Source organism: Paenibacillus sp. fava2 (genome assembly GCF_058313675.1).
The window spans coordinates 6,474,807-6,532,477 of the sequence record NZ_CM177755.1 but is presented as its reverse complement, the minus strand read 5'-3'; the positions used below and the strand labels follow the sequence as shown (position 1 = coordinate 6,532,477).

Here is a 57,671-nt window from a genome sequence, read left to right as displayed (position 1 = left end):
GTGTCCCGGTTGTGCTAGTTGGTACGTTCAAAGCGATGAAATTATTAAGCAGTGAATTCTCACAGGCTCGGCGCAGTGCGGGACAAGGTGACTTTATATGGACGAATTATCAGAAGGGCGAACTATGGGATTACTTTATTGATAGCTTATGGAAATATCAATGGACACAAGAGCGAGTGTCCTTAACCCAATCCATTAGGGATACGCTATATGATCAGTCACAAGGTATCCCCGATATTGTGATTAAGCTCTACCAGATTGTTCAATGGCATGTAATCGGTCAGGAAGAACGGTTTACAGTTGAAACAATAAAACAAGTTGCTAAAGAATCTTTGCGTTTGGTACAGCCCATATTGGATGCTCTGCGGGCTAATGATACGGAAAAATTAAGTGCAATTCCTGATATCTATGCACCTATTCATGACATCTCAGAATTCATGAATCAAGCAATGGAACGTATTGAACTTGAAGGCGCATTGAACACCATTCGAAATCAACAGCAAGCCTCAAGTAAAAATGAAGACTCTCCATTAATTGAAGTTGCGAATTGGTTGCGGGAAGCAGGTTTTGATACTCAGCATTCTATTGAATGTGCTGAGATGGCAATTAATCGAAGTGTCGATGAGACAGATATCGCGGCTATTAAAAAGTCAGCATTCGCCTTTGCATTAAATATCGTAACGCCAAATGCATCTGATTCACCACAAGAAGTTACTAAAAAGCCACGTACTAAAAATAAACGACTGTCAGTTGATGCAGCTAAGTTCCCAGGTGACTTGAGAGGGGGGCTGGCTAGAGCAGCAAGTGACGGATTGAACCCGATTGAAGAGCTTGGCAAAACGGGGCTGTTTGAAACGGATTTTGACTTCGATTATGAGGAGGAACATAATTGACACTAGCGTTTTTTCCCGCACCGTATGATGATGAGCTGCTCTATAGTGTGGCAGCTCGTTATCATGAGTGGAGTACACATGAAGCAGATAAGCATACAGTACGAGACTTATTAGGGAGACAGTCACTGTCTGCTGTATTTGATTTGCCTGGTAATTTACGAGAAATCTCCAGAAATATAAACAGTGAGCATCTCCCTGTGAACAGATTGGTTAGTCATCACTCCATGTTTCCTGTATACAGACCGTTTCTGACTCCGGAACGAATTGCTCAATTGGAGCAGGCGATGGAATCCGGTTCAGGTGGAATATTGCATACCCTAACGGGTGCCATGGCAAGTAGTGTCCCCATGATAAAAACACAACGTTATTGCTCAGCCTGCGTAATAGAGGATACCAGAAGCTACGGAGAAGCTTATTGGCACCGTTCGCATCAGTTGCATGGAGTAGATTGTTGCCATATTCATTGTATCGCTCTGCGAGAAGCAGGCATCATACGCAGCAATAAACATATATTCTTCGACATTAGTAGGGATTTCGAAGGAAATCCCAACAATGAATTGAAAGTCTGGCGTCATTCGATGACGATTGCCTCTGAGATAAATTGGTTATTAACCAAAGAACCAGTACCGTTTTCATCAGGAGAGATAAGAAAGCACTATCTAATGTTACTTCAAAAGAAGGGTTATGCTTTTTATAATGAGCGAATCAAGATGGGTGATCTGAAGAAAGATTTCCAAGCATATTACGACAAAGACTATTTGCAGTATCTAGGATGCTCCCTTATAGGGGAGAGTCATTGGCTGGCAAGACTTTTAAGAAAAGAACGAACAAGTATGCATCCTATAAAGCACATCTTGCTTACTCATTTTCTTGGCGTTAACTTAGCCGATCTGTTCACCCGTTCCAAAGAAACACCGCCGTTTGGATCTGGTCCTTGGATGTGCTTAAATAGTGCGGCAAATCATTATCGACAACGTGTCGTGACCTCATGTTCGATAACTCGTGACTACGATACGCGAGGAGTCCCTGTAGGAACCTTCAGCTGTGACTGCGGTTTCGTATACTCGCGTCGAGGACCGGATACCCTAGAGAGTGATTGTTATAAAATTGGGAGAATTAAGAGCTTTGGACGTATATGGGAAGAACGGTTAATTGGTTTAATCGACAAAGAAAAACGTTCTTACAGGGCGGCAGCTCATATTATGAAAGTCGATCCGGTTACAGCTAAACGTCAATATCTACGTATACTGGATGGGAGTACAAATGAAAAAAAGACGAAGTACCAATCAACTGTGGTTGAGCGTGAGGATCGTAGAAGGCGCTGGGAAAGCTATGGCATCTCACATCCAGAGATGAATCGAAAAGAAATACGAAAGGCGTTACCAGCAGATTTCTCATGGTTATACAGGAACGATAAAGACTGGCTCTCCGTACACTCGCCGATATTATCGCTTCGCAGAAAGTGGGATGATAACCGAGTGGATTGGAAAGAAAGAGACAAGGAAATAGCACATCAAGCCATGAGTGTCGTTCACGCCGAACTAAGTAGCGTACACAAGCCGAAACGTCTCAGTCTTAGTTATATTGGGAAACAAATTCAACAGTTAGCGCTGCTGCAGCAGCATCTTGATAAACTACCGAAGACAGCCGAGGTAATTCGACAACACGCAGAATCCATTGATGATTTCCAAGTGAGACGGGTACAGTATGCTGTAAATCAAATGCATGAAGCACGCGAAGTCGTGCTCAGGTGGAAGATCATTCGTGCAGCAGGGCTAAAGCCAGGCTACTCTGATGTGGTAAACGAAGCAATTGAGCATTGTCTAGCTGAGAGTATATCTTTATGAAGAACCGCCGAGAATATTCGGCGGTTCTTTGAATTAATTAACGATTACAGTCAAGTTTAATTGGAGAAGAGAACTGGCTAATTCAGATAACAAGAAGACATCGGAAGAGTCTTCATCTAGTGCGTCATCTTATATTATTGCAGTTTCTCAATTCTAATTTAAAGGATATTTTCTTTCAGAAAGAATCGTACAAAGTATTTGGCGTTGGTCCATGGATGTGTATGAATTCAGCGGCGGAACATTATTAAACAAAGATTATAAAAAAGTAACGTTGACAGCGTGTGATAAAACAAAGGAGCCACTCGGAACATTTGCATGTTTATGTGGCTTTATTTATACACGTAGAGCTGGAGATAATTCAGATATAATATCAAGACTGAAGCAATTCGGCAAGATCTGGAAAGAAGAATGTATACGATTAGCCAAGGCAGGGATGGGATTACTTGAGATGGGAAGGCAGCTACATGCAAATGCAGTTAAGAAGTGCTTACTTGAAAGCGGGGAAGGGACTGAGGAAAAAGTGAAGTTTATCCAAGACTGAGATTCGAAAAATGAATCCTGCTTTATATGCACGTTTGTATCGGGCTGATCGTTTTTGGCTTGAAAAAGAGTCGTCAAAGCCAAAAGATAAAACCAAAACAACCGCCAGAGTCAATTGGCATGAAAGGGAACGGGAAATTATTGAGATTGCTCAAGAATCTGTTGTATATATAAAATCTCCAAGAAAAACCAAAACAAATTTGTGAAAGTACAATTGGGTATGCGATAAGGCGAAAAGCAATATTGGAACAGCTTCTTGATAAATTGCCATTTATAAAAGCATATTTGGAGCAGTATGCGGAGAAACAAATGGGCGATTCAAGAATTGGAGCAGAAAGGTAAGGAAGTTGGAAAGTGGGAGGTATTACATAAGGCATGAATTCGAACAGAGTCTATTGAATCATACATTCCAATAATTTACGAGTCGAAGGGTTTAGCTTGACTAAGTTATTGCCATGCGATAATATTAGTTTGAATATTGGTCCATAATTAACTTTATTTGTTTGGTTATTTAAAACATATGGAAATTTAAGGTGGTATTTGATGAGTGTCAAACAATCAAAAAAACGATATGCGGTTAGAGTGGATCATGACTTTCTTGAAGTTTGTTTTTTAAATGAGAATCTCACTAAAAAGTCATATCGAGTTCTACTTTACTTATTAACAAAGGCGGATACAAAACAGTTTGTTGAAGTTAGTCAAAAGGAGATTGCTAATACTTTGGCTATGGACAAAGCTTCAATTTCGTTAGCAATTAAGAATCTAAGTAACGAAGGAATTATTAATAGTTTTCCGTATAGCTCACAGTTTATGTTTGTCGATATGGGTGATGAGGAAGATGAGTTTATGTAACAATAAATCACAAATTTACAGGCGGAGGAAACTTAATGGGTAAAGTGAAAGATAACAAAAAGAAGCTTAAAAAAATTATGATTCAACTAAAGAAGCTTGATTCGGATTTTGTTGATCGGAAAATTGCCTTTCAAAGTGACCTGAAAATAATATTGGCAAAGAAGGACAAAAAGAAAAAGTTATTTGGATTGAGCCGTTTAAATGATGAACTCAATGGATATTATATTCGAATTTATCAAACTCTCATTTCATTGAGGGGCTTACATACTGAGTACACTAAGATAAAAGATTTGAGGGATTTAGGCAAGTTGTTTGATGATCATGAAGGTGTATCTCAATTAAATGATTTACTGGATACTTTAAAAGATTCTCGTAATAAATCTGCTCATCCCGACCCATACTTTATAAATGAAACATTACAGAATTGTGAAGCGGATATTCATAATGCAATAAAAGCATCCAGTGTTAAATTAAAGTTATTGAATATCGTAGATTCTTTTTCGCTCAGCCAAGAAGAAAAAGAGCAAGAAAAATTTATTGAACGAAGATTCACTAAAATGGAACTCAAACAAGATAACCAAAGTAAAAGTGAGGAAGAAATTGTCTGATTATAGAAAATGGAAAGAGGGTAATTATGAAGGTATATACGTTTCAACACTATAAGGTCCTAGAAATATTAGCAAATGACGGGATATATTATCCTGACTTCGGGGTTAAGTCGAAGAGCACGTACGGTTTCATGAGAAGAGTCTATCCAATAATAAAGAATCTGTATGAAAATAGAAATAATGTACAATGTAATGGCTTAGTGTTTACATTTAGCTTACTTGGAGGACTAGCAGTCAAAAACTTTGAGATGGTTTACGATTTTTTTTGTGATAATCCGTTAGTCTCTTGTGGATATCATTTTTGGAATCCAGACTACCTTGTAATTGAGATGGATATTCCTGATAGCATCAACACAGTAAGTATTGGCGTGAATGATTTTGTGAAATTAGCAATGTATACAGCCAATGATGTAAATGGAATGTCTGAGTGGGAATTTTACAATGGAATTTCTTTTGAGGAAGAAATAAGAACTATCGCTAATAAGTTGGAAAATAATCAGCTACATGACCGAACGCACGTTCAATCACACATTAATTATATTTCTGTCGATGATATTATGAATATATATCCATCATTTAACTATGAGGATGGGAAGTTGTATGATTTTGAAACGTTTAATCAACATAACCCATTAATAGATCAAATCATGATTATTAAGGGGATTAAATAGAAAATAAAAAGACATTTAGTGATTCTCTTGAATCCTTAAACCAAAATCTCTACTATGTGGACCACAATTTAAGATTGCACTCTCCACTTAAAGTTTGCACACGAGCCGAGGAAATTCAGGTATGCACTCCTGATTATCCTCGGCTTCTGCTCACTTATTTATCTCACGCTATAGCCCTTCTCAAATATCCCTCGGTTCATTTTCTGCACCAATTCCAGCGCTTCCCCGATGATTTCCCCTGCTCTCACGTTAAACTTATTTTCTATTTTTGCTCCGTTTTGCTTCGGATTTCTTCTTTTTTCGTGTGTTTTTTCAGGTTTTAATTCAACTTTTGGTGGTTTAGTGTGATGAAGGATGGGTTAGAATGTGACGAGAAGTCTTGTGGGAGTATGGGAGCAAACTTATTTGCATGGGGACAGGTTTACGGTGACATTAAAGGTGTAACCCAATAAGTAAAGATGGAAATTGATCTGAAACAGCCTGCCGATATAACTGACAGGCTGTTTTCTGTTATGAATTCTTTCCCCAATGCAAAAATTGGAATGCTAACCGAGTGGTTTGGAAAGAACAAGACAGAGGATTGGCGAATTAATACAGTTGGGGTAATTCGACAACACGGAGAATCCATTGATGATTTCCAAGTGAGATGGGTGAAGTATACTGTAAATCAAATGTATGAAGCACGCGAAGTCGTGCTCAGGTGGAAGATCGTTCGCGCAGCAGGGCTAAAGCTAGGCTACTCTGATGTGGTAAATGAAGCAATTGAGCATTGACTAGCTGAGAGTATGTCCTTATGAATAACCGCCGGAAATTCTCGGCGGTTCTTTAAATTAAGCAATGATAGCTGTGGAACCGCATGATTCCACATATTACAAGTTATTTTGCAGGAATTTTAATATTTAATGTAGAAAAATATATAGGACGAAAGACATAAGGGAGATGCAGAAATGAATTTTTCAGACAAAGTCAGTTTAATTTGGAACATTGCGGAGCTTTTGCGCGGTGATTATAAACAATCCGACTATGGCAAAGTGATTTTGCCGTTTACTGTACTTCGGCGCCTTGATTGCGCATTAGAGGACAGCAAAGAGAAGGTGCTCAAAAGCTACAAAACGATGGTGGAGCCACTTACAGCGATCCAAAAACGAGTGCTGGAGCGTGCGTCCGGTGCAACTTTTTATAATACCAGTCCATTCACGATGCGTTCCATGCGCGATTTTCCAAATATGCTTGCCGATAACCTTAAGCAGTACATACAAGGATTCTCCGAAAATGCTCGCGAAATTATCCGATATTTTGACTTTGAAGCACAAATTAATAAACTTCAGGATGCCAATATACTGTTTAATGTGCTAGAAGAAATGCTTAAAATCGACCTACACCCGAGCCGCGTAAGCAATATTGAGATGGGCTACATATTTGAAGAATTGATCCGCCGCTTCTCCGAGCAATCCAATGAAACTGCAGGGGAGCACTTTACACCTCGCGAAGTTATTCAGCTCATGGTGAATGTGTTATTTGAAGCGGACACCAAAGCACTGACTGGTGAAAAGGTCGTACGTAAGATCTACGATCCAGCTTGCGGTACAGGCGGAATGCTTGCGGTTGCATACGAGTATCTGCGTAACCTCAATCCGACAATGAACGTTGAAGTGTTTGGGCAAGAACTTAACGGAGAATCATACGCTATCTGTAAATCAGATATGCTGCTTAAAGGGCTAAATGTATCCAATATCAAATACGGTAACAGTTTTACACAAGACGGGCTGGAGAACGAAGAGTTTCATTACTTCCTCTCTAATCCTCCTTTTGGCGTGGATTGGAAGAAGACGCAAAAAGATATCGAAGATGAACATAAGAAAAAAGGTTACAACGGTCGCTTTGGTGCAGGATTACCTCGTGTAAGCGATGGATCGCTGCTTTTCTTGCAGCACATGATTTCAAAAATGAAACCAGGTGAGGGACGTATTGCCATCGTTCTAAACGGTAGCCCTCTTTTTACGGGTGGCGCAGGGTCTGGTGAAAGTGAAATACGCCGCTGGATTATTGAAAACGACTTACTGGAAGCCATTATTGCACTGCCAAACGATTTATTCTACAACACAGGTATTGCAACCTATATTTGGGTACTGAGCAATCATAAGCCTGATAATCGTCAAGGCAAGGTGCAGCTTATCAATGCCGTTGATTTTTATCAGAAGATGCGTAAAAGTTTGGGTAGTAAACGCAATGAACTTGGAGAAGAGCATATTGATGACATCTTAAAAGCTTATAGCTATTTCGATGAAGGCGAACACAGTAAGATTTTTGACAACGAGGATTTCGGATATCGTCGGATTACTATTGAACGCCCACTCAGACTGAATTTCTGTACCACATCCAGTAGAGTAGTCAAATTAAAGGATCAAACCGCTTTTGCAAAACTTTCTACTTCAGAACAAAAAGCAATCAAAGATGTTCTACAAGGTATTGTGTCTGATCGTGTATATATGAGCCGTGATGAATTTGAAAAAGTGCTAAAGAAGCTCTTCAAACAGGCTGGTATTGTAATGAAAGCTCCGGTGTACAAGGCGGTGTTAACCGCTTTAGCTGAGCGTGATGAAAATGCGGAGATTTGCTGTGACGCTAAAGGTAATATAGAAGCTGATACAGAGCTGCGTGACTTTGAGAATGTGCCTTTGAAGCAAAATATTTACGACTATTTTGTTACTGAGGTGCGTCCACATGTTGAAGATGCGTGGATTAACGAAGATGTATGCGATGATAAAGATAGAAGAGTCGGAAAAGTGGGTTATGAGATACCGTTTACACGTCACTTTTATAAAAATCAACAACTTCGCTCATCTAAAGAAATTAATGCTGAAATACAGTTGCTCGAAAGCGAAATCCTTGAGTTGCTCAAGGAGGTAATATTGTGAATAATCAAAAAGTTCATATCCCTGTTCACTGGAGTAAAGGGAAAATTAATTTTTACACATCAATTAAAACCGGCGGAACACCAAGTAAAGACAACTTGTCTTACTGGGAAAACGGGAGCATCAATTGGTTGTCTTCAGGTGAAGTGAATAAAAAAGTAATATACGAAGTTGATAACAAAATAACAATAGACGGATATGAAAATTCAAACGCAACAATACTGCCTGTGAATTCTGTTTTAATGGCTCTGAATGGACAGGGAAAGACAAAAGGGACGGTTGCAATATTAAAAGTTGAATCCACCTGTAATCAATCACTTGCGGCTTTCATTTGTGATGAAAACAAATTAAATCCTTTATTTTTATATTTTCAACTGGAATCTAGATATAAAGAAATCAGAGGGCTTGTTGGGGATGGTTTAAGAGAGGGACTATCGATTTCATTACTTAAAACGCTAAATATTTATGTCCCCCCAATGGAAGAACAAAAACATATAGTTAAATATCTTGATGAAAATACAAAGAGAATAAATACATTAATCGAAAAAAAACAAAAACTCATCAAACTTCTGCAAGAAAAACGTCAAGCGATCATCGATGAAGCGGTCACGAAAGGACTCGATTCAGCCGTTCCGATGAAAGATTCAGGGATTGAGTGGCTTGGCAATGTGCCAGCACATTGGGAAATGAAAAAAATAAAACATTATGGAAAAGTTATTGGCGGACATGCATTTAAAAGTTCTGATTTTACTTCAGAAGGCGTTAAAGTATTGAAAATAAGTAATGTACAACATATGTATTTTGACTGGTCAGATGAATCATTTTTACCTGAAGATTTTTATAATAAGCACAAAGAATTTGTAATATTCGATGGATCTGTTGTTTTCGCATTAACAAGACCAATTATAAGTTCAGGTATTAAAGCTGCTATTTTTGATTCTTCTGGAGAAAGAGTCCTTTTAAATCAAAGGGTAGGGATGTTCAAACCAAATACTAATATTAGCTCTAGATACCTCCACTATCTCATCAGTAGCCATTCTTTTACACAAGGTTTTGCTCTAAAAATAAAGACAACAAATCAGCCTAATATTTCTACAGAGGATATAGCTGATATAAACTTCAGTTTTTCAAGCCTTGAAGAACAGAATAAAATCGTTATCTATTTAGATGAAAAAGTAAAGGGTGTTGATGAGACGCTAGGCAAGGTGCAAAACCAAATCGAAAAGCTCAAAGAATACCGCCAATCCCTTATCAGCGAAGCCGTCACCGGAAAAATAGATGTTCGAAATTACGCAGAGGAGGTCGTAAAGTGACCCTCGATTATCGTGAAATCGTATTTGAATCCGCCGTTGAGCAGGCACTCCTTCAACAGGGTTATCAAAAAGGTAATGCTGCCGAGTTTGACGCCAACATTGGTTTGTTCCGATCCCGTCTCATTTCATTTATACAAGAAACGCAGCCCAAACACTGGGCTGCGCTTCAAACCATATACGGACCCTCCGTTGAAAACAGTGTCATTCAATCGATCATACGCGCTATTGGGACGCATCCGAAAGGTCTTATCGGTTTTCTTCGTGACAGTGCACAAGGCAAGTATAAAGATCGTGGCATTGAACTTCGAATGTTTTTCATGAAACCGGATAACGACTTTAATCCTAATGCAGTGGCAAATTTTCATAAGAATCGTCTCTCAGTCACGCGTCAAGTCCATTACAGCATCAAGAATAACAACTCACTGGATGTTGTCATTGATCTGAATGGCTTTCCGCTCATGACAATGGAACTTAAGAATCCCCTGACCGGACAAACATTCGAAAATGCCATTCACCAATATAAGCATGACCGCGATCCGTTAGAACCCATTTTCAAATTTAATGAACGCTCTCTCGTTCACTTTGCACTGGACACCGACGAAATACATATGACAACGGAACTGAAAAAAGAGAAAACATATTTTCTTCCTTTTAACAAGGGAGATGGCTTCGGCAAAGGGAATCCGATTCATCAATCAGGCTATAAAACAACCTACTTGTGGGAAGAAATTTTATCCAAAGATAGTTTTTTCGATATTCTACAGCGTTTTATTGAACTTAAAATTGAAGAAAACAAGAAAGATAAAAAGAAAAAGAAGAAACAACTTATTTTTCCGCGCTATCATCAACTTGATGCGGTTCGTAAAATATCAGAACATGTCTATGAAAAAGGAAGTGGGCAGCGTTATCTTATCCAGCACTCTGCTGGTAGCGGCAAAAGTAATACCATCGCCTGGACGGCGCACCGTCTCGCCTCACTTGCTGATGAATCAGGAAAGGCAATCTTTAATACCGTTGTTGTTATCACAGATCGAATCGTACTTGATTCGCAAATTCAAGATACCATCCGTCAGTTTGACTCAACACCTGGGTTTGTAGCCTATATTGATAAAGGCTCGCAGCAACTGGCTGATGCACTTAGTCGAGGTGCCAAAGTTATCGTCACGACCCTTCAGAAGTTTCCGTTTGTCATGGGGAAACTTAACGGGATGCCTAAAAGTTCAAAATATGCCATCATCATGGACGAAGCGCATAGCTCTCAAACAGGAATGACCTCGACCAAGATGAAGGACATGCTAACGTATCGCTCTCTTGAGGAAGCGGAAAGTGTTGACGAACGTGGTGAAGAACTTCTCGATGTCGATGATCAAATAGCTGAAGTGCTTGCAGCATATGAGCGCCGCCAAAACTTAAGTCTATTCGCTTTTACAGCGACTCCAAAAAAGAAGACTATGCAAACATTCGGCAGTAAAGATGAAGATGGTGATTACCGTGCGTTCCATCTTTATTCCATGCGTCAAGCCATTGAAGAGGGCTTCATCCATGATGTATTAAAGCACTATACAACATACGATACCTATTTTAAGATTACCAAAACCGTTGTCGAAGACCCTGAAGTTGATTCAAAAAAGACAAAACGAGCGATCGCCAGGTTTGTCTCTCTCCATCCCACGAACCTTTCACAAAAGGCAGAAATCATCATCGAGCACTTCCGCACGTTTACAAAAGATAAAATCGGAGGGCAAGCCAAAGCGATGGTCGTTACATCCTCGCGCCTTCATGCCAAACGTTATATGAATGCCTTTCAGGATTATCTGAAACAAAAAGCATATACCGATCTCCGTGTGCTAGTTGCCTTCTCTGGTAATGTTGAGGATCAGGAGATGGAAGAAGTCGTTACGGAAGCTGGGATGAATGGTTTTTCAGATACACAAACGGCTGAAGTGTTCGAAGAGGACGAATACAAGATCATGATTGTTGCTGATAAATATCAAACAGGGTTTGACCAGCCATTATTACATACCATGTACGTCGATAAAAAGTTAACCGGTATCAAAGCTGTACAGACGCTATCTCGCCTTAATCGAACACATCCGGAGAAGACGGATACCTTTGTACTTGATTTCTTTAATGATCGCGACACCATTCAGAAGGCATTCCAGCCCTATTATGAGCATACTACAATAGATGAGGAAGTTGACCCCAACCTGTTGTACGAATATCGGCGACAGCTGGATGAAACGCGTATTTATGAAGAAAACGAAATTCAGGCGCTTTGTGATGTGTTTTTCCAGCCTAAAGCCAAACAGTCAACAACGGATCAAGCCAAGATCTACAAAATCCTGCAGATGCCTGAGAAGCGCTTTAGAGCGTTAAATGAGGAACAGCAAGACGATATTAGTGCAATGATGAAAAAGTTCGTGTCCCTATATCTCTTTCTTTCGCAAATGGTGGAGTATGAAGAGGATATGAAACGCTATTTTACTTTTATTCGTTTATTCTATAAAAAGATTAGCGACCCGATAGGTGGTACTGGTTGGGAGATTGATAACGATTTTGTAGATCTTGAATACTATCGCATCAAAAAAATTGATGAAGGTCAAATCATTTTGGAAACAGGCGCTGAGTACCCACTCACTGGAGGGAATGGCGTTGGCGGCAAAAAGCCAGAGGACTACAAATATTTATCTGAAATCGTTAAGCAAATTAACGAATTATTCGGTACAGATCTTGACGGGGAGATCATAAGCGGACAGCTCTACGAAGTTGCCGAAAAATTCGTGAGCACACCTGGTATGAAAGAACAGGTCGTTAACAATTCATACGAAGACTTCAAGTATCCCTTTGAGAATCAGTTCATCGATGGCATCGTTGATTCGTTCGAAGAACAGCGTGAGCAGCTTGAAAATGAAAATGACCAACTTAATAAACTGGTGCAATTTGTATCCACGAGCGATGAAGGATGCAAAATGATTAGCGAAGCTGTTGGGAAGATCGTCTATAATCTGCTGAAAAAATAATCATGTGGTTGCAGTTTAACGATTATGCTTTTTCAATCAAACAAAATGAGGTGATTTGAAATGTATAATATTAAAGGGAAACAAGCCATTAAATTGGAGTCGATGACCTTTTCTGAGCTTGGAATGCAGGAAAGTAATATTGAAGAGCTTTTAAGGGTTAACGTTGATATGTTATGTGACGAGAATGAATCGATGTTGATTGTTGGACGACAAGTTAAAAATGAGAAGCTGGGCAGAAGTGATCTAACAGGAATTGATAACCACGGGAATATTGTATTAATTGAAATAAAGCGAGATCGAAAGGATATTGAAAATCGAAAAGAAGCTTTTGAATTTCAAGCTATTAGATACGCTGCAAGTTATGCCACGATCCAAAGTGTAGACGATTTGGTTAAAAAGGTTTATGCGCCTTACATTGAAAAATATCGTACTGAGTTCGAATTAGGGGAATTGACTTCGTATGAGTTAGGCATTCGAAGTCTTAATGAATTCCTAGTTGCAAATGAAGCAGAAAATAAATTTAATATCAAGCAAAAAATTATCCTAGCTGCTTCAGATTACGACGAACAAACATTGTCCGCTGTAGCTTGGTTAAATAATAATGGCGTTAATATTATTTGTTACAAGCTAACGCCGTATAAGATTGATGATGAGATTTACATCGATTCAGAAAAAATACTTCCAGTTACTGAGTATGAAGATTATTATGTTAATCTTTTAGATACGTCCTTACCGGCATCATCTAAACAAGACAAAAAAATCACTCGACAAACATTACCTAAAATCAAAGATATGATTGAGTGGGGCGTTTTAAAGCATGGTGATGTACTCGTCACTAAAGAACATAACAAAGAGGCGGTTTTGCTTCAAAACGGAAAGGTGGAAGTTGTCGATCAAGAGGTTTCATTACAGACTTGGCTTAAAGATGTATATGGATGGGCAAGTGTGGATACATACAACTTTACAATACATAAGGAAAGTGGAAAACTTTTGTTTCAGATTCGCGAGGAGTACATGCAACAACAGTTAGAAAATCAAGATAGGGATAATTAACTTGAGTTTATAAAGGTCTGTCCATTCATATGGCAGACCTTTAGTTTACCTTTGTACGTAATCATTACTTTTAAAAATTCTCAAATGAACTGATTAAAAAGACACTTTCATGGAAATAATATTAAGTGATCTTGTTAACCTAATTTGAGGAGAAACCCATAATCAATGAAGAAGACCTCGACAACAAAGAAAGTTGATAAAGAAGGTATCCTGAACGAAATTGATACATTAATAAACAAGTGGCAGGAACAAGGGAAAGAGCCTGGCATTTTGAAAAAATTCATGGAATGTTGTGCACAGCTGTCAGCTAACTCAATTGTAGTTGCTGATTCAAAAATTCTATTTTTTCGCAATTGGATTCTCGACTCCGGTGGCAGTTTTGAAATGGTGCATAGATACTTAATTAAAATTTCCGTTAGTGGGAACCAAATCGAGATAAGAATAAATTACTTTGATTTCGAGTATTTTGTGTTTGTTAATGGTAATCTTGAAAAGATATTTAAGAACATACCTGATGTTAGAACTTGGTTTAAAACAAAGTTTGACATGTTATGACTGTAATGGTAAGTTATGGTTTATTGAGACCGAAAGCTGATATATCCATGAGCTTCAGTTTCCAACTTTATTTTTCGACTGCTCGAAGCTTAGTTTCCAACTTATTTATAAGACGTACCTAAGGCTTCGATATAAAAAGCCAATCGTATCAACATATAGCAGTTTCCAACTTTATTTTCTTCGAACAATCGGTTTTGTGAAATTCACCGAATCAAATAATACACCTCGAGGGCAGCCTGAAAGTACCATTCAGACTGCCCTCTTTTTTATTGAAAGGTGAACAACATTACTTCGATAAGGGGGGCGCAAATGAATAGTATTAGCTCTCATAATTGTAATCTGAATATCTGGGGGCATTTACCTGATGAGGTATGGGAAAAGGTCTCTGAGTTATACATAAGTATGCCTGGTTGGATAGGATATAAAGATGGGATTCCATATTGGTTCGGGCATGAAGATAATGATGTTTATATTGAGGCTTCGGTTGAGCCGAGCGGATTAGCTTTTTATGCGCAGATGAAAACAAGCGATTGGGAGGCTTGGATAACTACATTTAAAACGGAAGCAACAAAAGTATTAGGGTTTGATGTCGGGGAACCCGAAGATGGATTTATCTAATGAAGAGAGGGAGAAGAAGATGAAGCCAATCATTGATCATATCCAAATTACTGTAAAAGATATTCAGGTCGCAGAAGCATTTTACGATAAATTTCTGCCTTTACTGGGTTACGATATCCGGAACAAAGCGAGTATAGCAATTTCGGAGCACGACTTCATCGTTGTCGAATATCTGCATCCTTCACTGGCGTTTGCAATCACGTCGCCCAGAGCTGCTTTTCAAAATGAAGAAATACACCGCCGCAAGCCCGGATCATTACATCATCTCGCGTTTAAAGCAGAAACGAGAAAAGAAGTGGACGATATATATTTGAGCTTAGTGGAGATTGGAGCAACCATAGTAGACCAGCCCAGGTTGTATCCTGAATATGGACCTGATTACTATGCGGTGTTTTTTAAGGATTTTGAAGGTATCAAATATGAGGTCGTTTGCAGACAAATGATCTGATTAGGGGAATTGGAGATGAACTGGCGGTCTAATCGCTTGATGAGCAATGTACATAATCATCTTTTCATCCCAATCCCCTCTTAATCAGGAGTAATAGACTTTCTCTACTTTATATAATGTCTCCTCAATAACCGGACAGAGGCCGTTATCCACTTTGTAGTATTTTATCCGGAAATATAAGCTTTTCAAAAAGTTCTTGATGTTGTTTTTCTGCCTGAAGGCAGGGAGGAATTCGGGACTCTTCTCCACCTCACCGAACCTTTGAATCCATTGCTCTACATAACTCTGACTGAGTATTCCTCTATTTAGAACACTGATTACAGGTCTTACCATTCGCTCGTCTTCCCCGTCGGAGTAAATCCGTTCTGTTAGGGTCATTTTGTCGTAAACCAAATCTAAGCTGGTTAGAAGGTCGGCCTCATTCAGTTCGGGGCATTGAACCAGCTCATTTAAAGCATCGGCCGCATGGGCTGTGGCGTGAGCCCAGCCTTTTTGTTCGTCATAGCCGCGGTAGTCCCGTTCTTCCCGGAGACTGTAAAAGACGTACTCCTTGATCTGCTGAATTTGCTCTTTTGAGAGAAAGGGGAATTCAGTGTGCCTCGTGACGAGGAGCGGGATGACTAGCATAGAGAAAGACCGGGTGAAGACAGAGTCTGTATCCGATTCCCCAAGCTTATAAAGCAAATGCTCATTATCCATAATAACAGGCAGAAGCTGTTCCAGTTCATATGTAGTTAAAACGTTACCGGGAATCCATTGTGATAAAGTTTCGTAAATGAGGTCGTCACGCAGCTCCGCATCCACAGAACCGATGTTATCTATCATTTCCTGCACTAGCTGGAATGGCTCCGGAGGTGCCTGGTAGCCGCTTTTTTTTATTAACATCAGCTTTTCTTTCAAATTCATATTATAGCTCCTATTAAAAGTTTTTCTTCTACTATAAAATACAGGAATAGGCAGATACAATGCACAATATTGTGCCGGAAAGCGATAGTTTGGTAGTATTATAGCGAATGTAATATTTTACTGGGAGTGGGTTGGATGGAGATCGCCCTCGAGCTAATGGAAAGCATGTTAGTTAAGTTTAGGTCGGAGAAAAAATGGACACTTCAAGCGATTGGACAGCTGTCTGAGGAGGATATTACCTTTTGCCCGTCATCAGAAAGTAACAGCATTGCTAATCTGGTTGCTCATATAAGTGGTGCAGTCCACTCGCGCATTGAAACTATTCTATACAATATTCCAGATACAAGGGATAGGGATAAGGAATTTACAAAGGGGCTGGAAATGTCCAAAGAGCAGGCGATGAATATGGTGAATACTGCTTTTGACATCCTTATTCAGTATCTGGAGCATCTCAAATCAGCTCCTGAGTTACTAATGTCCCAACCTTTTCTCAATCTGCCCCCGCTTACATACAGTCAAGTGAATAACGAAACGACGGCTTTGAATCTGATGATGGCGATGTTTAGAGAGGTTCATTTTCATACAGGACAGATCATTTATGCTGCAAAAATTAGAAAAGGCCAGCTGGTGTGGGATTACAGTTAAGAAGCGCTGAGAGCAGGTGCAGGGACATGAAACTTAGAGGGACACTTACGGAGCAGTCATTCCGAAAAGAATTACAGGCTTCCCAAAAAAGTCTGTTTAATGATGTATCCATGCTGAGATTTCTTAAAACGCTCAAAGAAACGGTTCCCGGGATGAAGACAGCGTATACTTTGTATTGGATACCGGAGCAGGGCGAAGATATAATTACTTTTCTCGTGGATATGGACTGTGTTGTTACGATAGAATTGGACCGCTACGACCATACGATGCAGTTGTGTGAAATCATCAAACGTCCTGTCCTCTGCAGCGGTTATCCGGGAAAAGCGGAGCTCTGGTTAGTGAAATGTTGCTCCGGGTAATATTGGAAATGATACATAACTGCCGAATATAGGAGGAAGCAAAATGAGCGAGGAAGAAGTCGAAGCAACCGGCTGGGACGCCATTAGTGAACAGATGGACAGATTGTATGGAGAACAGGAGCCGAAGCATTACGGTACCCTTATTCCTTATGGTCTGGGAGGAAAGGACCCGCTGCGGGGAATCAGCGCTTATAAGGCGGAGAAGCCTTATCCGCATTGGCATTTTGTAACGTACGGGTTCTCGGAGCTATATGAAAAAGAATCCAATGACCCTGATTATAGCGGCTACGGTTTTGAGCTGACTTTTCGGCTGGTGCGTACTCCGGATGAGGAGGAGCCTCCGGCCTGGGCACTAAATCTTCTGCAAAATATGGCGAGATATGTATTTTCAAGCGGCAATATTTTTGCGTCTGGTCATTATCTGGATGCGAATGGTCCAATCTGTCTGGAGGCAGACACCAAGCTGACGGCGCTTGCCTTTACGGATGATCCCGAGCTTCCGGCGATAGATACGCCCAATGGACGGGTTGAGTTCCTGCAGATGGTGGGGATTACAGCGGATGAGCTGGAGGCAATGACTACCTGGAATACGAATGCTTTTCTGCATGCAGCAGAGGAAGAGCTCTCCTACTATATTACCGATCTTTTGCGTGATTCGCTGCTGAACGTTCCGGGCATAAGGAATGCGCTTCGGGAGGGGATTGAGCGTGACGGGTCGAGCACCGGCTTTTTCTATGTGGATCAGCTGGAATGGGAGCCGGGTAAAAGCCGCTTGTTCGGCAAAGCACCAGCCGTTCTGACGATGGGTGCCAAGCAGGCCGAAATGGTGGCAAGACTCCTTAGCGCCCGTTTGTCGAAAGGCAAGGAGCTGGCTTTAGTCAGCCAAAAGTTGCGGGTCATACTGCAGCCTGCGGCGGAGACGGCCTTTGAGGAAAGTGAACAGACTGTTAGGGCTAGCCTAATTGAGGCGACTGTACGGGAGCTGTCAGCTACACTCAAGCCTTTGGAGGGTGAATATAAGCTGTCCTCGGCCAAAGGGCTGATCGTACGGGTGAACAAGACCTATATTAAGGATCAGGATGGCCAGGTAGTGGATACCATTGGTTGAGGTAAGGCTTAAAAGAACGGATTGCGCTGACTGCGGTCAGGTGCACTGCTGCCAGAAGGTGTTTTAGTGTACTTTGTACACCTAAACACCTATTTTTGATGCAATGTGGGCGACAAAGAGGATCACAACTTGGCCATTTATTAATTGTATTGGACAGGTTCTAATAGTTAAAAATATTGCCAAAAGATTGAAAATTATGTATTGTCGAAAAGAGAATGTAAAGAATTCATAATATTCGGAGCATTACTGCTTTGCAAACTTAAAAATTGTATTGGGAAGAGTGAACATGAGCTGCGATCATGAATGGTTGTATTTCTGTATTTACCCAGGGTCTCATCATTTTAGTTACTTAGATGATATTGTGAGGGAAATTGTAGAGCCCTCAATAAATCTGTTTCCTGCAGGCTGTGTAGAGAAATGGTTTTTTCTGCGATATTGGGATGCTGGAGGGCTGCATATTAGAGTACGATACCTTTTGCAAAAAGATACAAGCTTTTATTTAAGAAGGTGGATGGAGGATAACGGCAAAGCTATACTAAATGATCTAATCAAGAATAAGCCGACTCCTCTGCAGAGCTACACTACTCCGCCATTGTACCTGTGTGAAAAGAAAACCGTAATTGAACAGCATAAATACATACCTGAGTTTGATAAGTATGGCGGCGATCTTGGAGTCATGCTTGCTGAAAGCGTATTCTATGAATCCAGCAAATTAGTTATGGAACTACTACATAACTATAGATGAATCTGTTGCGAGACATGTAAGTGTTATACAGGATCAGTGGGGGGGAATTATTTCACAAATTTTTTGCACACGTTAACAATTGATTATATACAGGCTTTACAGGATGCAGTTAATCAATTAAGACTGTTGAACGCCTCTCTGCAAACTACGGGTGTGCTGCTTCATTACATTCATACCACCAACAATAGACTTGGAGTAAGTATGCACGAGGAAAGTTTTATCGCCAAGCTGATATTAAAAATACTAGGCTCAAGGAGTCAAAATGATGAAGCAAAAGGATCAATTTAATTATTCTAGCTGGAAGACGTTTGTGAACCTGACTGGCATGAGTAAAAAGTATTCGGCTTCTTTTATATTACTTGGAGTAATCGCACTACTCAGCCCTATGTATCTGGTATTATTCGCTGAAGTACAAAGAAGAATGATTAATGCAGCCTCGATGGGGGATTTACAGCTGTTGCAGGAGGCATTTGTCATGGCCATTGCGCTGCCATTCCTTGCTGGTTCAAGACTTCTTTTATCCTCTTATGTTGGAGCCTTGCTAAATAACAAATCAGTGACTAAACTCCAACACAATCTGTTAAGCAAGCTGTATACGTCAAAGCTGGGGGAACTGGAGAAATACCATTCCGGTGATTTGATATCCAGAATCCAGGATTCTGCTGTGAAAGCCCAAACAGGATTTAACGATAAAATCATTCAGCTTTTGACAAACGTATTGCAAATAGGCTTGTTGGCCATATATCTCAACAGTCTTAACCTTTCATTGACCATCGGTGTAATTCTGATTGCCTTAATCCTGCCGTCATTGCTTAATCCCCTGTCCAAGTATATTCGAAAGCTGTATGACCAGCGTCAAAAAAAACAGGCGGAACGGGATGCATTTCTGCAGGAAACGATTCAAGGGGCTGAGACAATACGAAGCTATGGACTGGCCCAAAAGTTTAATAACGAATTTTTTAGTAAGAACGAGAGCCTTTTGAAGCAGACCCGGAAAATCACTATGTTCGAGTCAATGATTAACCGTTCTAATTTGCTTGTGACGATGGTCGGGATCATATTTATTCTGGGCTACGGAGGTTACCTGGTTTCAAGGCAAACGATCACCGTCGGTGATGTTGTAGCTTTTTTAGTTTCTTTTGAAACGATCGTGACTCTGGTGGTAGGCTTGGCCAGAATTTGGCCTGAATTTCAGCAGGTTTTTTCTGCAGCGAATCGGGCATTTGAACTGCTGGATCTAAACAGTGAGCAGGACCCGCACAAGGAAATAGATGATCAAAAACTTGAAGCGCTGATTGAAACAGGTACTTTCCCTGAGGTGTCAATCGAAAACGTTCATTTCAGCTATACGGATGGCAGCAGCGAAATTCTCCGGGGATTGTCTATGAAAGCTGATGCGGGTAAATTGACGGCTGTCGTCGGTCCCAGCGGATGCGGAAAAAGTACACTATTGAAGCTGGTAATGCGATTCTATGAAACGGCCGGAGGGGCGATTTGCTGTAACGATGTTAACAGCACCGATGTATCTGCGGAAAAGTGGAGATCAATAATCTCCTACGTTTCGCAGGACCCATATCTTTTTACAGGAAGCTTCTATGACAACATTAAGTTTGGGCGGGAAACGGCATCGCTTGAGGATGTAAAGGAAGCTGCAAAGGCGATTAATATTCATGATTTAATTGCCGGTACCAGTAATGGTTATGACACCATCATTGAAGAACGCGGCTCCAACTTATCCGGCGGTGAACGGCAGAGAATAGCAATAGCAAGAGCCTTAGTAAATCAGCCGCGGATATTATTAATGGATGAGCCTACCTCCGCCCTTGATAGTGTCAACGAAAAACATGTGCAAAATGCAATGAATGTATTAATGAAGGATAGGACGACGTTAGTTGTGGCCCACCGGCTTTCAACGATTAAAGAAGCTGATAAGATCTTTTATTTAGAGGACGGAAACGTGGCCGAAGAAGGTACACATGAGGAATTGATGAAACTTTGCGGGAAATATGCCCGATCCTTTCAAACATTGATTAGTCAGAGGGATGAGACAGAAAGGGGCTCTTTCGTTGAAAATACCATTACAATATAAAAAAACGATTGGGGGAGAGGGTAGTAACGCCACCTCTTCGGCAATATCCCTTCGAATCCTGAAATATCTCTCACCGTTCCGCCTGCCTTTTATCTATATTATCGTTCTAATGTTATTGGATGTAGGCTACAATGTGGCAGTTGCTTGGGTGCAAGAAATATTCATAGATACAATCAATCAGAATAACACCGCTCAATTGTATTGGATCATTCAAATCTCCCTTGCTATTACTTTAGCTGTGTTTGCTCTGCTGTTTTTACAATACTTTATGAGAAGCTATTATCAGGCCGCCATTCAAAACAATTTGGCAAATGAAGTCTACAACAAATTGAATAGTTTATCACTGAAGCATATTCAGAAATATCATACCGGGGATCTGGTTTCCAGAATAACAAATGATGTTGTTCAAACCGCTACCGTTGTCGGGAATGTAACCTATGATCTTGTATCCAATATCTTGCTTTGTATTATCTCGTTTGTTTATTTGGCTCAAATCAATGTGCTCTTAGCTATTGTGGCTATACTGACAGGTCCTTTTGTCTTTTTGATCGGTCGTTTATTTGACAAAAATATTAAAAGGGTGTCTAGAGACATTCAGGGCAAACTGGCAGAAATTCAAGGCATCCTTCAGGAGTTCACCCAGGGTATAACAACATTGAAAAGCTACAATATGGGAACTGAAAAACTAGCGTATTTTCTTCACCATAAAGAAATGCAGAACAAGCTGGAACTGCGCAGGACAATGTACAAAGCTTTTATGGGATTTACTATCGCCATAACGAATACAATTATTCTTCTGATTACTACTTTTTTCATATCACTGGCTGTTATCCGCGGGGAATTAACGGCGGGAGCAGTGCTCGCGTTTATCTTCTTAATGTTCCGGGTACAAGGTCCTTTTCGAACCATTTCAAATTCTTGGGGGCTTATCTTACAAGGAATCTCGGCGGCGGAAAGAATATTTGGATTACTTGATATTGCAGAAGGTAAAGCGCAGATCGATGAGCAGCATATTAGGGAAGGGAAGTCCCGTGATACCCGGAAGGTAATTCAGCTGAAGAATGTCAGCTTTTCTTATCAATCTAACGACACGACGGACAACGTGCCAAATGTTGATAATGTCAGTCTGGATATTAATGAAGGCGAGATCGTGGCTATTGTCGGACCGAGCGGATCAGGTAAGAGTACGTTAGCGCGTATATGCACCGGCTTATACCAGCCAGATTCCGGTGAAGTTACAGTGTTCGGAGATGCAACTTCGGGTTCTTCCCAAATTAATCTGGCTATCACTTATTTACCGCAGGTGCCCTATCTATTTTCTGGAACTATCCGGGACAGTATCCTCATGGGAAATTCGGCAACAGAGGAACAAATCATAAAGGCCGCCAAAGAAGCTAACATTCATGAGACAATCATGCAGCTTGAGCATCAATACGATACCAGGGTGGGGGAGAATGCCTATTCACTCTCAGGCGGGCAGAAGCAGCGGATCGCCATTGCTAGGGCTTTTTTGAAAAATAGCCCTTTAGTAATAATGGATGAGGCTACGTCAGCATTAGACATTGAGAATGAGAGACTCATCCACAATTCTATCACTACCTTACTGGAAGGCAAAACAGCAATAATAATTGCCCACAGGCTTACAACAATCAAGAATGCAAGCCGCATTATTGTTATGGATAAGGGCCAGATTGCAGAGCAGGGTTCGCACGAGGAATTGATGGCCCGGCAAGGTTTATATTATCAACTAAGCACGATTACGAAATAAGCGAGAAATTAAACATAGTCTGATGGGAGAATCATATGAACAGAAATGTTATTTGTTGTACGGAGTCATTACGACTATTATTCTAGGCTGCATATAAGCCTGATTAGAGCCCGCCATAGCTCAATCAGGCTTATTTCTCGTATTATCCCCGTCTGCTCACCGCCGCAACCCCTCCCTAAACTGACTAGGCGACTCCCCCGTCCACAGCTTGAACTGCTTGGAGAAGTACAAAGGATCGGTGAACCCGCAGGAGTTACCCACCTGCTCCACGCTTAAATTCGTGCTTAACAGCTCCTTGGCCCGTTCGAGGCGGACCTGATTGATGTACTGCTTGGGGGAGAGGCTGGTCAGCTGCTTGAACACTTTGGTGAAATGGGTGCGGTGATAGCCCAGGGAGGCGGCAAGCTTTTCGATCGAAACCGGAAGCATGTATTGGGTCTGAAACCAGCGGATCGCCTGCTCCACTGCACGCTCGGAATCCGTTAAGGCTTCGGCCGGGGAGTAGCGCAGTTTATGGGCATTAAGGCGGGCGAATTCGGCCAGCAGGATGCGGAACCAGCCGTCTGTAGCTAAAGTAGTTACTGTTTCACCGGACTGCTGCCCGAGGACCCGTTCAATGGTTTCAAACAGGCCGGCCAGATGTTCGGAATCAGCGCCGCTGACGATGGGATCGGTGATGGTTATGCCGGTTTTTTGCAGCATCTCCAAGGCACCCGGGCCTTGAATGGCAATCCAGCGGTAGCTCCAGGGCTCGGCGTTATCAGCTTCATAGCTGAATAATACACCGGGAAAAATAACGAAGGTATCCCCTTTGCTAAGGCGATAGCTTTTGCCCTGCCACACAAAGGTGCCGTATCCGCTGTCTACTGTATGAATCAGGATGTAATGATGAACGGCTGGGCCGATTTTGTGTCGCGGCTCGGGCTTGGCAGCACCGGCAAAGGTGATATTCAGATCAGCATTTAATAAGTAGGGGTTAATTTGTATCCTGTACTCATAATGTTCCGGGTTTTCCATTAGAGCTCTCCTGGTTGTTGAAATGAATGAAAATGAATGATACTACAATTCTCCATGCAGAGGTGGCAATGTTCCATGCCTATTTTGCTGCTGTGATTTTATAGTAAGGGATATAAACATCATTATCAACTTAAAGGGTATGAACAAAGGAGAGCATAAACGATGAGCAAAATTGTATTTTTAGGAGCCGGCAGTACTGTTTTCGCTAAAAATGTTCTTGGAGACTGCCTGCTCACGCCGGCCCTGCAGGATTTTGAGATTGCCTTGTTTGATATTAACCCTGAGCGGCTGCGCGATTCCGAAATTATGCTTAACAACATCCGCAAGACCTCTGGAAGCAGATGCAACATAAAGGCATATACAGACCGTAAAGAAGCACTGCGCGGAGCCAAGTATGCGATCAATGCGATCCAGGTCGGCGGGTACGATCCGTGCACCATTACCGACTTTGAAATTCCCAAGAAATACGGCCTCCGCCAGACCATTGCAGACACAATCGGGATCGGCGGGATTTTCCGGAATCTGCGGACCATTCCTGTGCTGGACGAGTTCGCAGCGGATATCCGCGAGGTCTGCCCGGATGTGCTGTTCCTGAATTACACGAACCCGATGGCCGTACTGACCAACTATATGAGCCGACATGCCGGAGTGCAGACGGTCGGGTTATGCCACAGTGTGCAGGTGTGTGTGCCAGAGCTTTTCAAATCGCTGGGAATGGATGATCAGGGGGTTAAATCACGGATTGCCGGGATTAATCACATGGCCTGGCTGCTGGAGGTGTCCCGTGACGGGGTCGATCTGTATCCGGAAATTAAAAGAAGAGCCCTGGAGAAGCAGCAGGCCGGCAAACATTCCGATATGGTCCGGTTTGAGCTGATGAATAAATTTGGCTACTATGTTACAGAATCTTCTGAGCACAGTGCGGAGTACCATCCTTATTTTATCAAAAGAAATTATCCCGAGCTGATTGACCAGTTGAACATTCCGCTGGATGAATATCCGCGCCGCTGCCGCGAGCAGATCAGTAACTGGACGAAGATGAGAGATGAGCTGGTAGGGGATATTAATCTGGAGCATCAGCGGTCGCACGAATACGCATCCTATATCCTTGAAGCCATTGAGACAGATGTCCCTTACACGATCGGCGGGAATGTGCTGAATACCGGATTAATTACGAATCTTCCGGCTGAGGCCTGCGTCGAGGTTCCGTGTCTTGTTAACAGAAACGGGATTAGCCCGACCTATGTCGGAGATCTTCCGCCGCAGCTCGCTGCACTGAACAGAACGAATATCAATACCCAGCTGTTGACGATCGAAGCCGCCAGAACCGGCAAAAAAGAGCATATCTATCATGCGGCGATGCTTGATCCGCACACGGCTGCCGAGCTGTCCTTGGATGATATTGTGGCATTGTGCGATGATCTGATCGAAGCCCACGGCAGCTGGCTGCCTAAATTTAGTTAAGGAGATTAAGACATGAGTGTGAAAGACAAGCTTCACGATGTAAGTTTATACCTGCCCGGAGACGAGGAGATTATGAAGGAACAGACGCTCTGTCTCGAACAGCTCTATGACTTCAACCGGACCCGGCCAAGTGAATATGATAAGAGAATGGCGATGCTGAGGGAAATGTTTGCAGAGATCGGCGAGAACTGCTACATTGAACCGCCGTTTCATGCGAACTGGGGCGGGAAGCATGTCCATTTCGGCAAAAATATATATGCGAACTTCAATCTGACAATGGTGGATGACACGCATATCTATGTCGGAGATTACACGATGTTCGGCCCGAACGTGACTGTAGCCACAGCCGGACACCCTATTCTCCCTGAGCTGCGGGAACAGGCGTATCAGTATAACGCGCCTGTTACAATCGGCAAAAACTGCTGGATCGGCGCCGGTGCGATTATTCTTTCGGGGATTACGATTGGCGATAATACAGTAATTGGTGCAGGCAGCATCGTTACTAAGGACATTCCTGCTAATGTCGTGGCCATCGGCAATCCGTGCAAGGTGCTCCGTGAGATTAATGAGCAGGATGAGCAGTTGTATTTTAAAGGGCGGCGGATTGTGAGGGAGGATTTGGTGTAGGAGATTGTCAATTTTGTTAAGCCTAAGCGGCCCCGTTCCTGTAATTATACAGACCGGGGCCGTTACATGTATATGCAGTCATAATTTTCGGGCATAACTCGTAAATGTATTCAAGGGATCTTAGTTTAAGTAATGCAAGAGGTGAAGTTTAATACAGAAAGGGATAATTTGGATGGTATAATCAATTACATATATAATGAATATGATACAGGATGCAGGAGTGAGGGCATGGATGAAGGATTCACAATTGAAGGCTTAGACGGGCTACATGTCATTACTAACGGTGCAAATGGTCAACAGTTTGAGGATCTTCAAAGCTATATGTTACTCCTCGAACATGAGGATGACGTTATAGAATCTGTGTTGGAATTGCGTGCCGAATGGGTGCTTAGTTCCAGTAGCCCACTCTCTCTTGCAATGGATAAACAGATCGCGGAAACATTAAGTTTACCACTAGGGAGCTATGAAACTCATATTGTGGCGGATTTGTCGGATGTTCAAAAGCAGGCAGTGAATGCAATTTTTGATGTCACGCAGCGTATTTTAAACCTTAGGGGCATATCACATTTAGTTGTATATAGGGGACTTTGTTGGAATGAGCGCCCGGATTGGATGGACGAACATTTAGAAGCGGGATATAGATTAAAACTCGAAGATACACGAACGTTATCAAGCTGGTCTTTTGATCGAAACATTGCTAATAATTTTGCAGCTAATAAACATTATGGTGTTGTGATAAAAGCCGAGATGTCAATTAAACGTGTGTTTGCTATAATAACTATATTGAATGAAGCAGAAACTGTCTGTATTACGCATAATCAAGATGATGTTTATGAGATAGTCTCTATATACAGGAGGGGAACAGAATGACAAATTCAGGTGAGAATCGAACGATTACCATTCGCGATACTCCAGAAATGGCTAACTGGATGCATCCCCAAACAGAAGAGCGAAGAGATTTAATCAGAAAACGTACACAGGAAGCGAAGGCACGCTTCTCACAAATAAATCGAAATCCTATTTTGAGAAAAGCTATTGCGCAGGCGGTCCGGGAAGGAATTAATCCGAATGTGGAAATTGTCGTGGGCCCCAGCCATATTGTTACCATACGAAATGGAGTTCAAATTCCATCTAATAAAGTAGTAGTGCATCCAAAAGTGTTAAAAAAATCCCGGAGGGTGCCTCTTACTGCGCAACATAAAACCAATTGAGCGTGCCCGTTAATGACGTGTAGTAACCATGTGCATCTTATAGAGTACATGATTACTGCACGTCTTTTTGTTACCTACAGAGAGGTATTTACGAAAAGATGATTCGCTTTATCCCTCAATTGACAGTCCTCCACCACATACCTATAATTTAAATCATTAATGAAAGCTGTTTCACATTCCGATAGTCAACCTGTTCAGGTAAGATGGAACCCCTTTATTTAAGCGGGTTTCATTTTGTTTTTTATCAGCTTGTCGTACTTTTGTTCCAAAAAGGAGAAGCCATGGATACAACATTATGCAAAATAGTAGTGGTGGATGATGAGATGCTGGTGCGGCAGGGGATTATTCATCTGCTGGACTGGGAAGGGGAAGGCTTTCAGATCGTCGGGGAGGCGTCCAACGGCCGTGAAGCGTTTGAGCTGATCGAGTCGCAGCGGCCGCATATCATCCTGACGGATATTGTCATGCCGGTAATGGATGGGGAGGAGCTGATCCGGATCGTCAAGGGCATGTATCCCGAGATTGAAGTGATTGTGCTCAGCAGCTTCAGTGAGTTCGAATATGTGCGCTCCACATTCCAGAGCGGGGTGGCCGACTATATCCTGAAGCCAAGGCTGGAAGCTTCATCACTGCTGGCCGTGCTGAAGAAGACGGCGCAGCGGATTCCGGTGCTCCAGCAGGTAGACTGGAGAAATGACAAGCGGCAGTCGGCCGACTATATTCTGGATAAGCTCGTCTCCGGCTATCCGGTGGAGTATGAGGCTGAGGCACTGCAGGAGATTTTCCCGTTTCCGGGTTATGCGCTCATGGTAGCGGATATAGGCGATGATGCGGCGGCCATCAGCCGCAAGGAGGAATGGCTGGAGAACAGTATCCGTTCGCTGCTGCAGGCTGGCGGTAATCCGCAGTCTTTCCGGCTGCTGTCTACGCAGGACGGGCATGTCCGGCTGCTGTTTAACCTGCCTGAAGACGGCAGGGAGACGCTGATCAGGATGGCTGAGCAGGTATTTACCACCGGAATCCGGGCCAATATGTTTCTGAGTCTGGCCGTTAGCCGGACCTTTGCGGAGCTGCAGGAGCTGCACACGGTCTACTCACAGGAGCTGATGAAGCTGCTGGACCACCGGTTTTTCCTGCCTGAACGCTGTCTGCTGGTGGATCATGGCGGGGAGGTGCAGCCGGGGCCTGTCTTTGACCAGGAGGCTTTTGCTGCAGAGCTGAACCGGCAGGAGTTCGACCAGGCTTTTACCCGGTTAAGCGCTTATGTATCTTCGATGTCCGGCCGCCGGGACACGGGAGTGTCCGAGTTCAAGTCCTTCCTGTGCCACAGCATTTTCCAAATTATCGGCATGCTGCTGCAGTTCCATTATGAGGCCCGCGCCCTGGATGACAGCAAATATGAATACTTCCGCTCGATCCATGAGGCCCGGCATGCCTCTGAGACGGAGGCCAGGCTGCTGCAGTTTTTGCAGGACGCGACCGAATGCGTTACGAAGAACCGCGGCGGAACACCGGCGATGCAGAAGATACTCCTGTATATCGACGAGCATTATCCGCGCCAGCTTACGCTGACGGAAGTCGCCAGGGAGTTTCATTTTAACCCGTCCTACTTGTCGAATTATTTTACCCTGCACAATAAGGAGGGGTTCAACGAATATTTAAACCGGGTGCGGATCGGCAAAGCCTGCCTGCTGCTGAAAGAGAACCCCGGCCTGTCGATTTCCGAGATCAGCAGCCTGGTCGGTTATTCAGACCACAGCTACTTTACCAGAGTGTTCCGCAAGCTGATGAACGTATCGCCAAGCCAATACCGAAAAGGATAACGCGGAAGCTAAGAAGGAGCCTCAAATGGGATTAATCGAAAAATGGATCGGAAAGCTCAGAGACCAGAGCCTGTTCAGCAAAATATTCGTTGTTATGGTTATCAGTATTGTGCTCGTTACTGTACTGATTACTACAGTGACTGCACAAATGTCGCAGACGCTGTTCGTACAGACCTTCAGCATTACCAATTCAAAAATCATCAACCAGATTAAAAGCGCACTGGATAACTCGCACTATACTACCGTTAATACAGCGATAAATGTCGGGCAGAGCGGGGTAATCCGCAGCTTCATGACCGAAAAGGACGGGAGCTCGCTGGCCAATTTCCGGCGGTATTACAGCATGCGGGACCAGATGGACCGTATTCAGTCCGGCATCGGGGCCGCCAACATCGGCCTGTCCATTCTGGGAGGGAACGGCAGGAGCTATACCAGCGATGTCACGTACTGGTCTGGCTCCTCCGCGCAGCTCAGGGACAATCCGATTACAGCGGCTGCGCAGGAGCAGGGCGGGAAGCTGTTCTATAGCTTTATGGACGCAAGCCCGCTGAATTCAGCGGGCCGTTATCTGGTTGCAGCGAAGGCACTGACTGCACCCGGACTTACAGAACCATACGGTACACTGTACATGTTCACGCGTGAAAGTGACTTCCGCAAGAACTACGCCAGCTTTACGAGCAAAGGCAATGATGTCATGTTTCTGGATACAGCCGGGCGGATTGTGTCAAGCAACCGGACGGAGCAGATCGGCAGCTATTCGTCCGACCTCCTGAGCAGCGCGAAGCAGATTGCCGAGGCGGGGCTTGCCAGCCAGGAGCTGACCATTGACGGAAGGGAAGTCATCGTGCTGGCCGATTATCTGCCGTCCTATAACTTTTATATTGTAAATCTGATTGATAAAAAGGAGACCATCGGCACGCTGTTTGATAAAAAGATGCTTTTTCTGATCGGCGGAGCGATTGCCGCGGTTGCGGTGCTCCTGATTTATTTTCTGACCAAACGCCTGACGCTGTCCCTGCGCACGCTGGTCAAAAAAATGTCCAATGTGACCAAAAAGAATTTCCATAACTATATGTCTGTTACCGGCAGCTATGAAACGAGGCAGCTGAGCACGGCATTCAATTATATGCTTAAAGAGCTTAATGACTATGTCGCCCAGCTGGTGGAAACGCAGAAGGAGCAGCGGAATGCCGAGCTGGCCGCACTGCAGCAGCAGATCAATCCGCATTTTCTGTATAACACGCTGGCCTCGGTCAATATTCTGGTGCAGCGGGGCAGCAAGGAGCAGGCGACGGAGACGATCCATGCCCTCATCTCGCTGCTGCAGAATACGATCAGCAATGTGAAAGAGACCATTACCGTAGAAGATGAGCTGATTAACCTGAAGCATTATGTCTTCATCAATCAGGTGCGCAACGGCAGCCGGGTCAAGGTAGAGACGTTTGTGTCTCCGGACTGTATGGGGGCCAAGGTACCCAAGCTGATTCTGCAGCCTTTTATTGAGAATGCCTTTTTCCACGCTTTCAATATCAAGACCTCGGGCTATATCTATGTCACCATCATGAAGGACAGGGATACACTTCACTGCGAGGTGGTTGATACAGGAGACGGTATGGATCTGGACAATAAGGAGACAATCCCGGCTTCAACAAGCAGCCGCCAGCTGTTCAGCGGCATCGGCATCCGTAATGTCCATGACCGCCTGCTGCTGCTGTACGGTGAGCCGTACGGCGTAACCATCACCAGTACCCCTGGCCAGGGGACAAAAGTCTCTATCAGAATTCCTTGCTGAAAACACGCATTGAACCGCTGCCTTTGCAGCATACTATGACAGCTACGCCGCGAGCCGGCGCCGCATCCCGGCGCCGGCTTCTTGCATCTGGGCGGCCTGTTTTACCTAAAAAAAGTGCGAAAGGAGAAAAATAATCCTAATCCATAGACCGTGGAAGCGGATACAGAAGACAATATTATCACTATTTTAACTAAAATCATTTCTAACGAAATGAGTATCCAGAATGATATTCTGTTTAAAGAAAGCACTTTCAAATACATGTTAGGGGGATATACATCATGAAGAAAAAAGCTACCGCGCTTCTGCTCGCCGGATTTACACTTCTGACCGCTTGCTCAAGCAACGCTAATACTAATAACGAGGCCAATACCGGAGCTGAAGGAAATGCAGCCGGCGGAAACCAGAAAATCACCGTCTGGGCATGGGACAAAAACTTTAATATTGCTGCAATGAACCTGGCTAAGGACGCTTATGTGGCCAAAAATCCGGATGCACAAATTGAAGTTGTTGAGTATGCACAGGATGACATTATCCAGAAGCTGAACACAGGTCTTAACTCAGGCTCCGCTTCCGGTCTGCCGAACATCGTACTGATTGAAGATTACCGTGCACAAAGCTTCTTGCAAACGTATCCAGATGCTTTTCAGGAACTGGGCGATGCGATCAACACAGCTGATTTCGCTGAATATAAGCTCGGGCCAACCAGCTTTGACGGCAAGCAATACGGCGTACCGTTCGACTCCGGTGTTGTAGGCCTCTATGTCCGCACCGATTATCTGCAGGAAGCAGGCTATACTACTGACGATCTGCAGGATATCGACTGGCAGCAGTACATTGAAATCGGTAAAGCGATTAAAGAAAAGACTGGCAAAGATATGCTGACTCAGGACCCTAACGATCTGGGGCTGATCCGCATGATGATCCAGTCCGCCGGCTCCTGGTACCTGAAAGAAGACGGAACAACACCTGACCTTAAAGACAACGCAGTACTGAAGGAAGCATTCGAAAGCTACAAAGAGCTGATGAATGCCAATATCGTAAAAATCAACTCTGACTGGAGCTCCTTCCTGGCAGGCTTCAACAGCGGTGATGTTGCTTCCGTTCCTACAGGCAACTGGATTACACCTTCTGTAAAAGCAACAGCTGACCAGTCCGGTAAATGGGCGGTTGTACCGTTCCCTAAACTTAAGAATGCCGCAAACTCTGTACACGCATCTAACCTCGGGGGCAGCTCCTGGTATGTGCTGAACAATGACGGTAAAGAAGCAGCAGTTAAATTCCTGGGCGCAACACTCGGCTCCGACGTTGATCTGTACCAGAAGCTTGTAACAGACGTAGGCGTTGTAGGGACTTACAAACCGGCTGCTGAAGGCGAAGCTTACGGTGCGGCTGATGAATTCTTCGGCGGACAAAAGGTTATCGCTGACTTTGCAAAATGGACTGCTGAAATCCCTAACGTAAACTACGGTCTGCACACTTACGCTATTGAGGACATCCTCAAGGTTGAAATGCAGAACTTCCTGAACGGTACAGCTATTGATAAAGCGCTTGGAGATGCACAGTCCCAGGCAGAATCCCAAATCCAGTAACATTTCTGCAAGAACTGATTGCCCGCTGTCCTCCCTACCTGCCGTCTAGAGCCAGGACGGAGGACAGCGGCTTCTCCTTTTAAAGATTTACGCCTGTATAGAGAAAGGAATGAGAGCTGTGAACCATACCATGCGCAATCGCGCGAAGCTTACCGGCTGGCTGTTTATCGCCGTAGCCGTCCTCATGATCTGTCTGTTTTATTTCTATCCGATGATTCAAGCGTTGCTGCTCTCGTTCAAGACGGGCGCAGGGGCTAACCTTCATTTTGACGGATTAACCAATTACAAGCGTCTGCTCAGCGACAAAACCTTTTTTACAGCAGTGAAGAACACCTTCCTGTTCCTGATTGTCCAGGTGCCGATTATGATCGTATTTGCAATGATGATCTCGGTACTGCTGAATGACAGCAAACTGCGCTTCAAAGGCTTTTTCCGTACAGCGATTTTCCTGCCTTGCGTAACTTCACTTGTAGCTTACTCCGTTGTGTTCAAATATCTGTTTGGCAATGACGGTCTGATTAACCTGGCGTTAATGAACATGCACATCCTGTCTGAACCGATCCAGTGGATCTCCGATCCCTTCTGGGCGAAAGTTACGATTATCATTGCCATTACCTGGCGCTGGACAGGATACAATATGATTTTCTTCCTCTCCTCGCTGCAAAACATCGACAGTTCCATTTATGAAGCTGCAAAAATTGACGGTGCTTCGGGCCCGAGACAATTTTTCTCGATTACCGTTCCGCTGCTCAAGCCGATCATTCTGTTTACGTCGATCACCTCGACTATCGGTACCCTGCAGCTGTTCGATGAAATTATGAATATAACCAAGGGAGGTCCCGGCAACGCGACGCTCTCCATTTCCCAATATATTTATAATCTTTCGTTCAAGTACACACCTGACTTCGGATACGCCGCGACTGTGTCGTACTCCATCGTAGTCATGATTATTATTCTGTCCTTCCTTCAAATTAAACTGGCAGGTGATGATAAATAATGAGAAGCTTACGCCGTGCCCCCATTTATATTTTTCTGTCGATTGTAGCGTTCGTTTCGATTTTCCCGTTCCTGTGGATGATTATCAGCGCCACTAACCTTTCGGTTGACGTCACACAGGGCAGAATGCTGCCCGGAACAGCTCTGTTCGACAACATCAGAAAGCTTACAGAGTCAATCAACCTGGTGCCTGCGCTCTGGAATACGCTCAAAATCGCTCTGACGACAACGGTTCTGGCCCTGCTGGTTGCTTCCCTGGCCGGATACGGATTTGAGATTTACCGCAGCAAAGCGAAGGACATGGTCTTCAATCTGTTATTATTATCCATGATGATCCCGTTTGCCGCGCTGATGGTTCCGCTGTATCAAATGTTCTCCAAGCTGTCGGCTGCTGCTCCGCTCATCGGAGTTAACACAGTGGCTGCAGTAGTTCTTCCGACCTTTACGACGGCGTTCCTGATCTTCTTCTTCCGCCAGAGCTCCAAGATGTTCCCGCGGGAGCTCCTTGAAGCCGGACGGATTGACGGATTATCGGAGCTCGGCCTGTTCTTCAAAATCTATATGCCGACGATGAAGACGACCTATTCCGCCGCCGCAATCATCACGTTCATGTCCAGCTGGAACAACTACCTCTGGCCGCTGATCGTGCTGCAGACTCCGGAAAAACGGACGATTCCGCTGCTGATCTCGAACCTGGGCTCCAGCTACTCCCCGGATTTCGGCGTTATTATGGCTGCAGTCGTTATCTCTACGCTTCCGACAGCACTTGTCTTCTTCCTGATGCAGAAGCAGTTCGTTGCCGGTATGGTGGGATCCGTGAAATAATGATTGAAAGTTTACTTTCTATCTAAGGAGGAAATGAAATTGGCAGTTACCCCAAGCCTGAGCTGGCTGGAAGATCCGGGCACCTTTAAGGTGAACCGGGTGGAGGCTCATTCGGACCACCGTTATTATACAAACATGGCTGAAGCAGAGGCCGGAGCACCGATGGATATGCGCTTCAGCCTGAACGGAAGCTGGAAATTCAGTTATGCGCCGAATCCGGCAAGCCGTGTGGAAGGTTTTTATAAGGAAGAATATAGTTGCATTGGCTGGGACAACATCCAGGTTCCCGGACATATTCAGCTGCAGGGCTACGGCCGGCCGCAATATGTGAATACAATGTACCCTTGGGATGGGCTGATTGATCTCCGTCCGCCGCACATCTCTCCGGACCATAATCCGGTGGGCAGCTATGTTAAGGAATTCCGCCTGCCGGAAAATATGGAGAACGGGCCGCTGTTCATCTCCTTCCAGGGTGTGGAGTCGGCCTTCTACGTCTGGCTGAACGGAGAGTTTGTCGGCTATGCCGAGGACAGCTTCACTCCTTCGGAGTTTGACCTGACTCCGTTCATGCGGCCGGGTAAAAATAAATTGGCCGTTGAGGTCTACCAGCGCAGCACCGGCGGCTGGCTGGAGGATCAGGATTTCTGGCGTTTCTCCGGGATTTTCCGTGAGGTGTACTTATATACGGTTCCTAAAGTTCATATCCGTGATCTCGAAGTACGGGCTGAGCTGGACGATACTTATACACAAGGCAGCCTGAACGTAACGATGCGGCTACTGGAATCGCCGCAGGAAGCAGTCGGTGCCAAGCTGGAGCTAAAGGACCGGGACGGAGAGGTCCGGCTTAGCAGCGAAGTTGTGTTTGACGGGCAAGAGCTGACCCTGTCGGGAGAAGTTGCCGATGTGCTGACCTGGAGTGCGGAGAACCCGTATCTCTATACCGTTTGTCTCACCTTGACGGGTGCAGACGGAGCCATTGTGGAAGCTGTTGTACAGAAGGCAGGCTTCCGCCGGTTTGAGATGAAGAACAAGCTTATGTGCATTAACGGCAAGCGGATCGTCTTTAAGGGCGTTAACCGTCATGAATTTAACTGCCGTACCGGCCGCAACATTACCCGCGAGGATATGCTGTGGGATATCCAGACGCTGAAGAGAAGCAACATCAACGCCGTACGTACCTCGCATTACCCGAACCAGACGTTATGGTATGAGCTGTGCGATGAATACGGGGTTTATGTGATCGACGAGATGAATCTGGAAACGCACGGCTCCTGGCAGAAGATGGGCGCGGTTGAGCCCTCCTGGAATATTCCTCATAATGACCCTCAGTGGCATGACATCGTGCTGGACCGTGCGATCAATATGGTAGAACGGGACAAGAACCATCCGTCCATTCTGATCTGGTCCTGCGGTAACGAATCATATGCAGGGCAGGTCATTCTGGATGTGGCGAACTGGTTCCGCAGCCGGGATAACAGCCGGCTCGTTCACTATGAAGGTGTGTTCTATGACCGCAATTATAATGATACAAGCGATATGGAGAGCCGGATGTACGCGAAGCCGGCCGACATTGAGGAATATTTGAACAGTAATCCGGACAAGCCGTATCTCAGCTGCGAATACATGCATGCGATGGGCAATTCTGTCGGCGGCATGCACAAATATACGGAGCTTGAGAATAAGTACCCGATGTACCAGGGCGGTTTTATCTGGGATTACATCGACCAGTCCATTCTGAAGAAGGACCGTTATGGCAACGAATTCTTCGCTTACGGCGGTGACTTCGGTGACCGTCCGACAGATTACAGCTTCTGCGGGAACGGCATTGTCTTCGCTGACCGGAAGTGGACACCGAAGATGCAGGAGGTTAAATTCCTGTATCAGAACTACAAGCTTGCGCCAGACCAGACAGGCATTCGCGTGACTAATGAAAGCCTGTTCGCAGGAACCGATCATCTGGTACTGGAATACAGCCTGTATTGTGACGGCGAATTGCTCGGCAAGTGGACAACCGGTGTTGACGCTGCTCCGCAAAGCGAAGTATGGGTACCGATCGAGCTTCCGCATACAGAAGGGACTCCGGGGGAGTACAGCATTCAGGCCTCCCTGGTACTGAAGGAAGCTGAGCTTTGGGCCGAAGCGGGTTATGAAATTGCCTTTGGCGAGCATATTTTTAACGTGGAAGCCGGGCAGGCTGAACTGCCGGCAGGCGCACTGAATGTAGTAGAAGGGGATGTGCAGATCGGCGTCATTGGCGAAGGCTTTACCGTAATCTTCTCCAAGCAGGTCGGATCGCTCGTGTCACTGAACTACCACGGACATGAGATGATTGAGGCTCCGCCAGCTCCGCTGTTCTGGCGTGCGACTACCGATAACGATAAAGGAACCCAGCTCGGTTACCATGGCGGAGCCTGGTACGCTGCCAGTCTGGCCCGCAATTGTGTAGAGGTAAGCCTTGAAAAGCAAGAGGGTGCAGTAACGGTAAGCTTTGATTACCGGTTCAGCATTCATGAAAAGCTTGAGTTTAAAACGGCTTATACCGTCTATGGTGACGGAACAGTAAGAGTTCGTACACGTTATAGCGGCGCTGCCGGACTTCCGGATGTGCCGATCGTAGCGTTGTCCTTCAAGATGTCGGCTGACTATGAACAGTCAGAATGGTATGCGATGGGACCTGAGGAGAACTACATCGACCGTGCATTCGGCGCCAGACTTGGCGTGTTCAGCCGGAAGGTGCAGGACCTGCCGTCCCGCTACCTTGTACCGCAGGAATCGGGCAACCGTACCGGCGTCCGCCGCGTGAGCATTACCGATAACGCAGGCATCGGGCTGCAAATTTCAGCTCCGGCAAGCGCACCTGTAGAGTGCACTTTGTCGCCTTACACGGCATTCGAGCTGGAGCATGCCGCTCATCCGTTTGAGCTTCCGCAGGTTCACTACACTGTAGTAACTGTTTCCGGCAGACAAATGGGCGTCGGCGGTGACGACAGCTGGGGCGCACCGGTTCATCCGGAATACAGAATTCCTGCAGACCAGACGCTGGAATATGAATTCTTCCTGTCCGGTGCGGGATTGGGAGAGCGATAATTTAATATTGCAAAAGTGAAACCGGCCCCGGTCTGATCGTATTCAGACCGGGGCCTTTTTTTGTTTGGGGGCACTTGGGTGCAAGTGAATATCGGCATTTAGTTGGAATTTCGGCACTTAATTTCATGATTTTCTGATTTGTAGACTCATTAGTTGGAAAAACCACACTTAAATTTAACGGTAGCTTCTAATAACAGCCAATACTGCAGATTTAAGTGACGTTTTTACAACTAGTAGAGTGATTCCGGCGTGTTAGCCAAGAAATAAATGACAAATTTCCACTTAGCTTATTCAGGACTACCTGAATAGGAAAGATTCATTTACAGCAATACAAGCCCATGGTAAATTATTGGAGGAACAGATGTGCTTGAACAATACTAATGGGCGGATATCCGGCCAGACAGGCTATGGGAGAGGCTTGCTGAGGCCGGTGTTATAATCCGAGAAGGGGAATTTGGATGAAAAGGGTACTAAAAACAATCGGCACAAGTCTGGCTGCGGGGGCGATCCTGCTGTCGGGGGCAGCTGGAGGGGTGTCCGGTCCCGAGACGGTATCGGCTGCCGCGGCAAAAGCAACTGCTGCTAAAGCGCCTACTGCTGATCAGGTAATCAGCAAAGTAACAGCAGCAGCGAAGACACTAAAGAATTTTCACATTGATGTGACCAAGAAACAGGATGTGCAGAGCGGCGGCGTGAAGATCAGCAATACCAACACGCTGAATCTGGATATCAACCGTCTGCCGGCTTTTGCTGCAGCAGGAAGTGTAAAGGTCAGTCTGCTGGAGACTTCTTACGAGCTGTATGCTAATGACAAGGAGTTCTACTATCTGGTGGACGGCAGTGAGCTTATCGCTGATTCCGAAGAGGCATACGAGGATAGTGAAGAGGGAAGCAGCACTGATGCAGTGACGGACGGCGACGGAGAGCCGATTGATCCGGATGCGCAATATTGGATTGACCTGGAGAAGGAGGAATGGGATACCTTTTACTCCAAGGGCCAATATGATCCCGCAGCCATGCTTGACTCCATCAAAGCCTACAAAAAGGCGATGAAAGTAAGCACGGCAGGTGCACAGACCGTTATGCAGTTTACACTGACCGATCCGGCAGCAGCCAAGGCGGTCATTACCTTATATGATCAGGAGAATCTCTGGGATGGTGAGACCCTGCTGCCCAAGAGTGTAACCTGGAAGGTATTCGTCAACTCCAAGACATGGCAGACGGAGAAGCTGACTGTTGATCTGAGTTATGTACTGGCTGCCGACGGGGCGAAGGATACATATAGCACCAAGATTGAAGCCAAATACTCCAAGAACAATAAGACGGCAACGATTGTAAAGCCGGCTGAGCTGGAATAGTCTTATCATATGGAACAGCCCCGGTGAGCCATGCGCTCACCGGGGCTGTTGCTGTCTAAACAGTAAACCTCACTTTGCAATAACCGTCTCCTGCACAGGTACATCAGCCGGAAAGACACCCGCACTTTTCTTCACAGGTTTGCTCCAGTACTGCTCGTTTCCAGGCAGGTCATCGAACCATTCTGCCTCCTCCGGGCAGTCGAGGATCATGAATTTTCCGTACTCCTGATCCCGGGACTGATGGTATTTGAGATAGGCTTTGCCGTCCTCAATAGCCAAAATTTCAATTTTGCCGGAGGAGTGGCTCATGGAGAGCCGGACTCTTTTGCCGAGACCGGAGGTTCTGGCTTTGGCCTCCTCGACGATCCGGTACACCTGCTCAAGCGGCAGGACGAACTCACGGTTACCGGCGATCGGCCGGTTAATAAAGAAATAGTAGGGCGTGATTCCGGCCCAGGAGAGGCGGTCCAGCAATTCGCCCAGCACAGCGGGGTCATCGTTAATGCCCTTAAGCACCGGAGTCTGGTTGACGATAATCGCACCGGCATCATGCAGGGCTCTGACAGCACGCTTAGCTTCAGGTGTAATCTCCCGCGGATGATTGATATGCGCCATGATGTAGATCCGTTTCTCTACAGTAGAGTGGGTGCGGATCAGCTCCAGCAGCTCGGGGTCCTGGGAGATACGCATGGGATTGAATACCGGCAGCTTGGAGCCGAGACGGATGATTTTGACATGCGGGATGGCCCGCAGGCTCTCAATAATGAAGCGCAGCTTGGTCGTCGAGAGAATCAGACTGTCGCCTCCGGTCAGCAGAACGTTGTTGATCTCCGGATGAGCGGCGATGTATTCGATCCCGGCGGAGACGTCGGAGGAGGCCTCCTTGACATCGTTGCGGAACAGCCGTTTGCGGAAGCAGTAGCGGCAGTAAGCCCCGCAGACTTCGGAAACAATCAGCAGAGCGGTAGTCCGGTACTTGTGCTGACAGCCCGGCACCACATAGTTGGCTTCCTCGTCGGAGGCATCCCACTGCCCATACTCCATAAGCTCACCCTCACCTGGAACGACCAGCCTGCGGATCGGATCATCCGGGTCCTCCCAGTCTATTAATGACAAATAATAATCATTGGCCCGGAACACAAATTTGTCCGTAACCTCCCTCAGCCGGGATTTCTCTGCTTCGGGCAGCATTTCCATTTTGTTAATGTCGGTTATGTATCGTACCTTTTGCACATGAATCTCTCCTTTGATCTCGTATTGGCGAGGACAAGAGGGAGCCTTGATGTCAAAAAGCCAAACTGGCAGCCAGCAGGGTCTCTAAAAAACACAAAAAGAGACCCTTAGCACAAGGGTCTCATGTTATCAGAAACATAAAAAAGCAGACCCATCCACTACTGACGAGGTTAGCTGACGGACTCGGGTAAGATGGTACCCTACATTGTATAGCTCAATGATTCGCCCCAATTGACTGGTTCCCCCGCTTTCCAGCTGGAAATACTGGAAATTAAGCGTAGATCAAGTATAACCTGCAAAGTTTGCAGAAGTCAAAGCTATTGGCGTCAGCTGCAAGGTTATCTTTTTACAGTTTAGTTTTAATCAAACGTTATTTGGTATACCGGCTGATTATGTTGTACGATATCGGCATATCTTTTTACAACAAGGAGGGCCTTGATGAAGCTGGGCTATTTAATCATTGATATGCAGGAAATTCATGTGAGGGATCATGTGGATCAGAAAACGCTGGACCGCGGCTGTGAATATATTAATTATGTTGCGGACATGCTCCGGGAGAAGGGCCAGCCGGTCATTCATATTCAGGACATTGAAGGAATAGAGGAAGCTACCAGGGAGCGCTACAATATCATTCCCGAGATTCAGGTGGCGGACAGTGATCTGAAGGTAACCAAGGAGTACTCGAACGCATTCTGGAAAACAGAGCTGGAGCAGCTTCTGAACGAACACGGCGTGGAGCTGCTGATTATCTCGGGCTTCTCGGTAGAGCACTGCGTGCAGTTCACTTACAACGGGGCGAGTGAGCGGGGCTTCCGTCCGGTTTTGCTGCAAAATGGTGTTTTGAGCGCACACAGCGACGTAATCACTGCGGCATACAGAGACCGTAATCTGATTTCCTATCCGGTAATTCCTTATTTGATCAGCCAATAATAGTAAGGATGAATACACTCGCCTGTCTGCGGTTTTTTTACTGCGGAACAGACGGGTGTTTTTTATTCCGGAGCAGCTGCTATATAGCAACTTTTTCCAAATACTCTCGTCCAATACTACAGAAGCTATTCCATTATAGGGGAGAGTTACATAATGAGAAATTGGAAGCTGGCAGCCGGTATTTTGGCCGCAGCCATCGCTTTAAGTCCGGGAGCGGCATCTGCGGCTACGGATAGCGTGATTCAGCTGAATTACAATGAGACTTCATTGGGGAGCAGCCAGGTAGTTACGGCAGGTACTACGCTTGTTCCGCTGCAGCAGCTGGCACAGACGATGGGTTACGCCCTCACCTGGAACCAGAGCACGAAGTCGGCTAAGCTGATCCGCCCCGGCCGTGAAGTAACTATGACTGCCGGCACTGTCAGTACAGCTGTAAATGGCACCGCATCAACGCTGGCTAAAGCGCCCCGTATTCTCAAAGGGAAAGTCTATGTACCGCTGGTATCTGCAGTCAGTCTGCTGGGCGGCAAAACGGTGTATGACAAAGGCACAAGCAGCTTGAACATTGTGGATGAGCTGCGTTACTCCGTTGCTTCGGCTCAAGGCAGAACCTACTGGGTGTCACAAAAGAACGGCGATGTATTCTATAATGCCTCGGCTTCCGGCAAGCCTGTGCTGATCGGGGAGCTGCCGTTTGCTGATCTGGCCTACACCCACAGCCTTGAGGTTAAGAATGTGGGGAAGGGTACGGAGCTTTTGCTGCTCACGGATAACCATTATGCCATGTTCAATGATTTCAGCAACAGCTACCAGGTACTGATCAAAGACGGCAAAGTCGTAAAGCAGATGGACTATCACTACACGATCAAGTCATATATAAAAGCACCATTGCTGAAGACTAGCCAGCTCTACATGACCGATGGCCTGAGCATACAGTATATTAATGCAGACGGCAGCCTGGGGAAGCTTTTTGATCTGGAAGCCATCACAGGCACAGAAGGAAATTACACCATCGAATATGCGGCGGAAGATATTATTCTGGCGCGCTTAATGACGAGCACCCAGCTGTTTGCCATTCACACGGCAAGTGGAGCAGGCATAAATCTTAGTGAGCAGCTGATCAGTGCCGGGGACCGTAAGGAATGGGACCGGGCGGACGGATCGGATGAGTTTTATCTGACAAAAATGCTGGTGCTGAAGAAGCGGGAGGGCAACGTAATGACCTTCACCTATGCCACACTGCCTGACGGTAAAGTGAAGACTGTGACGTACAAGGTGGATTCGCAATGATTCCAAGGAGAAGATTACCCGGCGGTTAATGCCTACAACAAAAAGATGCCCAGGCAGGCCGGGGGAAGGCCTGCCTGGGCATCTTTTTATATGGACAAAGAATTAGTTCTTCGCCAGCTCCTGCCGTACAATCGGCGCAACCTTGGTGCCGAGCAGCTCGATCGCGCGCATAACCTCACGGTGCGGCATGGTGCCGACATTGACGTGGAGGAAGAAACGGGTCACGCCAAGATTTTTGTGCAGCAGAATAATCTTCTCTGCCACGTATTCGGAGTCGCCGACATACAGAGCCCCGCGCAGGCTGCGGGCATCGTCATAGGTGGCCCGGTTGTAGCTCTGGCCCCAGCCGCGTTCACGGCCGATGACATTCATCTGCGCCTGGGTGGAAGGGTAGAACAAGGCCGCTGCCTGTTCAGTGGTTTCCCCGACAAAGCCGTGAGAATGGGTCGCAATCTGCAGCTTGTCAGGATTGTGTCCGGCCCGCGCTGCGGCTTCCTTGTACAGCTTCACCAGCGGGGCGAAGCGTTCCGGCATCCCGCCGATAATGGCAAATGCAACCGGAAGGCCGAGCATCCCGGCCCGGATGGCCGACTCGGGATTACCGCCTGTAGCGATCCATACCGGCAGGGGGTCCTGTACCGCACGCGGATACACAGGCAGGTTGTCAATCGCCGGACGGTGGCCGCCGCGCCAGGTTACCTTTTCGGAGGCGCGTATTTTCAGCAGCAGCTCCAGATTTTCTTCGAATAATTCGTTATAATCGTCCAGGCTATAGCCGAACAGCGGGAAGGATTCAATGAAAGAGCCCCGGCCTGCCATGATCTCTGCCCGTCCGTTCGAAATGCCGTCAAGTGTGGCGAATTGCTGATAGACCCGTACCGGATCATCCGAAGATAGTACGGATACGGCGCTGGTAAGCCGGATATTCTTGGTCATTGCCGCTGCAGCCGCCAGGACAACCGCAGGCGCGCTCCCGGCATAGTCGGCACGGTGATGCTCTCCGATTCCGTACACATCCAGTCCGACCTGATCGGCAAGGACGATTTCCTCTACAGCCTCACGCAGTCTTTCAGCATGGCTGATTACCTCACCGGTCACCGGATCGGGTGTCGTTTCCAAAAATGTGCTGATTCCTATTTCCATCTAAATCCGCCTCCCTCTTCTCATACAGATATATTACTATACTTTTTAATGTTTCTCAACTTTAGTAAGTGAAAATTAAGGATTTATTCGGCGATGCCATGCCGGGCCGTGTCATGCGCCAATTTGGATAACTTGGACCGTTCAGCCGTTACTGCCCTTCCCGTTGGGACATAGCTTATTGTATTACGGACGAAAGCGGTGATCAGGAGTGGGAGAAGAATTAGGGAATACGGCGAGCGGTTTTGCCGCTCTTGCCGAAGGATTGAACACGACTGCCAGCGGGGCGGCAGCTCATGCGAAGGGCTTTGCTACCCTTGCCAGCGGAGACAGCTCACATGCAGAGGGCAGCAATACGGTTGCAAGTGCCAGCGCGTCCCATGCAGAAGGACATCTTACACAGGCAACGAATGATACGGCCCATGCCGAGGGCACTTCCACAACAGCCGGAGGCGTGGCTTCACATGCAGAAGGATACCTGACCCATGCCCTTGGAGCCGGCTCGCATTCCGAGGGCTCCATGACACTGGCAGCCGGGGCGGAGGCTCATGCGGAAGGCAATGCTACGCAGGCCTGGGGAGACTATTCGCATACGGAAGGCCTCAGCACATCGACTCAGGCCGGTGCAGCGAGTGCCCATGCCGAAGGGGAGGGGAACTCGGCTGCCGGAAGGGCGTCCCATGCCGAAGGCGGAGGCACTGATCCGCTGGGCAATCCTGCACCCAACTTTGCCGGCGGGGCCGGCTCCCATGCCGAGGGGGTCGGAACCACTTCGCTGGGCTTTGCCTCGCATGCGGAGGGCGGAACTTTAGATATAACGGCTGCGGCAGGGCCAGTGGCGCTGGGCGATTTCTCGCATGCCGAAGGGCAGAGCACAACCGCCAGCGGGACAGCCAGTCATGCGGAGGGCCTGCAGGCAACAGCCAGCGGTCCGTCTGCCCATGCAGAAGGCGTTAGTACACTGGCCAGCGGCCTGTACGCCCATGCCGAGGGTGCGAGTACTACGGCCGACGGGCAGGCCTCGCATGCGGAAGGCTTTATGACGCAGGCCTTCGGGGCGAATTCACATGCCGAAGGCGAGAACACGACCGTTATGCCGGGTCACCCGGGCTCGCATATTATGGGCCAGAACGGGTCAACCCGGTTTGCCTACTCCTGGCATCTGGCGGGCGGGCTGGCAGTTGGGCCGAGTCTTAATTCGGCGGTAATCGAAGGGGCTACAGGGAATCTTTATCTGGACGGTACTGTTATTTCCCCGGCTGCAGCTGATTATGCGGAGATGTTCGAGACGTCTGACGGCCAGGGGCTGGAGCCCGGGTATTTTGTCACCTTCGACGGAGGAAGCGAGAAGATCCGCAAAGCGAATGCGGAGGATGACTACATTCTGGGGGTAGTAAGCGGAAGACCTGCCATCCTGGCGGATGCCAGCGATTTGCGCTGGCACAAGCTGTTCGTGACGGATGAGTGGGACCGGATCCAGTATCAGGAGGTTGAGGTACCGGAGGTCAGGGATACAGAGGGCAATGTGGTCCGCGCTGCCTCGTCCAAAACCGAACCGGTCCTGAATCCGGACTGGAACGCCGCAGAGGAGTATATTCCGCGGATTGAGCGCGACGAATGGGTAGCGGTAGGGGTCATCGGCAAGCTGCTTGTCCGCGATGACGGCACCTGCCGTCCCGGAGGCTACTGCATGCCGAATGATGAAGGCATTGCGACATCAGCCGCCGCTGGATACCGGGTCATGAACCGGACCCGGGATGATCAGGTGCGAATTTTTGTGAGGTAAGCCGGAGCCGTGAGCATGACGGGTGAGCGGAGCCCCAGACAATTACACGGTTTTGTTATCAAAGGTGCACTCTGTACAGCGACACACAGCGTTACCTTCAGCGCCCGCTCAACACCAAAGCCGGGCAGCTCCCCGATCCTGTATCGGGAGCTGCCCGGCCTGTTGGCATGCGGCTAGGATTTATCCTTCTTTACGGCAAGCTGTACGATCATAATGACAAGGGCAAGCAGGGCGATAAGCTGATCTGTACTCATGGTCCGATCCTCCAATCCGTACTGCAGGATGGCTCTCGGACCGGCATCTCCCCTCCCCGGAAGCTGCTTTTGTTTCCCTAATGAAGCATATGAGCTGCTGAATACCAGTAGTACTTCATTAACTAAATAATTAATGCCGCAAGGTAACGGAAGTCCGTAAATCTTTGCGCACCGCCGCGAAACTTTTTCCAATTGGCACGGGTCTATAGGATATAACGGCTGAGGAGGAAAACGGATGAACAGATTAAGCAAATTGGGCTTCTCACTGCTGGCCGCCAGTCTGCTGGTCATAAACGCAGGAACCGGATGGGCGGCAGCTGCAAAGGCCGGTACCACGGTAAGTGCCAGTGTAAATACGATCAGAGTTGCCGGAACCCCGCTGGACTTTGAGACCGTCAAACCGAATAACGATGCGGCGTTTCATGACGGACTCTTGTTCGGCCTGCAGGCTGAAGGTACAGAAGTGTACTATAATACCTCGGGAAAACTGGCATTCACACTGCCGGATTCTATCGTACCAGAGGCTGAATTCGCAGAGCAGCGCGCCGTAGTACAGGATACCGCTACCGGGCTGTACGGATATATCAATACGAAAGGAGAGATAGCGGTTCCTTGCAGGTACGCATCCGCCGGGAATTTCTCCGGAGGAGTAGCCCATGTGGAACTGCCGGGCGGTACGGGAGAAGCGCTGATTGACCGGCATGGCAGAATAACAGCCGCCCTTACGGAGAAATACAGCTCGGATTTTTATTTTACGGATGGACTTTCACCGGCTTATGCTCCCGGAGGCAGCGGTTTGATCGGCTATTTTAACACAGCAGGCAAGCTGGCTATTCCGTATCAATATCTTTCCGGCTCCAGAGGCTTTTCGGAAGGGCTGGCACTGGTTCAGAATCAAGCAGGGTTATACGGTTATATCTCAGTCTCCGGACAGACGGTTATCCCGTTCAGATATAAGTCCGCCGGTATTTTCTCAGAGGGTCTGGCTGCGGTGCAGAATGCAAAAGGGAAATGGGGATTTATCAACAAGAAAGGCAAGCTCGTCATTGATTATAAATATGCGAATACGGGAAACTTCAGCGAAGGACTGGCAAATGTCTATAACAGCACCGGTAAAGCCGGCTTCATCAATACCGCAGGTAAGCTGGTTATCGGTTATCAGAAATATAACCATGCGTTTCCGTTTCACGAAGGCGTTGCGCTCGTGGGAATTAGTGACCAGACCGGCAGGAAGGCTGACCAGTACGGGTACATCAATACAAGCGGAAAGCTGCTGACCAAGCTTATCTATACACGGGAATCCTCCCCCTTTAACGGCGGATATGCGGTAGGCGTTACAGATATAGGCACCGGCTATATCCTGCGTAAATTCCCCACTTGATTATTCCTTATCCGCAGGATAGCATAGAGGGAAATGTCTATGTTTCATGGGATTAATTTCAGTTGGGGAGTGTTGGGGGCATGATCGTCCTGAGCAGGCGGGAGGCTGGATTGTGGTTGTTCTAGCCAGTCTGATTTTTGTGGTTACACTGTTTTTTGTCATTTGGCAGCCGCGCGGCTTGTCCATTGGCTGGTCGGCCTGCGGGGGCGCGCTGCTGGCGCTGATCGCAGGAGTAGTAAGTTTTACGGATGTGCGGGATGTAACACTGATTGTGTGGAATGCTACGCTGGCGTTTGTGGCCATCATTCTGATTTCACTTATTCTGGACAGAATCGGCTTTTTTGAGTGGGCGGCACTGCATATGGCGGCGGCAGCCCGCGGCAACGGTACACTGATGTTCATTTACGTCATTTTGCTGGGGGCAGTGGTTTCGGCCTTTTTTGCCAATGACGGGGCTGCGCTGATTCTGACGCCGATTGTGCTTGCAATGGTAAGGGCGCTGAATTTTGATGAGAAAAAAGTATTTCCGTTCATTATCGCCAGCGGATTTATCGCCGATACGACCTCGCTGCCGCTGATTGTCAGCAATCTGGTGAACATCGTGTCTGCCGATTTCTTCGGCATCACCTTTATGCAGTACGCCGGGCGGATGCTGCTGCCTACCCTGTTCTCGCTGGGGGCCAGCATCGGGGTGCTATATTTGTATTTCCGCAAAAGCATACCGGGGCGCTACGACGCCCTCCAGGTCAGAACGCCGCGTGAAGCGATCAAGGACCACCGGATGTTCCGGCTGTCCTGGGCGGTGCTGGCGATGCTGCTGGCCGGGTATTTTGTGAGCGAGTTCCTGAGTATTCCGGTTTCGCTGGTTGCCGGTGTGATTGCACTTCTCTTCCTGTGGATGTCCAGCCGGAGCCCGAATATCAAGACCATGGAAGTCGTCAAAGGCGCTCCGTGGGCGATTGTCTTTTTCTCAATCGGGATGTATGTCGTAGTCTACGGCTTGCGCAATGTTGGGCTTACAGATGTGCTGGCTGATTTGATCAGCAGGCTGGCCGGGCACGGGCTGTTTACGGCAACGATAGGCATGGGCTTCCTTGCCGCCGTTATTTCATCCATTATGAATAACCTGCCGACTGTGCTGATCGGTGCGCTGGCTGTGGATACAGCAAATGCCTCAGGGCTGATCAAGGAAGCACTTGTATATGCCAATGTCATCGGCTCCGATCTGGGACCGAAGATTACACCGATCGGTTCTCTGGCTACGCTGCTATGGCTGCATGTCCTGTCCTCCAAGGGAGTAAAAATTTCCTGGGGCACCTATTTCAAGACAGGGATTGTCCTTACTATACCGACCTTATTCCTTACTTTATTAGGGCTGTATTTGAAACTGAAGCTGTTCTAGCTGCAGCTGTACACTCCAAAAGCATATCCGATTCAAACAAACGGTCCGGACAGGCTATGTCCGGGCCGCGTTTTTTTTGATATGAAATTCAACCTTTCTCTGTTTCATGGCCGCACCCCGGATACTTTACAACAGGCCATTTGACCTTGCGCAGGGCATCCATCAGCCCCGCTCCGATGTGCAGGTTGCTGCTGACCAGTTCATGCGGGATTAACGCCATCCACTGGTTCAGGGAGATATCGGCGAACCGGTCACTTTTGAACATTTCCAGAAACCATAGCGTCTCGGTGCCGGTATTCTGAATGTAATGGCCCATGGCGAACGGCACATAGCCGACATCCCCGGCCCTGTAATTGAAGGTGCGTGCTGCGCCGTTACCGCCGAACACGGTCATCCGGCCCTGTCCGCTCAGATAGTACTGCCACTCGTCATTGTTCGGATGCCAGTGCAGCTCGCGCATTGCGCCGGGCTCGATCTCGACCAGCGCCGCAGCGATGTTCCGTGAGATGGGGAAATTGGAGGAGTCGACAATCCGCACGCTGCCTCCCGGTGTTGTGAGCGGAGGCTGGGCCAGCAGCCTGTGCTTGAAGCTCAGCGGAATTTCACCGTAAGGGGACTGTATCTTCTGCTGATCAAGCGCCCCGGGTACCTGGTCCTGGTAAATGTACACCTGTTCTTTTGGTATACAGTCAAAGGCAGACTCAGGTACCCCGAAGTTAGCCGCCAGCACTTCCTTTGGCGTATGGGCGAACCAGTCCGAAATGGACAAGGTGTTCAGGTCAGAGAAGCTGCCGTCGTCGAAGACCAGCAGAAATTCACAGCCCTGCCCGAGCCCCTGGATGGAATGGGGGATGCCGGGGGGAAAATACCACAGGTCGCCCGGACCGACATCGGCGATGAAATTGCGCCCGTTCTGGTCAACGGCGGTAATCCGGGCACTCCCCAGCAGCATATAGGACCATTCCGCCTGCTGATGCCAGTGCAGCTCCCGGACGCCGCCCGGTGTCAGGCTCATATTGACTCCGGCTAGTGTTGTAGCGGCGGGAAGCTCCCGGACCGTAACCTCACGCGACCAGCCGCCGTAGTTAAGCTGCATATGGGCATCCGAAAAAGAAAATTTCAGATTTGGAATAAGCCCGTTGTCGGTGACAGGCGGGACGAACATATCAGGGTTCTCCCGGTCACGCAGCACATCGCGCGGACCGAGATCCACATTGCCGGCACCGTCGTTTCTGATGGGCTGGGGGACGGGAGATGTGCTTTTCAAGGGGGATTGTTCGGAATTCATAACGGCTCCTCTCCGGATTACAGGCATGATGTTTACTCTATATGTTCCATAGCTGCCGATTATGATTGTGATTGGTGTCCGGCAGGATGTATGATTGGGAGTAAGCAGCGGAATATGTTATATTTCGTTCATATTCAACCAAAGTGCAGCAGCAGGCAGGCTGCAACAATAGCAGAGAGCAGGTTCAAAAACGAGATGACAACAGGTGAACAACAGAGATACCGCTTCAGCGAGGCCCCGATCTGGGAGCTGCAGCGGACGTATTATGAGCAGCTTGGCATGCAGGCCTGGAACAATGATCAGGTGCCGCAATATATCACAAGCAACCCGATGATCGGAACGGCGTATGCGGAGATGATCTTGGGATTTTTACAGGACCGGGCTGCCAAGGGTTATACGGCTGAACCGGTGATTATCCTGGAGATGGGGGCAGGGGCCGGCCGGCTGGCCTTCCATACCTTGCATAAGCTGAGCGAGCTGATTGAGTATGCGGGAATACCGCTTCCGCCGTTCAAATATGTGATGAGCGATCTTCCGCTCCTGAATATTACCGGCTGGCAGCAGCATCCGCGGCTGATTCCTTTTGTGGAGCAGGGGATTCTGGACTTTGCCCGCTTTGATGCGGTGGAGGACACGGAATTGAAGCTGGTACACAGCGGAGCGGTCATCCGGCCGGGTGATCTTGCACAGCCGCTGCTCGTTATCGCGAATTACTTCTTTGACAGCATTCAGCAGGAGCTGCTGTATGTGGACGAGGGCAAAATCTTCGACTGCGAGGTATCCCTGAAGTATCCGGAGCAGGCGGACACCATGACTACTTCCGAAGTGCTCAGAGATATTGTGCCGGAATATCATTATGTCCGTGCTGCTGCCTATGAAGAACCGGACTATCCGTTCCGGGAAGTGGTTTCGTTTTATCAGCACCATCTGGAGGATTCGCATATTCTGTTCCCTGCGGCAGCGCTGTCCTGTATGGAACGGCTGGACAGGCTGTCCCGGACAGGCTTTATCCTGCTGACGGCAGATAAGGGAGACCACCGGCTGGAGAACTGGGAGTTCCTTGAGCCGCCGAAGCTGATGCATCACGGCAGCATCTCGCTGACGGCTAATTATCATGCTATGCAGTATTACTTTGAGCAGAAGGGTGCACAGACACTGACGACTCCGCATCATTACAAAAATCTGAACGTAGTCTGTATGCTGATGCTGAAGGACCCGGATGCCCATGTGCAGACAAGGCTGGCTTACCGCCGGAGCGTTGAACGGTTCGGACCGGATGATTTTTTCAGCATGAAGCTGTGGATTGACAATAATTATGATTCCATGGGCATGCAGCAGATGCTGGCCTTCTGGCGGCTGGGCGGCTATGATGCCGAGCTGTTCATCCAGAGCGCGGAGCGGATCTCCGCCCTGCTGCCGGATGCCAACGACGAGGAGCTGCTCGACCTGCAGCTGGGGATTCAGAAGATGTGGGACGGGTATTATCCGATGCCGCAAAAATACGATCTGGCCCTGGATACCGGACTGCTGCTGTTCGAAATGGACCAGTACGGGGAATCCCGCCGGTATCTGGAGCTTTCGCTGGCCGAGGGTGATGAGGAGCCGGTTGTAACCGTGCTGTACTGTCTGGCGATCTGCTGCTACGAGCTGGAGGATGATGCAGGTGCGCTGGAATATACCCGGAAGGCGCTTGTTATCGAGCCGGATCATGAAGAAGCGCTGGATCTGCTGAATGCGCTAAGCCAGGGCTGACAGCCGCTTTACACCGATGGCTTGATTTGTTATCCTAGATCCAACAATGAAACGCGATGATGAGAAGAGTAGATACATGCAGTCCTTCACAGAGAGCCCCGAACGGTGAAAAGGGGCAGGGAAAGCCGTATTGAACCAAGCCTCTGAGCGGCGTATTGGAACCGGCAGCCGGGGATAATGCGACAGGAGCTCCTGTTACAGAGCTAGAGTATAAGCCTTGCTCCCGCAGCTCTGCGGACAATGCCGTACTTGATGAGATTAATATGGCGACATATTAATGAACCTGGGGTGGTACCGCGAGAATCTCGTCCCCAAGACTAATCAGTCTTGGAGGTGAGGTTCTTTTTTGTTGACCAGAGAGGTTTAATAAGCGGAGATTTTACCCATTCACAGGAGGTTATTCGTATGAAAGAGCTATCTGCAGAAACCGGCACAACTTTTGACGATACGGCTGCTGCCGGTGAACATTTTATGGAAAGGCTGATCAGGGAAGACGTGGAGAACGGAGTGTTCAGCAGGGAAATTTGCACCCGGTTTCCGCCGGAGCCCAACGGTTATCTTCATATCGGCAGCGCGTTTGCCATCCATACCAACTATGATCTGGCCCGTAAATTCGGCGGCACATTCAATTTGCGGTTTGACGATACCAATCCGTTAAAAGAGGACGTGGAATACGTGAACGCAATCATTGAGGATCTGGAGTGGCTGGGCGCAAGCCCGGAGGGGCATATCTATTACGGCTCCGACTACTCGGAGCAGATCTATGAAAGTGCAGTAACCCTGATCCGAAAGGGAAAAGCCTATGTCTGCGGGCTTTCACCGGAAGAAGTGACTGCCTACAGGGGCACATTGACACAGCCCGGAACAAACAGCCCGTACCGTGACCGTCCGGTGGAGGAGAATCTGGCTTTGTTCGCCGGAATGCGGCAGGGCAATTACCCCGCAGGCTCCATGGTGCTCCGGGCCAAAATCGATATGGGCTCGCCCAACATCAACCTCCGGGACCCTATCCTTTATAGAATTATTCACGCACCGCATTACCGGACCGGAGAAGAATGGTGTGTGTACCCGATGTATGATTTTGCCCATCCGATCCAGGATGCGATTGAAGGAGTAACCCATTCCCTGTGCTCGCTGGAGTTCAAGGACCACCGGCCGCTGTATGAATGGGTGCTGAATGAGCTGGAGATCCCCGAGCCGCCGCGGCAAAGGGAGTTCGGCAGAGTTAACCTGACCGGAGTCGTTACGAGCAAAAGATACCTCCGCCAGCTGGTGGCGGGCGGCCATGTGGAAGGCTGGGATGATCCGCGGCTGCCGACCCTGCGCGGGCTGCGCAGGCGGGGGTTTACCCCGGAGAGCATCAAGCGGTTTGTAACCGAGATAGGGATGGTCCGAAGCCAGTCGATGGTGGACTTTTCGCTGCTGGAGCATGTGCTGAGACAGGATCTGAAGGCCAGCGTTCCTGCGGTAATGGCTGTGCTGGAACCGCTCAAGGTAGTGATTACCAACTATACCGGACCCGGAGCGGAGCTGCTGAGTCTGGATAACAACAGTGAGAATCCGGAGCTGGGGACCAGAGAGGTCCCTTTCAGCAGCGTGCTCTACATTGAACGTGAGGACTTCATGGAGCATCCTGTGCCGGGCTTCCGGCGGCTGATTCCGGGCGGTGAAGTACGTCTGAAGGGTGCGTATATCATCAAGTGCAATGAAGTAATCAAGGACCCGGCCACCGGGGAGATCTGTGAGCTGCGCTGCACCTATGATCCGGAGACCAAGAGCGGCAGCGCGATGAGCGGGCGGAAGGTCAAAGGGACGATCCACTGGGTATCCGCCAGCCAGGCGGTACCCGCCGAGGTGAATTTGTATGAGCAACTGCTGAAGGACAATGAAGGGCTTAAGGACGAAAGCGAAGCCTGGGAGAATGTCCTCAACCCCGATTCCGTCCGGAATTTGAAGCACTGTCTGGTCGAGCCCTATGTGCTCAAAGCACTGGCGCTGGGGAGATTCCAGTTCATCCGCCACGGCTATTTCACCTCAGACAACAAGCTGTGCAGTCCTGAGCAGCTGGTGTTTAACCGGATCGTGCCGCTGAAGGACGGGTGGAAGGGGAAGAAGTAGGGCGGGATTAGTATAAGTGAAGTTTGTTTGATGGATATGGAGCTGGAGTTGGAGTTGAGGTCGGCGCCGGGCGGTTAAGAAATGTTAAGTGTCTGCTTTACGGGAATTTAATTGCGGCGGTGTCTCCTTGAAGGAGGCAGTGGTTGTAACGAAGTGGAAATTCGCCACTTAAATCCCCTTCAAACTCCATTTGCAGAGAACTAGTTGGAAAAACGCCACTTAAACACTCCGTATTCATCACATGAGCGCCATTTGAGCCAAATTAAATGACGAAAATCCACTTAGTACCAATAAATCGCGGGAAAATCAGAAATTAGATAGCGAAAATCCACTTAGTTATCGTTGGTAAGCTGGAGCAGGAGCTCAGCGGGCTGAAGGCGCAGGTGGAACAGCTACGTGAAGAGCGGCAGAGTCCATTAACATAAGCAGACGCCAGAGAGCGGCGGGGTAAAGAGGGATGTAAGGGGTGAGGCGGGAGACGGGGAAACCCCTGGACCCCGTCTTTTTTTCATATAGGCCAGCCCTCCTGCTATTTACGGCAAAAGAACCGCCACTGATTACCGGACCCCGATTCGCGTTAAATGTATCTATGTATGCAACCGGAAAGCGAACCATGAAAATTACATTTACATTTTTCAGAATGAGGAATATAATGATTATAAAATTAAAGTTGCACAAGGGAAACTTTAGTGTGTGAAGACAAATTTTCGGCACAGAGACAACATTTCGTGTATATAGACAACTTGGGGTGTAAGGAGGATTTGACATGATCGAACAGACAGCTGTGGAGAGACGCAACATTATAAAGGCTAAACAAACTAAGGTTTCGGCACAGGCCGTATTAAATGGAGATGTAAAAGGGCTGAAGCGGCTGCTTCCGTTCCTCGGCCCGGCCTTCATTGCTTCAGTAGCATACCTTGACCCGGGCAATTTTGCCACCAATATTACGGCCGGCTCGAAATATGGTTACCTGCTGCTGTGGGTGATTGCCGCATCCAACCTGATGGCTGTGCTGATCCAGGCGTTATCCGCCAAGCTTGGTATTGCAACGGGCAAAAATCTGCCCGAGGTAGCCCGGGAGCAGTTTCCGAAGGGGGCAGCCATCTTTTTATGGATTCAAAGTGAGCTTGTCATCATTGCTACAGATTTGGCGGAGTTTATAGGAGCAGCGCTCGGACTGTATCTGCTGTTCGGAATTCCGATGCTGCCGGCTGCACTGATTACGGCTGCAGGATCATTCGCTATACTTGAGCTGCAGCGGCGCGGTTACCGCAGTCTGGAGGCCGGGATAGCCTCAATGGTGATGGTTGTAGTTCTGGCCTTTGCCTTTCAGGTCATTATGGCGAAGCCGGATGCCGGGGCCGTGGTGGCGGGAATCTTCACTCCGGCATTCCAGGGAGTGGACAGCGTGCTGCTGGCCGCAGGTATTCTCGGCGCAACTGTTATGCCGCACGCGATTTATCTCCATTCGTCGCTGACCCAGAGCCGGGTGGTGGGGGTAGACGAGAAGCAGAAGAAGCAGATTTTTAAATGGGAAATGATCGATATTGTCATTGCGATGGTGATCGCCGGTGCAGTGAATATGGCCATGGTTATTGTAGCTGCAGCCTTGTTCTTCAAAAACGGGCTGGTAGTCGAAGACCTGGATGTCGCCTTCGCACAATTCAGCAGCCTGGCCGGACCGGTTACGGCGATTGCCTTTGGTCTGGGTCTGCTGATCGCAGGCTTATCCAGCTCCTCTGTCGGCACCATGGCCGGAGATGTGGTTATGCAGGGCTTCATCAACAAGCGAATCAACCTGTACCTGCGGCGGGCGATTACGATCATTCCGCCGCTGGCGATCATCGCCTTCGGCATCAACGCCACCAGCGCGCTGGTTATGAGCCAGGTCGTGCTGTCGTTCGGGATTGCCTTTGCACTCATTCCGCTGGTCATCTTCACCAGCAACCGCAAGATAATGCACGGGCTGGTTAACCGCAGAATTACGACTATACTTGGCTGGATGATCTCGGCGCTGGTAGTCGCACTGAACCTGTTCCTGATCGTGGAGATGTTCGTCTAATTGATAGCTACCCCAAAAAAGCACCTTCAATCCCGCTTAGGCGGTTTTGAAGGTGCTTTTGCATCATCCGAAAATCTATTGCTTCACAATATCCTGCACCGCTTTATCCAGCTTCTCCAGCAGCTGGCCGCGGTCGATCTGCCCGCCGAGGTATTCCTGCATCGCAGCGCCGAAGCCCTGGGTTACGCCGTCAGGGAACATATCCCAGTTCCAGCCGAGTGCGGTAGCCGATTTCTCCTGGACGGCAACGGCAACCTGGCCGATGTCGGCAGCGTCAGCAGCGATGTTCGTTTCGGCCGGAATGAATTTGAATTCCTTGGTCAGATATTTCTGGCCGGTCTCCGAGGTAACAAGCCAGTTCAGGAAGGCTTTTGCTTCCTCCGGATGTGCGGATTTGCTGTTCACGATATAGTTGTTCGGTACGCCGACGAGGATCGTGCCTTCTTCATCATTGATCGGCAGCGGGAGGAGGCCCAGGTTCAGTGCCGGATCGATTTTATCGATGTCGCCCTGTGTCCAGTTGCCCTGCAGCATCATGGCTGCTTTGCCGGAGGCGAATTCGGCAACCTGTGTAGCATAGTCGGTCGTCATTTTGTTGTCCTGGGCGTTGTCGAAGATCACATCAACAAGATCCAGCCACTGCTCGAATACGGCATTGCCTTTGATTGTTTGCGTGCCTGCTTTGACATCCTCAATGAACGGCTTCGGATCAGGCTGGTGGGCCAGACCCACGTTAACGAGGTGAATCCCCATTGACCACCACTCATTGGTAGCTTCAAAAGGAGTGATTCCGGCAGCTTTGAGCTTGGCGGCAGCGTCCTTAAGCTGGGTCAGCGTTTTAGGCTCTTCGGTAATGCCGGCCTGTTCAAACAGATCCTTGTTATAAATAAGTCCGTAGCCCTCAACGTTCATCGGCATTCCGTACAGCTTACCGTCGACGGTGGCAGGAGCTTTGGCGGTTGGAATCAGATTGGCCGCCCAGGGCTGGTCGGACAAGTCGGTGGCGCGGTCCATGTAAGGGACCAGGGCGGTATAGCCGCCGTTGTTAAAGATTTCCGGTTCAGAGCCGGAAGCGATTTCAGCCTTCAGCAGAGCGCCGTAGTCTTCACCGCCGCCGTGCGTTTCCACTTCAACCTTCACGCCGGTTTCCTTCTCGTATTCTTCGGCCAGTGCATTCAGCTGCTCGGCAATTTCAACCTTGAACTGGAACATTTTGATTGTCACATCTTTGGCGGGAGCCGCCGTTGCTTCAGCCGCAGCTGTCTCTTTTGGCGTATTGACGGCAGCCCCGCCGTTGTCCGCATTATTGCTGCTGTTGTTGCCGCACCCCGCTACAATCAGAGTGCAAACGGTTGCCATAATCAACGCAAGCTTTCTTTTCATAGAATAACCTCCCTGGTCTGTGGTTCCTGCAACTAGATCGTATAGCATCCGGATGTTCACTTACACTTAATATTTTGCTCGAAAAAGTGGATATTGTTGCAGCCTGTGATTATGCACCCGGTTATCCCTTAACAGAGCCGGCGGTTACACCTTCCACAATATAACGCTGCAGCGACAGGAAGAACAGCAGAATCGGCATAATCGCCATTACCAGCCCCGCCAGCGCCAGATCCCACTTCTTCGTATACTGCCCGAAAAATTTTGTCACGGCCACCGGAAGGGTAGTCAGATCCTTATTGCCCCCGATTACCAGAACCGGCAGCAGATAGTCATTCCAGATCCATAACGTATTGAGAATAATGACGGTAACAATGATCGGCAGCAGGAGCGGGAACACAATCCGGAAAAAGACGCCGTAAGGATTCGAGCCGTCAACCCGGGCAGCCTCCTCAAGCTCATAAGGCACGCTTTTGATAAAACCGTGGAACAGGAAGACCGACAGCGGCATGCCGAAGCCGAGGTAACAGGCCACAATACCGTACAGCTCGCCGCGCAGCTCCAGTATACTGGTCACCCGGACCAGCTGCAGCATCAGGGACTGAAAGGGAATAATCATCGCCGATACCAGCAGCAGGAACACAAAGCTGTTGAACCGCGACGGTTTTCTGACAATCTGGTACGCCGCCATGGAGCTGAACATTACGATAAAGATGACGCTCAGCACCGTAATGGATAAAGAATTCCAGAACGCCTGCGGAAAATCAATCGCATCCCACACCTTGGCATAATTATCCCAGTGGTAAACGGCAGGGAAGGAAGCGGCATCGAGCAGGATTTCCTTGAGGCTTTTGACGGAATTGCTCAGCACCAGATAGAACGGCGACAGGAAGACGAGGGCCAGAAGAATAGC

48 protein-coding genes, 1 riboswitch and 1 other annotated feature (2 of these 50 cut by a window edge) are annotated in these 57,671 nt (G+C 47.4%); of the genes, 41 read left to right on the top strand and 7 right to left on the bottom strand.

The annotated features are described in order from the left end of the window. From AC4G46_RS28750 to AC4G46_RS28675, 16 genes are all read left to right on the top strand, one after another. On the top strand, positions 1–893 hold the 3' portion of the coding sequence (locus AC4G46_RS28750) for an ATP-binding protein (protein ID WP_491125687.1). It extends 787 nt beyond the left edge of the window; the window shows 893 of its 1,680 coding nt (coding positions 788–1,680); its start codon lies beyond the left edge, outside the window; its stop codon occupies positions 891–893. Next, a complete protein-coding gene (locus AC4G46_RS28745) occupies positions 890–2,740 on the top strand; it encodes a TnsD family transposase (RefSeq protein ID WP_491125686.1) in 1,851 nt (616 codons plus the stop codon). Before AC4G46_RS28750 ends, AC4G46_RS28745 begins: the two co-directional genes overlap by 4 nt. A gap of 119 nt (positions 2,741–2,859) precedes the next feature. Further along, positions 2,860–2,988 (top strand): TnsD family Tn7-like transposition protein, encoded by a 129-nt coding sequence (locus AC4G46_RS28740; RefSeq protein WP_491125685.1) that lies wholly within the window; start codon positions 2,860–2,862, stop codon positions 2,986–2,988. After that, positions 2,952–3,281 carry a TnsD family Tn7-like transposition protein gene (locus AC4G46_RS28735; RefSeq protein ID WP_491125684.1) on the top strand — a complete coding sequence of 110 codons (330 nt, stop codon included), beginning with the start codon at positions 2,952–2,954 and terminating at the stop codon, positions 3,279–3,281. The genes AC4G46_RS28740 and AC4G46_RS28735 overlap by 37 nt, the downstream gene beginning before the upstream one ends. Positions 3,282–3,291: 10 nt before the next feature. Continuing rightward, entirely contained in the window at positions 3,292–3,486 is a 195-nt protein-coding gene (locus AC4G46_RS28730; RefSeq protein WP_491125683.1) for a TnsD family Tn7-like transposition protein, read from the top strand. A gap of 337 nt (positions 3,487–3,823) precedes the next feature. After that, positions 3,824–4,132: a hypothetical protein gene (locus AC4G46_RS28725; RefSeq protein ID WP_491125682.1), complete on the top strand. Its 309-nt coding sequence runs from the start codon at positions 3,824–3,826 to the stop codon at positions 4,130–4,132. A 35-nt stretch (positions 4,133–4,167) separates the two neighbouring features. Beyond that, entirely contained in the window at positions 4,168–4,740 is a 573-nt protein-coding gene (locus AC4G46_RS28720) for a hypothetical protein (RefSeq protein ID WP_491125681.1), read from the top strand. A 131-nt stretch (positions 4,741–4,871) separates the two neighbouring features. After that, entirely contained in the window at positions 4,872–5,411 is a 540-nt protein-coding gene (locus AC4G46_RS28715) for a hypothetical protein (RefSeq protein ID WP_491125680.1), read from the top strand. Between the two features lie 458 nt (positions 5,412–5,869). Continuing rightward, positions 5,870–6,184: a hypothetical protein gene (locus AC4G46_RS28710; protein WP_491125679.1), complete on the top strand. Its 315-nt coding sequence runs from the start codon at positions 5,870–5,872 to the stop codon at positions 6,182–6,184. Positions 6,185–6,358: 174 nt separating this feature from the next. Next, positions 6,359–8,329 (top strand): type I restriction-modification system subunit M, encoded by a 1,971-nt coding sequence (locus AC4G46_RS28705; RefSeq protein ID WP_491125678.1) that lies wholly within the window; start codon positions 6,359–6,361, stop codon positions 8,327–8,329. Next, positions 8,326–9,639, top strand: coding sequence for a restriction endonuclease subunit S (locus AC4G46_RS28700; RefSeq protein ID WP_491125677.1), 1,314 nt, complete (start codon positions 8,326–8,328; stop codon positions 9,637–9,639). The genes AC4G46_RS28705 and AC4G46_RS28700 overlap by 4 nt, the downstream gene beginning before the upstream one ends. After that, positions 9,636–12,659 (top strand): type I restriction endonuclease subunit R, encoded by a 3,024-nt coding sequence (locus AC4G46_RS28695; RefSeq protein WP_491125676.1) that lies wholly within the window; start codon positions 9,636–9,638, stop codon positions 12,657–12,659. Before AC4G46_RS28700 ends, AC4G46_RS28695 begins: the two co-directional genes overlap by 4 nt. 60 nt (positions 12,660–12,719) lie before the next feature. Beyond that, a complete protein-coding gene (locus AC4G46_RS28690; protein WP_491125675.1) occupies positions 12,720–13,712 on the top strand; it encodes a hypothetical protein in 993 nt (330 codons plus the stop codon). A 165-nt stretch (positions 13,713–13,877) separates the two neighbouring features. Next, positions 13,878–14,267, top strand: coding sequence for a hypothetical protein (locus AC4G46_RS28685; RefSeq protein ID WP_491125674.1), 390 nt, complete (start codon positions 13,878–13,880; stop codon positions 14,265–14,267). Positions 14,268–14,576: 309 nt separating this feature from the next. Then, the gene (locus AC4G46_RS28680) at positions 14,577–14,885 is read left to right on the top strand and encodes a hypothetical protein (protein WP_491125673.1); all 309 of its coding nucleotides are present in this window, start codon (positions 14,577–14,579) and stop codon (positions 14,883–14,885) included. Continuing rightward, positions 14,872–15,333 carry a VOC family protein gene (locus tag AC4G46_RS28675; protein ID WP_491125672.1) on the top strand — a complete coding sequence of 154 codons (462 nt, stop codon included), beginning with the start codon at positions 14,872–14,874 and terminating at the stop codon, positions 15,331–15,333. Before AC4G46_RS28680 ends, AC4G46_RS28675 begins: the two co-directional genes overlap by 14 nt. An 84-nt stretch (positions 15,334–15,417) precedes the next feature. Here AC4G46_RS28675 and AC4G46_RS28670 read toward each other — a convergent pair whose 3' ends face one another. Continuing rightward, positions 15,418–16,239, bottom strand: coding sequence for a DUF2785 domain-containing protein (locus AC4G46_RS28670; RefSeq protein ID WP_491125671.1), 822 nt, complete (start codon positions 16,237–16,239; stop codon positions 15,418–15,420). A gap of 135 nt (positions 16,240–16,374) precedes the next feature. Between AC4G46_RS28670 and AC4G46_RS28665 the strand changes: the two genes are divergently transcribed. From AC4G46_RS28665 to AC4G46_RS28640, 6 genes are all read left to right on the top strand, one after another. Next, positions 16,375–16,884, top strand: a complete 510-nt coding sequence (locus tag AC4G46_RS28665; protein ID WP_491125670.1) for a DUF1572 family protein — start codon at positions 16,375–16,377, stop codon at positions 16,882–16,884. A gap of 110 nt (positions 16,885–16,994) precedes the next feature. Further along, entirely contained in the window at positions 16,995–17,243 is a 249-nt protein-coding gene (locus tag AC4G46_RS28660; RefSeq protein WP_491125669.1) for a hypothetical protein, read from the top strand. Between the two features lie 43 nt (positions 17,244–17,286). Further along, the gene (locus AC4G46_RS28655) at positions 17,287–18,351 is read left to right on the top strand and encodes a suppressor of fused domain protein (protein WP_491125668.1); all 1,065 of its coding nucleotides are present in this window, start codon (positions 17,287–17,289) and stop codon (positions 18,349–18,351) included. Between the two features lie 286 nt (positions 18,352–18,637). Next, positions 18,638–19,096, top strand: a complete 459-nt coding sequence (locus AC4G46_RS28650; RefSeq protein WP_491125667.1) for a lantibiotic dehydratase C-terminal domain-containing protein — start codon at positions 18,638–18,640, stop codon at positions 19,094–19,096. Positions 19,097–19,358: 262 nt separating this feature from the next. Beyond that, on the top strand, positions 19,359–21,185 hold the full coding sequence (locus AC4G46_RS28645) for an ABC transporter ATP-binding protein (protein WP_491125666.1): 1,827 nt from the start codon (positions 19,359–19,361) through the stop codon (positions 21,183–21,185). Next, positions 21,163–22,953 (top strand): ABC transporter ATP-binding protein, encoded by a 1,791-nt coding sequence (locus tag AC4G46_RS28640; RefSeq protein ID WP_491125665.1) that lies wholly within the window; start codon positions 21,163–21,165, stop codon positions 22,951–22,953. Before AC4G46_RS28645 ends, AC4G46_RS28640 begins: the two co-directional genes overlap by 23 nt. A gap of 156 nt (positions 22,954–23,109) precedes the next feature. Here AC4G46_RS28640 and AC4G46_RS28635 read toward each other — a convergent pair whose 3' ends face one another. After that, the gene (locus tag AC4G46_RS28635; protein WP_491125664.1) at positions 23,110–23,970 is read right to left on the bottom strand and encodes an AraC family transcriptional regulator; all 861 of its coding nucleotides are present in this window, start codon (positions 23,968–23,970) and stop codon (positions 23,110–23,112) included. Positions 23,971–24,132: 162 nt separating this feature from the next. Here AC4G46_RS28635 and AC4G46_RS28630 point away from each other — a divergent pair, with 162 nt between their 5' ends. The 11 genes from AC4G46_RS28630 to AC4G46_RS28580 all read left to right on the top strand — a co-directional run bounded on the left by AC4G46_RS28630 (position 24,133) and on the right by AC4G46_RS28580 (position 38,742). Further along, positions 24,133–25,434, top strand: a complete 1,302-nt coding sequence (locus AC4G46_RS28630; RefSeq protein ID WP_491125663.1) for an alpha-glucosidase/alpha-galactosidase — start codon at positions 24,133–24,135, stop codon at positions 25,432–25,434. A gap of 12 nt (positions 25,435–25,446) precedes the next feature. Continuing rightward, positions 25,447–26,061: a sugar O-acetyltransferase gene (locus tag AC4G46_RS28625; RefSeq protein WP_491125662.1), complete on the top strand. Its 615-nt coding sequence runs from the start codon at positions 25,447–25,449 to the stop codon at positions 26,059–26,061. A 228-nt stretch (positions 26,062–26,289) separates the two neighbouring features. After that, positions 26,290–26,931: a hypothetical protein gene (locus tag AC4G46_RS28620; RefSeq protein WP_491125661.1), complete on the top strand. Its 642-nt coding sequence runs from the start codon at positions 26,290–26,292 to the stop codon at positions 26,929–26,931. Next, positions 26,928–27,272, top strand: coding sequence for a hypothetical protein (locus tag AC4G46_RS28615; protein ID WP_491125660.1), 345 nt, complete (start codon positions 26,928–26,930; stop codon positions 27,270–27,272). The genes AC4G46_RS28620 and AC4G46_RS28615 overlap by 4 nt, the downstream gene beginning before the upstream one ends. A 281-nt stretch (positions 27,273–27,553) precedes the next feature. Continuing rightward, on the top strand, positions 27,554–29,095 hold the full coding sequence (locus tag AC4G46_RS28610; protein WP_491125659.1) for a response regulator: 1,542 nt from the start codon (positions 27,554–27,556) through the stop codon (positions 29,093–29,095). Between the two features lie 25 nt (positions 29,096–29,120). Continuing rightward, positions 29,121–30,887 (top strand): sensor histidine kinase, encoded by a 1,767-nt coding sequence (locus tag AC4G46_RS28605; RefSeq protein WP_491125658.1) that lies wholly within the window; start codon positions 29,121–29,123, stop codon positions 30,885–30,887. 278 nt (positions 30,888–31,165) lie between these two features. After that, the gene (locus tag AC4G46_RS28600) at positions 31,166–32,476 is read left to right on the top strand and encodes an ABC transporter substrate-binding protein (RefSeq protein ID WP_491125657.1); all 1,311 of its coding nucleotides are present in this window, start codon (positions 31,166–31,168) and stop codon (positions 32,474–32,476) included. Between the two features lie 130 nt (positions 32,477–32,606). Further along, complete coding sequence (locus tag AC4G46_RS28595; RefSeq protein WP_491129002.1) at positions 32,607–33,473, top strand: carbohydrate ABC transporter permease; 867 nt, start codon at positions 32,607–32,609, stop codon at positions 33,471–33,473. Further along, the gene (locus AC4G46_RS28590; protein ID WP_039877315.1) at positions 33,473–34,297 is read left to right on the top strand and encodes a carbohydrate ABC transporter permease; all 825 of its coding nucleotides are present in this window, start codon (positions 33,473–33,475) and stop codon (positions 34,295–34,297) included. Before AC4G46_RS28595 ends, AC4G46_RS28590 begins: the two co-directional genes overlap by 1 nt. Positions 34,298–34,330: 33 nt before the next feature. Then, positions 34,331–37,384, top strand: coding sequence for a beta-galactosidase, LacZ type (gene lacZ / locus AC4G46_RS28585; RefSeq protein WP_491125656.1), 3,054 nt, complete (start codon positions 34,331–34,333; stop codon positions 37,382–37,384). 458 nt (positions 37,385–37,842) lie between these two features. Further along, positions 37,843–38,742, top strand: coding sequence for a DUF6612 family protein (locus AC4G46_RS28580; RefSeq protein WP_491125655.1), 900 nt, complete (start codon positions 37,843–37,845; stop codon positions 38,740–38,742). A 69-nt stretch (positions 38,743–38,811) separates the two neighbouring features. Here the strand turns inward: AC4G46_RS28580 and AC4G46_RS28575 are convergent, their stop codons facing one another. Further along, positions 38,812–39,975: a KamA family radical SAM protein gene (locus tag AC4G46_RS28575; protein WP_491125654.1), complete on the bottom strand. Its 1,164-nt coding sequence runs from the start codon at positions 39,973–39,975 to the stop codon at positions 38,812–38,814. Positions 39,976–40,119: 144 nt separating this feature from the next. Further along, a riboswitch (cyclic di-AMP (ydaO/yuaA leader) is annotated at positions 40,120–40,263 on the bottom strand. A gap of 150 nt (positions 40,264–40,413) precedes the next feature. Here AC4G46_RS28575 and AC4G46_RS28570 point away from each other — a divergent pair. Together AC4G46_RS28570 and AC4G46_RS28565 are read left to right on the top strand one after the other, a co-directional pair. Continuing rightward, complete coding sequence (locus tag AC4G46_RS28570) at positions 40,414–40,905, top strand: cysteine hydrolase family protein (protein WP_491125653.1); 492 nt, start codon at positions 40,414–40,416, stop codon at positions 40,903–40,905. 153 nt (positions 40,906–41,058) lie between these two features. Further along, complete coding sequence (locus AC4G46_RS28565) at positions 41,059–42,195, top strand: copper amine oxidase N-terminal domain-containing protein (RefSeq protein ID WP_491125652.1); 1,137 nt, start codon at positions 41,059–41,061, stop codon at positions 42,193–42,195. A 102-nt stretch (positions 42,196–42,297) separates the two neighbouring features. Here AC4G46_RS28565 and AC4G46_RS28560 read toward each other — a convergent pair whose 3' ends face one another. Continuing rightward, entirely contained in the window at positions 42,298–43,338 is a 1,041-nt protein-coding gene (locus tag AC4G46_RS28560) for an LLM class flavin-dependent oxidoreductase (protein WP_491125651.1), read from the bottom strand. 208 nt (positions 43,339–43,546) lie between these two features. Between AC4G46_RS28560 and AC4G46_RS28555 the strand changes: the two genes are divergently transcribed. From AC4G46_RS28555 to AC4G46_RS28545, 3 genes are all read left to right on the top strand, one after another. Continuing rightward, complete coding sequence (locus AC4G46_RS28555; protein WP_491125650.1) at positions 43,547–45,121, top strand: peptidase G2 autoproteolytic cleavage domain-containing protein; 1,575 nt, start codon at positions 43,547–43,549, stop codon at positions 45,119–45,121. Between the two features lie 489 nt (positions 45,122–45,610). Next, positions 45,611–46,756 (top strand): WG repeat-containing protein, encoded by a 1,146-nt coding sequence (locus tag AC4G46_RS28550; RefSeq protein WP_491125649.1) that lies wholly within the window; start codon positions 45,611–45,613, stop codon positions 46,754–46,756. 109 nt (positions 46,757–46,865) lie between these two features. Further along, positions 46,866–48,158, top strand: a complete 1,293-nt coding sequence (locus AC4G46_RS28545) for an arsenic transporter (RefSeq protein WP_491129001.1) — start codon at positions 46,866–46,868, stop codon at positions 48,156–48,158. Between the two features lie 88 nt (positions 48,159–48,246). On the opposite strand, the gene AC4G46_RS28540 is transcribed toward AC4G46_RS28545, so the two are convergent. Next, positions 48,247–49,446 (bottom strand): oxalate decarboxylase family bicupin, encoded by a 1,200-nt coding sequence (locus tag AC4G46_RS28540; protein WP_491125648.1) that lies wholly within the window; start codon positions 49,444–49,446, stop codon positions 48,247–48,249. A 195-nt stretch (positions 49,447–49,641) separates the two neighbouring features. Here AC4G46_RS28540 and AC4G46_RS28535 point away from each other — a divergent pair, with 195 nt between their 5' ends. The 3 genes from AC4G46_RS28535 to AC4G46_RS28525 all read left to right on the top strand — a co-directional run bounded on the left by AC4G46_RS28535 (position 49,642) and on the right by AC4G46_RS28525 (position 55,378). Then, a complete protein-coding gene (locus AC4G46_RS28535) occupies positions 49,642–51,198 on the top strand; it encodes a tetratricopeptide repeat protein (protein WP_491129000.1) in 1,557 nt (518 codons plus the stop codon). Between the two features lie 47 nt (positions 51,199–51,245). Next, positions 51,246–51,514 (top strand) — a binding site (T-box leader). 89 nt (positions 51,515–51,603) lie between these two features. After that, complete coding sequence (locus AC4G46_RS28530; protein ID WP_491125647.1) at positions 51,604–53,316, top strand: glutamine--tRNA ligase/YqeY domain fusion protein; 1,713 nt, start codon at positions 51,604–51,606, stop codon at positions 53,314–53,316. A gap of 766 nt (positions 53,317–54,082) precedes the next feature. After that, entirely contained in the window at positions 54,083–55,378 is a 1,296-nt protein-coding gene (locus AC4G46_RS28525) for an Nramp family divalent metal transporter (protein WP_491125646.1), read from the top strand. Between the two features lie 75 nt (positions 55,379–55,453). Here AC4G46_RS28525 and AC4G46_RS28520 read toward each other — a convergent pair whose 3' ends face one another. Continuing rightward, a complete protein-coding gene (locus tag AC4G46_RS28520) occupies positions 55,454–56,761 on the bottom strand; it encodes an ABC transporter substrate-binding protein (protein WP_491125645.1) in 1,308 nt (435 codons plus the stop codon). Positions 56,762–56,882: 121 nt separating this feature from the next. Further along, positions 56,883–57,671, bottom strand: the 3' portion of a protein-coding gene (locus tag AC4G46_RS28515; RefSeq protein WP_491125644.1) for a carbohydrate ABC transporter permease. It continues 48 nt past the right edge of the window; the window shows 789 of its 837 coding nt (coding positions 49–837); its start codon lies beyond the right edge, outside the window — the gene reads right to left on this strand; its stop codon occupies positions 56,883–56,885.

Coding starts and splice junctions, on each gene's coding strand:
- AC4G46_RS28625 (WP_491125662.1), top strand. CDS start 25,447: ATGAGTGTGAAAGACAAGCTTCACGATGTAAGTTTATACCTGCCCGGA.
- AC4G46_RS28735 (WP_491125684.1), top strand. CDS start 2,952: ATGGATGTGTATGAATTCAGCGGCGGAACATTATTAAACAAAGATTAT.
- AC4G46_RS28600 (WP_491125657.1), top strand. CDS start 31,166: ATGAAGAAAAAAGCTACCGCGCTTCTGCTCGCCGGATTTACACTTCTG.
- AC4G46_RS28605 (WP_491125658.1), top strand. CDS start 29,121: ATGGGATTAATCGAAAAATGGATCGGAAAGCTCAGAGACCAGAGCCTG.
- AC4G46_RS28725 (WP_491125682.1), top strand. CDS start 3,824: ATGAGTGTCAAACAATCAAAAAAACGATATGCGGTTAGAGTGGATCAT.
- AC4G46_RS28715 (WP_491125680.1), top strand. CDS start 4,872: ATGAGAAGAGTCTATCCAATAATAAAGAATCTGTATGAAAATAGAAAT.
- AC4G46_RS28665 (WP_491125670.1), top strand. CDS start 16,375: ATGGAGATCGCCCTCGAGCTAATGGAAAGCATGTTAGTTAAGTTTAGG.
- AC4G46_RS28560 (WP_491125651.1), bottom strand. CDS start 43,338: ATGGAAATAGGAATCAGCACATTTTTGGAAACGACACCCGATCCGGTG.
- AC4G46_RS28520 (WP_491125645.1), bottom strand. CDS start 56,761: ATGAAAAGAAAGCTTGCGTTGATTATGGCAACCGTTTGCACTCTGATT.
- AC4G46_RS28720 (WP_491125681.1), top strand. CDS start 4,168: ATGGGTAAAGTGAAAGATAACAAAAAGAAGCTTAAAAAAATTATGATT.
- lacZ (WP_491125656.1), top strand. CDS start 34,331: ATGAAATTGGCAGTTACCCCAAGCCTGAGCTGGCTGGAAGATCCGGGC.
- AC4G46_RS28690 (WP_491125675.1), top strand. CDS start 12,720: ATGTATAATATTAAAGGGAAACAAGCCATTAAATTGGAGTCGATGACC.
- AC4G46_RS28525 (WP_491125646.1), top strand. CDS start 54,083: ATGATCGAACAGACAGCTGTGGAGAGACGCAACATTATAAAGGCTAAA.
- AC4G46_RS28550 (WP_491125649.1), top strand. CDS start 45,611: ATGAACAGATTAAGCAAATTGGGCTTCTCACTGCTGGCCGCCAGTCTG.
- AC4G46_RS28595 (WP_491129002.1), top strand. CDS start 32,607: ATGCGCAATCGCGCGAAGCTTACCGGCTGGCTGTTTATCGCCGTAGCC.
- AC4G46_RS28710 (WP_491125679.1), top strand. CDS start 5,870: ATGGAAATTGATCTGAAACAGCCTGCCGATATAACTGACAGGCTGTTT.
- AC4G46_RS28610 (WP_491125659.1), top strand. CDS start 27,554: ATGGATACAACATTATGCAAAATAGTAGTGGTGGATGATGAGATGCTG.
- AC4G46_RS28535 (WP_491129000.1), top strand. CDS start 49,642: ATGACAACAGGTGAACAACAGAGATACCGCTTCAGCGAGGCCCCGATC.
- AC4G46_RS28680 (WP_491125673.1), top strand. CDS start 14,577: ATGAATAGTATTAGCTCTCATAATTGTAATCTGAATATCTGGGGGCAT.
- AC4G46_RS28730 (WP_491125683.1), top strand. CDS start 3,292: ATGAATCCTGCTTTATATGCACGTTTGTATCGGGCTGATCGTTTTTGG.
- AC4G46_RS28655 (WP_491125668.1), top strand. CDS start 17,287: ATGAGCGAGGAAGAAGTCGAAGCAACCGGCTGGGACGCCATTAGTGAA.
- AC4G46_RS28685 (WP_491125674.1), top strand. CDS start 13,878: ATGAAGAAGACCTCGACAACAAAGAAAGTTGATAAAGAAGGTATCCTG.
- AC4G46_RS28675 (WP_491125672.1), top strand. CDS start 14,872: ATGGATTTATCTAATGAAGAGAGGGAGAAGAAGATGAAGCCAATCATT.
- AC4G46_RS28620 (WP_491125661.1), top strand. CDS start 26,290: ATGGATGAAGGATTCACAATTGAAGGCTTAGACGGGCTACATGTCATT.
- AC4G46_RS28565 (WP_491125652.1), top strand. CDS start 41,059: ATGAGAAATTGGAAGCTGGCAGCCGGTATTTTGGCCGCAGCCATCGCT.
- AC4G46_RS28660 (WP_491125669.1), top strand. CDS start 16,995: ATGCTGAGATTTCTTAAAACGCTCAAAGAAACGGTTCCCGGGATGAAG.
- AC4G46_RS28650 (WP_491125667.1), top strand. CDS start 18,638: ATGAGCTGCGATCATGAATGGTTGTATTTCTGTATTTACCCAGGGTCT.
- AC4G46_RS28635 (WP_491125664.1), bottom strand. CDS start 23,970: ATGGAAAACCCGGAACATTATGAGTACAGGATACAAATTAACCCCTAC.
- AC4G46_RS28570 (WP_491125653.1), top strand. CDS start 40,414: ATGAAGCTGGGCTATTTAATCATTGATATGCAGGAAATTCATGTGAGG.
- AC4G46_RS28645 (WP_491125666.1), top strand. CDS start 19,359: ATGATGAAGCAAAAGGATCAATTTAATTATTCTAGCTGGAAGACGTTT.
- AC4G46_RS28530 (WP_491125647.1), top strand. CDS start 51,604: ATGAAAGAGCTATCTGCAGAAACCGGCACAACTTTTGACGATACGGCT.
- AC4G46_RS28590 (WP_039877315.1), top strand. CDS start 33,473: ATGAGAAGCTTACGCCGTGCCCCCATTTATATTTTTCTGTCGATTGTA.
- AC4G46_RS28630 (WP_491125663.1), top strand. CDS start 24,133: ATGAGCAAAATTGTATTTTTAGGAGCCGGCAGTACTGTTTTCGCTAAA.
- AC4G46_RS28705 (WP_491125678.1), top strand. CDS start 6,359: ATGAATTTTTCAGACAAAGTCAGTTTAATTTGGAACATTGCGGAGCTT.
- AC4G46_RS28615 (WP_491125660.1), top strand. CDS start 26,928: ATGACAAATTCAGGTGAGAATCGAACGATTACCATTCGCGATACTCCA.
- AC4G46_RS28580 (WP_491125655.1), top strand. CDS start 37,843: ATGAAAAGGGTACTAAAAACAATCGGCACAAGTCTGGCTGCGGGGGCG.
- AC4G46_RS28540 (WP_491125648.1), bottom strand. CDS start 49,446: ATGAATTCCGAACAATCCCCCTTGAAAAGCACATCTCCCGTCCCCCAG.
- AC4G46_RS28670 (WP_491125671.1), bottom strand. CDS start 16,239: ATGAATTTGAAAGAAAAGCTGATGTTAATAAAAAAAAGCGGCTACCAG.